This window comes from Vibrio gazogenes (genome assembly GCF_002196515.1).
Classification (GTDB): Bacteria; Pseudomonadota; Gammaproteobacteria; order Enterobacterales; family Vibrionaceae; genus Vibrio; species Vibrio gazogenes_A.
This window is the reverse complement of the sequence record NZ_CP018835.1, coordinates 3,113,189-3,170,859: the sequence shown is the minus strand read 5'-3', so window position 1 is coordinate 3,170,859 and position 57,671 is coordinate 3,113,189. Positions and strand designations below refer to the sequence as shown.

Genomic DNA, 57,671 nt, shown 5'->3' with positions numbered 1-57,671 from the left:
TTTTTATCTCTGCTATATTGTCAGGGCGCCAGTCAGAGCCCCTCATCTTCAATTCACACCATGCTCATGGAAACATTCAACGTATTGTTTATCTTCTTTCTGAATATGTAATGTTAACCAATCTTCAAGGAACGCCATCAGCTCCTTACCAATGTTTTCACCATTTTCGACACGCTTCTGGAAATCAAGTACCTGCTCGACTAAACGATGGTGAGCCCCGACGTGCTCATGCTCATGCACATAGCCGAATTGTTCAAACAGCGTTTCCTCATACTGAAAGTGGTTCGCTGTATAGTCAATCAAGCTTTGTACCACCCGTTTAATCGAAGACAGTCCATAACCGTTATTCAATAAATGATTTAACTCATTAATCAGATGGACTAAAGTCTGATGCTGACGATTAATTTCCTTAATATTTAAATCAAGCGATGGCCCCCACTCGATTAACTTATTCCTTTGCTTGTCTTCGGTTTCCAACTGGCGACTATCAATCGCAAAGCGATGTAAGAGCGAATTAATTTCACCGGATATATTTTGCACTGTGACACTCGCCATCAGTGTTTCTTGTGTCGCTCTGACATTCTCTTTTGCCACGACAGAGATTTCCGACAAACAATGTTCTAAATCGACCGTTGCATTGACCTGCGCATCCAAAGACGTCGTGATTTGACTACTTTGCCCTTTAATCTCTGCGATCTTCTCTAGTAACTGCGAGAAAGACTGGCTGGTCTGTTCGACAACTCCCATCGACTCATTCATGCATTCACTGTTTTTCTGCATCGCCTCAACCACGGTATTAATACTTGTACGCAATGCCTCAATCCGCACATGGATATCATTGGTTGCCGTTTGCGTTCGTGTTGCGAGGGTTCTGACTTCATCAGCAACAACAGCAAAGCCACGTCCCTGTTCCCCGGCCCGGGCGGCTTCTATCGCGGCATTCAATGCCAGCAAATTGGTCTGCTCCGCAATCTCACTAATGGTGCTGATCACCTGCCCAATACTGACACTTTCCGACTCCAGTGTATTAATATGCTGATGCGATGTCTCAATTTGCTCACTGGCTGTATGTAACGCATGTTCCAGTTGTGTCATCCCGCGACAGCCTTCATCAGCCTGTGTCTTCGCTTCATTGGCATAACCAGACGAAATCTCGGTAAAGTGAGCAACTTGCCGGGTCGTCTCAACCAAGTTCCCGACGATTTCTGCCGCCTGTTCAATATCATTCCTTTGCTGTAAAGCACCGGTTTTCGACAGTTGCGAATCTTTTTTTACTGATTCAGCAACGTTGAGCAATGCCGCAGAGGTCGCCCCCAGTGCCCCAACCGTTCTTGAAACATCTTCACCAATTCGATTGAAAGAACGATACAGCGGATGCGCACCTTCACGCTCAGTTTTAATTCTGACCCGCAAGTCACCTTCAGACAGCTCAATCGCAGCATTCTGGGTTATCATCAGTAAACGATGAAATGATTGCAACGTCAGATACACAACGGCACTAAACAGGATTTGTCCTCCGGTCCACCACCAAAGCTGCTGTGAAACAAAATAGGCGAAGAAAGGCAATTGCAGGATAAATAAGATTAAATTCCATTGTTGCGCGCTCAACTGACTCAATTTCTTTATGTTGTTATAATTCATAAAAAACTCTCAAGGGGTAATGCTCTGATTATTATATTGATTTTTTGATTTCCCCAAGTGACTGTACGATACGACTCAGAAGTGATTGGAAGACATTCTGAACCCAAAACCACTTGGGTGATTTTCATACAATGACTTAACAAAATCATAGAAAAAGTTTGATAATTTTCCAAAGAATGTAACAAAAATAAAGCAAAAGTATTCGAAAATTTGATCGCGTAACGATAAACATAAAAATACAGTGAGCCACTTCATTTATTCTTGAATTTAAATGATAAATAATTGAATTATCATTATTCCTAAAACATTACAGAAGGAACCTCACTGAATACCATTAGATTTGTTGCATTCACCACGTCATTTATCAATCCAACAAATTCAGTGGACGGGGACGAGACAGCAAAAACGCTTCACAACGATCAACCGGCTCAGGACGACAAAAGTAATACCCCTGAATTTCATCACATTGGTGCTGATGTAAGAACGCCAACTGCCGATCATCTTCAACCCCCTCAGCGATGACATTCAGTCCTAGGTTATGGCCTAACGCAATCACTGCTTGTGCAATGCTGCATCCTTCAGGGTTATCCGGCAGATCCATAACAAAAGCGCGATCAATTTTCAGGCGATGGACCGGAAAATTTTTCAACGCACTGAGGCTGGAGTAACCCGTCCCAAAATCGTCAATCGAAAGCTGAACCCCCATGCGGTTGATTTTTTGCATAATTTCAACGGCTTCTTGCGGATTTTGCATCACCACACTTTCCGTAATTTCCAGCTCCAGGTAACGGGCTTCTAGCCCACTCACTTCTAAAGCGGCAGCCACACGATCCGGTAGGTCTTGTTCATGGAATTGACGCGCCGAGACGTTCACGGCCACGCAGAGCCCCTCAATACCGGCATCTTGCCAAGCTTTATTCTGTTTACATGCGGTCTGCAACACCCAATCACCGATCGGAACAATCAGCCCTGTCGTTTCCGCTAACTCGATAAAACGCATCGGCGGTACCATACCGAATTCAGGGTGCTGCCAGCGCAATAGCGCTTCAACCCCAACAACCCGCTGCGTATGAAAACAATATTGGGGCTGATAGTGCAGAATGAACTCTTGATTATCTAATGCATGGCGAAGGTTTTCCTGAAGCACCATCCGTTCCTGAAGCTCATGCCCCATCTTAAGGCTATAATGCTGAAAACTATTCCGTCCCTGTTCTTTGACATGATACATGGCAACATCGGCATTTCTTAACAGGACTTCTGCAGTCTCACCATCATCAGGATAGTTAGCAAACCCGATACTACTGGTCATACGAATTTCGTGATCAGCAATGTCTATGGGTTGGGCAATCGTCTCTTTAATCCGATTGAGGACCAGCTCAATCGGGTCAGCGTTATACAAAATCAAGACAAATTCATCGCCCCCCAAACGAGCCAACGTATCTGTTTTCCTGATGCAGGCCGTCATGCGCTTGGCAATAATTTGTAATAATGCATCTCCGCAACTGTGACCTAAACTGTCATTAATCATTTTGAAATGGTCCAAATCAATCAGAACCACCGAAACTTTCCGGCCATAGCGCTGCGCCCATAACAGTCCTTGATTGAGACGATCATCGAATAATGTTCGATTCGGTAATTCCGTCAATGTATCGTGATGTGCCAGATATTGAATCCGCTCTTCATTATATTGACGTTCAATCGCAATACCCGCAATGCGGGTTACCATATCCACAAATGAAATATCCACTTGATTCATTTGATATTTTTCAAGGAAATAAAGTGTTAGCGTACCTAAAATATCGCCCTGAGAAGTGACCATCGGTACGGTATAACAAGCTTGAATCCCAAACAGATCCAGTAACGAGCCATAGGCTTCCCATCCGGGTGCCGGTGCCAGTGGGTCCTCACACCAGACGGCCTGTTCCCGTATCACAGACTCACTATTCGGACTGGATGATTCCGTCACAAGTTCGCCTTCGGGAAATAATGTCTCATACTGTGTGGCAAACATGTCCGGCAGTCCGGGCGCGGTGCGCAACGTTAACCGATCGTGGTTTTTCAAAAATATCGCGCCCAACGTCGTTATTTGATGTGCTTCAATCAATTGAATCAAACGGTTGAGAATGTCATCCAGTGCCGAGCCAGTGACCATCATTTCAAACAATTGCCCTTGGCCGATGTTCAGCACCTCTGTTCGTTTGCGCTGATCAATATCATGTATGACTAAAATTTCCCCTTTAGAGAGGTCGTCCCGATCAATCGCGGTCAGAATTGTCTCTCCCCAGAAACATCGCCCATTACGACACTGATAGCGAATATCTAAAACATACTCACCTTGCTGAACGAGCGACTGACGCGCAGCTTGATGAATGTAATCATCATGATATTCAGCCGAATAAAGCGATTCGAGTGGTAAATCACTCAAAGTGTCGATCGTCTGCTCAAACAGGGTCGCAAATTTTTGATTACACCTGACAATCCGTCGCTGCTGTAAAAATGCAATCCCGACCCCGGAATGTTCCAGTAAACGTTGCTGTTCTTGTAAAATTTGATTTAGTGCCCCTTGCGCTTGTTGACGAACTTGGCTTTCTTCCACCAATTGCTGGTTTTTTTCCGTTAACCGCTGCTGCATATGACACAGAGACAAGTGAAGCTTAATCCGAGATACAACTTCTTCGATCTGAAAAGGCTTGGTAATGTAATCCACACCACCGACCTCAAACCCCTTCACTTTGTCGGTTACATCACTCAACGCCGTCATAAAAATCACCGGGATATGGCACGTTTTATTATTTTTTTTCAACAGCGTACAGACTTCAAAGCCATTCATCCCCGGCATCATCACATCCAGTAAGATCAAATCCGGCACCACATAATCAGCCCGCTGTAATCCCTCTTCTCCGTCTTCCGCGATCAAAACCTGAAAATGCCGGCCATCAAGTTCATCCACTAATACGCCCAAGTTGGCAGGGGTATCATCGATGATCAAGATGACTTGGTCTTGCTGTTTCAATGTCGAATTCTCTACGATACTCATATAGCAGATTTCCTTTCCAACAACTCATTGACCAATAACAATATCGCCCGGGATTGGAACGACTTCGTCATATCAATCAAATGCATAGCAAAAGCATGATAACGAGCGTCTTCAGTTTGCAAACTCTCACTCCAATCACGGATATGGCGCATATTGCCGATCAGTGCCAAATGATGAAGTTCCTCTAATTGCGTTTTTGGTGGCACGACCCATTCTGAAGTATCGGACACCTTTGGTGATGCTTCCAATTCTGATGTCCGCTCATCAACACGCCATGTGAGATCCAACTGCTCACCGATCTGAATCAGTAACTGGTGCCGATCAATCGGTTTGCTCACAAAACCACTGGCCCCGGCCTCTTTTCCCTGAGTAAACTCGGTTTGCGATGCGCTGGCAGAAACAATCAAGATCGGTATCGCCGCCAACTCTGGAATAAGTCGAATACGCCGCGTCGCTTCCAGCCCGTCCATCACCGGCATCACAATATCCATCAAAATCAAATCCGGACGCTTCGCCGTCGCTTGCTCAACCCCCTCCTGCCCCTCGGTGGCTTCACAGGTTTCAAATCCAATGTCAGTCAATAAATCAACCAGTAACATGCGATTCTCCAGCACATCATCAACAATCAGAATTTGCTTCCGGCTGCCTTCATAGCCAATAATATGTTCTTGACCGGAACGAACTTCCTGCTCGCCCTTCTCCGTCACCACAGGCAAATCCAGCGTAAAGAAAAACAGACTCCCCACTCCGGCTTGGCTTTTGACCTGAATCTCTCCGCCCATCTGCTTGACCAGTTGCTGGCTAATCGCAAGGCCAAGCCCCGTCCCGATGATCCGGCGTTTTTTATCACCGACACGTTCAAAAGGACGAAAAATAATATCCTGCATCTCGGGATCAATCCCAATCCCACTATCTTCGACCGAGAAAGTCACCCGAACGGATGCTTCCCTATCAATGGGTTCAGCAATCACGTTGAGGTAGATATGTCCTGTGTCGGTATACTTCACGGCATTACCTAACAAATTCAGCAATACCTGCCGCAGCCGTTTTTCATCCAGAAAAACCCAAGGCAGCGTTTGAGGCATCACCTGAAGTTTGAGCGTTAAACCTTTCTCCGCAGCTTTAATCCGAATAATCTCAAGTACACTCTGAAAACACCGCGATAGATCAACAGCCTCCGGTGTCATGTCCATCCGCCCGGCTTCAATCTTCGACAAATCCAACAGGTCATTAATCAAGGTCAGTAAATGATGACCACTCTGGATAATGGTATTCAGTCCGTCTTTTTGCTGTTCGTTTAATTCAGGTGCCCGGTGAATCAATTGCGCATAACCGAGAATGGCATTTAATGGTGTTCTCAGTTCATGGCTCATATTCGCCAGAAAAACGGATTTAGAATGGGTGGCGGCTTCTGCCTGAATACGCGCACGATCCAGTTCACGCGCCTGGGCTTCCAACTGCTCGGTTTTATGCTGTAAGTCTTCCGTCCGTTCAACAACCCGCTGCTCCAGTTGTGCCATGATCTGTTGTCGTTCCGATTCCGCTTCTGCTTCCATTGCCCGGACTTTCACCGCATTTTCCTGAAAGACTTTCACGGCACGAGACATAGTGCCAACTTCATCCTGACGCCTCACGCCCGTAATATTGACATCAAGCTCACCCGCCGCCAACTGACGCATCACTGCGGCCAGAGAGACAATCGGGCGGGCAATCAAACGCGACGTTGACCAAGCAATAAACAGCGCTGTCAATGCCGTGATGCCACCAACAATCGTCCCCGACAGCTCACTCCATGCATTATGCTTATCCGCTGCAACTTGCTGCTCTTTGGCAAATTGAGAGACCAGTGATGATGCCCGGTCTGCTTCTTCACGAACTTTCATGTGAACCCGGGACAACGCATAATTAGCCTGTCGAAACCGAATAAACGCATCCCGGTAACCATCAATCAACGCATTGACGGTCACCGCTGCGTTCAGAGATGACTCCGAAATATTCACCGACGGCAAAATGCGCGAGTAATGACTCAATTGATCCAATGTTTCATGGACGAGAGCGGCCTCGTCATCTGTTGAATTCAGCAGAAAAGTCAATGTTTTGGCTTCTAAATAAGCGACCCGCTCCGTGAACCGTCTGGAAACATTGACCGAGTTTTGTAGTAATCCCAGCTCAGTCCTGAGGTGATCCATCATCTGATCCAGTTCCCCTTCTCGTGCAGACACTCGACTTTCAAGCTGATTGATCAGTTGTTCAATGGTTTGAAGATGGACCAACATTTGTGTATAAACACCCCGACGCTCTGATGGGGTATCCTTCAGTGCCTGAATATCTTGTTGGGTAAGAATAAATGTCTGTTCCAGTTGTTCAATCGCACTTAACCACCCCGCCTGAACATCATTTTCTTTGAGCATATTGACAACCGGAAACATCGCTTGCAAAGCACGTCTGATTTCGCTGAGCGACTGCTCAATATCCCCATTCGTATTCGGCAACAGCACCGATGAGATTTTATGCAGTCCCCCACGAAGGCTCTGGATAATCTGGTGGACTCGGAGCATCTTATCTGTCCCGTCATCCTGCAAACTCATCCGTTGCTCAAGCTGCTCCCGTCGTTGCATCAGATCGGTTTCAATCGCAGTTGCGACGCTTTGCAATTGCGTCTGCTGACGCGTCATATTGCTGGTTTCGGTATTCATCATGTCAGTCGCTAACCCTAAAATGTCGACCGTATTGGAGAAGTAGCGCATTCGTCTTTTCAGTGCAGAGACTTCTTCTGCATGAACACTATCCAATTCACTCAAATCCAGATGAGCGAGCGTTTTAACATTCTCTTCGATAATCGTTTTGACTTCGTTCAGACGGTCGGGCTCATGGGAAGAGATAAAAAGTTCAACCCGTTCTGCTGCATCATTGACGGAAACCATCACCGCCGAAGCGTAACTAATCATTTCCACTGACTTTTTCAACTGAGTCAAACTATAGAAGTGGACCGCTGAAACCCCGAGATTGAGAAAGACCAACAAAATCACCGATACGGTAATCTTGGTAGTAATTGACCAGTGCTCAAATGACCTGATTTTCAGCATAAAATCACATCCACATGGTTACTAATGCAATGAAGCATCGATCATTTTCGCGACATCTTGCTGAGAATATGACGGGTTTGCCGCACCACCGACTGGCATTTTCTCAAGCCATGCATCCAGCTCGTCACTATGAATCGTCACTAAAGGGACCTTGACGATCTTCGGCACTTCCTTTCCGGCTAAAATTTGCTGTGCCACCCAAAAACCGACCTGTGAAATACTGGGACTCGCTGAAATGGAGAATGTCTCATAACCATGTTTATCCCGCTCTTGCTGCCAGAATGCCAATTCATTCTGCCGATTACCCATCACAATAATCGGTAAAGGCCGACCAGCCTCTTTAAAAGCCATCGCTGCCCCATAACCATCTCCGCCCTGATCAATCACAGCGTCGATTTCCGGTAGTGTCGGCAGAGCTAATGCCACTTCTTTTTTCGCCACTGAATTGGTCCATTGACCATAAACGGTATGCACGATTTTCAGGCCCGGATACTGTTGCGCGGCTTTATGCAGCCCGGCACTGATATCATCATCGGTCGCATCTCCGGCAATGCCCCGAATTTCCAATAAATTACCTTTTCCTTGCAGCCGTTCGGCCACATACTCGATCTCTGCTCGTCCCATCTCATCCCAGTCGTAGTTGACCTCATAAACACAAGGGTCATTAACTTTACTGGCAAGAATCACGACCACAACACCGGCCTGACAGGCATCATGAACCAAGCCCCTTAATGCGGTATCTGAACCCGCCAGAATCACGATGGCATCATAACCTTCCATGATCATATTCTGGATTTGCTGCGCCTGTTCTGTAACTGAATTATTTGCACTGATCACCGGTGCATCTTTGATCAGCCGCTTTTGCTGCGCCGTAGATGCAACTTCTTTCCAGTTCTGCACCATGACTTTACGAAAATCACTGCCCGCATAAGAGTTACTCAAGATAATCCTTTTGCTACCGGTATCGCTGTGCACCACGCCATCGGCTTGTATCACCGGTACATAGCAAAGCAAGAACAGCGGACAAATCATTGCAAGCAAGCCTTGAGATCGTCTCAACCAACGTCGGCTCAGAGAGAAGGGATTCAAAAACATGGAATGTATCTCCTTGATCAAGGGACTCGAATTTCAGGGAGAAAAAAGCCATGCACTTCGCGGGTTGGTATTCAACGGCGCAACCATTGAATATACATCGGAGCAACCCCTCATCATCAGGCTGAAACGAAATGCTTGGCGAGAAATCCCCCCCGAAATATTTCCCCAAACATAGGAAAAATATGGTCAGAAGCTGTGTCAAACACAAAAATTAATCATAAATTACGTGAAATGATACTCATATTATTGATATAACTGGCAATCTGTTCCCCCACAACATTGACAAATCGTCTGATCACCGCTGAGTGCTGTCCAACATGGTTCTTTCCCCAAAGAGCAGCACAAATTAACCGTCATGACCAATATTCTCAACTTACCTTCATGGCCTGCATTCTGGTATCATCGCCAACCAAATTCAGAGACAGAAATTATTTTCAACTGAATGATTTCAATCCGAATAGTCTTTTAAGATGACAGGAACAGGGAGAATCATAGCCGATGAATCAACAGACCGAGTCTTATCGTCAGGCACATCGTGAAGCTTTATGGGCAATTGCACTGGCACTGGGATATTTTATCTGGTGGTATGCCACGGCTTACGGCTTCTCTCCAGCGCCTGAATCTCAGGCATTACCTGAACTTTATTGGGGAATGCCATTATGGTTTCTACTTTCTTGTGTTGTCGGCCCGGTGCTTTTTACATTCTTGTGTGCTCTGATGGTGAAATATGTCTACCGTAATTTCTCTCTATCCACAGCAGAAGACGTTTTGGAATCAGACCCAAACACACTGAAATCATCTCAGACCAACACTTCACAACAGAATCATCATCATGAATAGTCAACTGATTATCCCTTTACTCATCTACCTTGCCGCGGTCTTTGCGCTGGCCATGCTGACAAGACGACACCATCGGCCGGGGCAATTTCTCAGTGAATATTTTATCGGCAGTCGTAGTCTGGGCGGGTTTGTCCTCGCCATGACACTGGCAGCGACGTATGCCAGTGCCAGTAGCTTTATCGGCGGACCGGGTGCGGCCTATAAAATGGGGCTGGGCTGGGTGTTACTGGCAATGATTCAATTGCCCGCAACTTGGCTGACCTTAGGTGTACTGGGGAAAAAATTTGCGATGGAAGCCAGACGCCACAATGCGGTGACGCTCAATGACATTTTGTTTGCCCGTTTTCAGAGTCGCACCGTGGTCATCATTGCTTCACTCACGCTGCTACTCGCCTTTTTCGGCACCATGGTGGTTCAGTTCGTCGGTGGTGCGCGGCTACTCCAGACCGTCACCGGCTTGTCTTATCATCAAGGTCTGTTGCTGTTCGCCTGTACGGTCGGGTTATATACCACCATCGGTGGCTTCCGGGCGGTGGTCCTGACCGATACCGTTCAGGGCATTATGATGCTGATCGGGACATTCGTATTGCTTTGGGGCGTGCTCCATGCCGGCCACGGTATCGGTGAATTAATCACTCGGCTACATGACATTGACCCGGCGTTAGTCACTCCGTACGGGCCGGACCATTTTCTCAATCAGCCGTTTATTCTCAGTTTCTGGGTATTAGTCTGCTTCGGGGTGATCGGTTTGCCTCACGCAGCAGTGCGGTGTATGTCTTACAAAGATAGCGCTTCATTACATAAAGGGATTGTCATCAGTACCATTATGATGGCTTTACTGATGTTCGGCACGCATTTGGCCGGGGCGCTTGGCCGGGCAATTGTGCCGGAAGTTGCCAGCCCGGACCAAATCATGCCGACACTGATGATGACGGTACTGCCACCGATGGTTGCAGGGATTTTTCTCGCCGGCCCCATGGCTGCGATTATGTCCACGATTGACTCACAACTGATTCAGGCTTCTGCAACGCTGCTGAAAGACCTGTATCTCAACTATATCAATCCCAGAATGCTGGATGAAGATCAGGGAGAGCGCAAACTCAGCCGTCTTTCCGTCTGGGTGACCGCGATTTTTGCGTTGCTGGTCTTTTTAGCCGCCACCCACCCGCCGGATATGATCATCTGGCTGAATCTGATGGCTTTAGGTGGTTTGCAAGCCGTCTTTCTCTGGCCGTTAGTGCTGGGGTTATATTGGTCGAAAGCCTCGGCAACAGGCGCTCTGAGCAGCATGGTGGTCGGTTTGGCAAGTTATATTTCGCTGGTGGCATTCAAGCCCGATCTCGGTGGGATTCATCCAATTGTACCGACATTGATCCTCGGTTTGGTGGCCTTTATTGTCGGTAGCTATCTCAAGCCCTCAGCCGCTTCGACAGTTATGGCGGCTAAGTGATGTTGTTCACAGGTAGCTACGGCTACCTGTGGCCTGCGCTGTTGTATGATGTATCACTGAACATGATGAGACTTTGACCCCAAAAAATAGTGAATAGGCTTCATTAGATTTGCAACTTGTTTAATATAAAAATAATTCCAACTCCAATTGATAGGGCTATTTCATGTCTGTGTCTCATGTTAAGGGAGACTTTTGTAAAATCGAGGGCTTCAAACCCACACCTCGGACAATTGATGCAATCAGCAAAATGAATAAAATCATCGATATGTCAAATGTCCTTGAAAAACTACTTGTGGGTGTTCCTATCTATCAAATTTTTGCGGGTAGAGATACATATATGTCTATTACGATTGGCAGCCTCGGATACAACGTAACAACCTATGATTGGCAATTATTTGCGGATTCAGTAAAAAATGTCGGTAAAATAAGAAGAGCCCAACTGGAAAAAATAGCGGATGAAATGTCCTTATTTTCTATGGGTAAAGAATATAAATTTTGGAGATGTATTGCTAATGCGCTGTAAACTTTTATTACTCATCTTCTGCGGGGCGATCTCTTTTCACTCACTTGCACAAAGCTGGGATAACTATCTAAAAAACCAAATGATAGCGTCGTATTCGGTTTTGGAAAATAAAATGGAATACTGCGACAGCATCGAAGAAAAACTCCCTAAGATTGATGAGCAGTGGTTTATTCAATTATCTAAAAAAGAGAAGTACGCTGTCGCGAGTTATCTTGCTTACCTTGCAGATATGAATTGTTTTGGGGAAGAGCAAAAGCAATATGAGTCAGCGATGTTAGCTTACACCGCAGAATCAAAAGATGAAAACGCTCTCAAAGAATGGTTTTCTTCTGCTCGGGTTTACCGAGGGGCTGAATTCGAAAAAACCTTTGCAAATATCGATGTCACTAAACTATTAAATTGGCACCAACAAAACAGTGGGTTAAAGCCATTTGATATTGTTCAGTTTTTGCAACAGTATCCAGAGTTTCAACAGCATTAAACGGGTGATAGCGTGTAGCAGTCTGGTAATCACTGCCCCCGATTTCAATCGCATCTCAGACAGCGACCCAGATAGCTTTTTCGATGCCTCTGAAACCGAAAAACGAGATTGTGTGTCAAACTGCAACGCCGATGGCTGGAAAAGTAAAAGGATGATGCTGAGTTTGGGACGCAATCACTTTCCTCGATTTCGTTAGCATCTCCGACTGCGCCCCAGGTACTTTTTCACGGCAGAAAAAGTACCCCAAAATGCCTAGGGTTTGAGTTCAGCGCACGTAATCAGGGTCGGATTGATTCGCATCCTGCTCAAGCAATCCTGAAAAATCGTCCATGATTTTTCACCCTGAGTTCAGTGACCAAATTGACTTTTTAAGCATGTTTCACCGCACGCAAATCAACCACTCAACCAAGAAAATCATTCATGGAAGAATGATTAGGCTTTTCCGGGCAGGATGCCCGTAAAAGTCGGTTCTGGACAACGTGTAACTACACCAAACAAAAAAAGATTTTCTGGTTCGTCTTTCATCTCTGAAAGATGAACTGGCGCACAGAGCTCAGAAGCCTCTGAAACCAAAAAACGTCATTGTGCGTCAAATTTGGGAGCCGGAGGCTGGGATATAAAAATTGAGGAAAGTAATTTGGTGCGCAATGAGTTTATTGATTTCTGCGGCATCTGGTGCACGCGCCCCAGATACTTTTGGCGTTCCAAAAGTACCCAAAAGAACAGTTTAGTTCGTGGACGCTGCCCGGGTCGGATTGATTCGCATCCTGCTCAAGCAATCCTGAAAAATCTTCCATGATTTTTCACCCTGAGTTCAGTGACCAAATTAACTGTTTAAGCATGTTTCACCGCACGCAAATCAACCACTCAACCAAGAAAACCATTCATGGAAGAATGGTTAGGCTTTTCCGGGCAGGACGCCCGTAAAAGCTGGTTCTGGACAACGTGCGACTCCGTAACAAAAAAAGATTTTCTGGTTCGTCTTTCATCTCTGAAAGATGAACTGGCGCACAGAGTACCGATGCTTTTGAAATCGGAGAACGAAATTATGCGTCAAATTCCAGAGCCAAAGGCTGGGATAAAAGCAATGGCTGCCCTCAGGCAGAATAAATCAATCTATCCGCATCAAACAAACCCGTTCAACCAGCGCTTTTAACTGCAACACTCGCCCTTCGAGATAAGCCAGCTCTTCTGCGATGATTTCATAATGCTCCGAATAACGGGCTTCAATATAGGCGCGTTGCAGGCGGCGGAAGCTACGACGGTGGAATTTATTGTCGAGGGGAAAAATCGTCTTAAACTCTGGCTCGATTTGCGCACACAGTTTACTCAGCTTTTCGATATTGTGGGATTTGGGCAAGTAGTTGGTGCATACAAGTAGGGCACAGGAGAGTAAATGTTCCGTAGTTTGATGAAGTTCGAATGCTGCTTTTTTTAGTCGTGAGTCGTTTCGTGCATAGTTATACATTGCGAAGTCATCATTGGCACTTTCGAACCACTGTTTATAATGCTTACAGGCAATTTCCCGTTGCTCTGCTTCGGTTAAATCCCCCGGCTCAATCAGCGGTTTCGGTGTCGCGGCAAACAGTTCGATTCCCTCTTCGCGGATATCTTTAAAGAAATAATGACCCTGTTGCAGTCGATTATTCACTTCGTTCAAATCATGCACAATCAAACCCAACGGCGCGGATTTTACTTTGCGATCAATTTGCTCTTCCGCCCGCTGCCAGACCACATAATCTTCCACCAAAGCGGCTTTGTTGACGATCACCAGAATATCATAATCGCTGATGTAACCATTAACCGGATCGCTGACCCAATTGCCTTTGGCGTGGCTGCCGAACAGAATGATTTTCAAGATGCGAAACTCGCTTTTACTCCCCGTTTTGCCTTCAAGATAGTCGTCCAGCGTATCACGCAGAATGGTCGAAATCGTCGCAAGCTCTTGCTGTTTAAATTTAGGCAGGTGATCGAGGGAGGTTTTCATAATCGCGCTTCGCTTTGGTGGATAACATGGCTCTAGCATAAAAGAAGCGTTCAGAAAAAAATACTGTTTATCATAGTTTTAGCATCGTGGGAGGGTAAAATGCGACGCGGTTCTTTTTTATTTCTGTCCCTGATGATTGTCTCAGGTTCCGACTTCGAGGCATCACACACAATGATGCTTATATGCTAAAACGCATGGTGTATTCGGGATGTCCCGTATGTTCATCACGCTGTTCACTCACCACATGAAAGCCTTGCGACACATAGAACTGATAGCTGGCCTGATTTTCTTTGTACACTTCACTTTCTTTAATTAAAATCTATTACTAATTGGGGAGGCTAACCCCGTGCTCTGCGGCAAATTTGGAGCGCAGCGGAAAATTTGTCCGACAGCAGCACTTTGTTAGCTTTGGTGGTGCTGGACAATAAATTTTGCGCGCTCATAAAGTTCATCAAATGTAATAATTTCTGGGTTACTAGTATTTTTACGAAGCAGCTCGAATGACCTTAGTTTATCTCTGTTCACGCCTTGCTCCGATAAAAATTCACCCATGCTGCCTATAACCAAATAGGATTTAGGTTGGTAATTATAAATTTCTTCGCCAGTTGGATTACCTTCACTATCGCTGGGGTTGATTCTGCTAGATAGATTTTCCACTGCAGACGCAACGGTACCTTGGACTTGTGCGATAGCACCAGCTAATTCTTTTGAAGGTGCCCAGCAGCCAGACCGATAAGGCTTAGCCTCTAGTAAAGCTGTTGTGTGGGTTTTAATTTCAACAAAGCATAAGTTGGAAATAATGCCCTTTGTCTTCATAAGAGCATCAACACGCTTACCGTGCGAATCTACGCTATGCCCTTGTACTACTTGCTCTAGTTTTTTGTCATCGAGGCTAGACAAAAAAATGTAACCTAGTCCATAACCAAATACCCAAGGATTCTTTTCAAAGTACTTTTGCCATAAAGCTTCATTAGAGCAATTTTTTATATTTTTTAAATCGTCGAAGTAGCTTTGATCATGCAGAAGCTTGTTATAAACACTTAACTGTTTTTTTCGAAAACCCACCGCAACAAGATCTTCTGTAGTTACCTCAGATTTTAGTGCTTCAGCAAACAATTCCTGATTTTCCACAAGAAAGGTTTTAGCTTGATGAGTAGTCAAAGCTATTTTTCGAAGCTCTTCATCAGAAATATTTACTTTGGCTCTATTTTTGAAATCTACAGCTTGTATATTTGCTAAAAACTCACAGAACCGACCTATTTCTTCACCCACAAATGAAAACCCAGATCCATAAGGCTGCCCTGTTTCTGACACAAACTTTTGGACAGTTAACACAAAAGTTTGCCTAGTATCTTCTAAGAACTTCGCTGTTATATACGTTTTGGCATCCGGCTTCTTTCTTAATACAACCTCGGCGCGTTCCTTTGCATATTCATAGCCATCTTCTGAGGGTAGAATTTTAGACGCGATACGAACCCTACGCTCCTTATCACCAAAAGCTGGGAGTGACGGGCTTATATAGGTTTTTCCCGGTAGGGGATTCTGGTAATCGTCATCCATAGTTTCGATTTCTACTCCGAGAAGCTAACGCCTTGCTCACCAGCACATACTGCGGAGAGCGTTTTGTGTAAAAATGGGGTCCAGCGACAGACACAAAACGAGTGCAACAATTTGTTAGGCTTTGAATATTTTTGGGTAATTAAGAACTTCATAAGCCTCCTTGCATGCCTTAATAATTTCGGCTCTTCTTTGCGCTTTTGACCAGCCATTAATGCATTCACAGTACCATTCGTCTTCAAGAACTGTAAATTCGCCGAATGAGTCAGGGTAGCCAAGTTTAACGTTTGCGTTATATATCATTGAGGCACCAGCTTCTGGGGTTAAAGAACCGTCAATCACCTCTTTCATTAAAACTCTGGCGTATCCTTCTATTGCGCCTTCTTCACTGGGGCGATCGATATTTAGCTCTTTTAAAACCCTATTGAAGTAATCATCGGCCTCAAACTCGTTTATGGGCTTCAGGAGCGTAGCAAGGATAGCAAGATTAGGCGAATCCACACCTTGCTCAAGTAAACTCATAGCCCAAGCGCATTTATACTCACTTCCGCCAGAGCCCATCACTATTTGCCCTAAAGCTTTGTATGTTTCAATTTTCTGCGAATCGGAGAACATTTCTTCCTTAAAACCTAACAGGTTATTATACTGAACCACTCTATAGGAATACTTCTGTATGACTTACTGACACTCGATGAAATTTCTGTCCTAATCGCATGAAAATACAGACAAAATCCCAGAAAAAATATCACTACGTCAGAAACCACAGCACAACGCTGTCTAACTCACTCACAAATGATTGACTAACGTTCCCACCCTTAGATACATCTCGGATAAGCCCCATTTGTTCGCGAGTGAGCCTCAAAACACCCTACATAGCATTGAATAGGTTGCAGAAAATCACCAGAAAAAATTGACATAAACATGACATTTTTTGATATGGATAAGGTTTGTACAAAATTGCAGCATTTTAACAATCAGTGGAAATTGTTTTTTTAGCACCTCGTTCCCACGCTCCGCGTGGGAATGCATACCTGACTTAGAAGTAGCACGCAAAGTTCAGCGCTTGTACCACCCCCGGTTATCATCCTGTGCATCATCCGCAATAAGCGATCAGTTTTGGCAGGAAGGCGTACACCCGGAATGAATACAAAGTGATGAAATGATGCATCAGAAGGTTGAATCGATTCACCAACACCCGGTTAAAATAGGCTAGGTCGATAAAGTGACTCACTGGCGTTATTTCAGTGCTCGTCATTATGATATGAAGGCGAAACAGGATGAATTGATATCTGCCAATCATGGTAATTTTTGGCTCGGTATGTATTCCCACGAAGGACCGTGGGAACAAGGGTAAAGAAATTGTGCGTCAAATCTGGGAGCCCAAGGCTAGAAATTAAAAAGACCGAATCAGCCCTTAAAGCATGGTAAGCCTTGTTCGGCATACCATCGTTTTAACTCCTGAATCACGGCTTCAGGGCTGTCATTTATCCCACACGTTGACGGATGGAAGATTAAAGCATTTCCCTTTGGATGATTTACAACTTCAGTAAAATGTTTTGCGAGCGTAGAAATATAATCATCAAACTCATCATCTGGCAGAGCATTGGTATCAGTATCCTCATAAAATTCCTGAAGAAAACGGAAAAATTCACCTTCCGTGTAATCAGTAAGTTTACTTTTCAAATTCAACATCTTTGTTATTCCTTATGAATACGGATATGGTTTTTAGGTGTATTAACTCTCATATTATCAACATCATATACAGCTCCGCCATGCTGTATTTCTTCAACATGGTGAATTTCAAACCGATCTCGCCCTCCGACAGTTTCTTCCGGTATTACAAACGGTGAACCCCCTCGTTTGATAATTCTCTGATTCGCTCTGCTGAATTGAGAAATCAACTTTGTATCTTCACTTACAGCTTTCCAGAACGCTTTCCGGAACCCATCAAAACTACTGAACTCACGGCCTCTGAGCTGATCCGCAATTTGTGACGGCACCGGTACACCTAACTCTTTTCCGGCGGCTTCCAACCACAGGCCGGTGATATCTTCACCGTTGCCGGTCACGACGCCCGACTCGTTGCGAGCGCTTTCTTTGTAAACCACATACAACGGTGGTAACCCGGTTTCTGCCGGAAAGGTCAGAATATAGTCTTGCAGATCCGCATCAGCAATTGGCGTGATGTAGGTGTTATCAAACTCTTGACCTTGCTCCGCTTGCGGATGGATCCAGATATCGAACTTTTCCATCTCCGGGATGGGATTAACCAGAATCGGTTTGCCGCCGAAATCGCCGCTAATCGGCACCCATTCAATGGTGATATCCGGCTCTAACGCAACGACAAATTGCTCACCGACCCGTTTGACTTCACGCTTGGGAATCATCGCGCCATTGACGTGATAGCCGTAAATCCGCCCTGCCGTATTGAAACCCAAGCGGATATTGGTTTCAACCCTGTCTTTACCGCGAATATCGGCTGCACTGTAGAGCGTGCTGTCTGCTAATTTGTTGGGCACAAATGCGGCCAGCATTCCGGCTCGCCCGACAATTTTCATCGCCAGTTCCGGCAGTTCTGCCAATGCCGCACCGCCAACACGCGTTAAAAAAGCGTTTTCAGAAGCGGCACTGATCCCCTGCCCGACGGCAATTGTATAAGCCGCATAATCCCCCAGCGCAGAAAGTGACTCTCGTTGTGTACCGATGTCACATGAGCCTCTCGGCACCAAAGCGGATTTAGCGAAACGGGTGGGTTTGGCTGGCGGCTGGTTAAATGCGTTTTGCCATGCGGATGAAGACAATGGGATTGTATCCAACGCCCGTAACCGCTCCTGGCGTTGCCTGACCAGCCGCTCTTCTAAAGTGAGTTTCACTGGTTCGCGTTCGACATAAGGCTCGGTATAAACAGAAGCGTTGACGCTGCCAGAGTAAGATGAACCAATACCATGATTGACCAGCGCCACTCTGGTGGTATAAGCCTTGTAGGCCAGCCCGTCGAGCTGAGGCTCAGCATCGGGATTGACCCGCCAGTATGAATTGCCCCATTCATCTTTATCCCGAATGAGTAACGGAATTGACGGTACATCCGTCAGTAATACCTGATGGCCGCTGCGAAGCTGTTCGAGAAAATCAGCAAAGCGCATTCCGGCAGGCATCACGGATTTGATAGCCGATTCGCGCAAGGATGAAAAATCCCCTTCAACTTGAGCAAATTCGTAACTCATCAGGTGATAGATTTGAGTGATTTGATCGTTCATTAACGTTGTTGGTTAAGCCGTGATTGTTTTATCGATGGATGCTTATTGATAATTTTATGTTCATATGAATCAATAATTATACTCAATAGAGTTTATGAGTCATATTTGAATTTGGTTTTCTGATAGGGAAAATGTGGTGTTTGGAATGGGGGTAACAGGGAGGCCCGCCTGAAATGATTAAATTGTGGTTTGGTATATGGAATGGTAATGCTGCGGTTTGGGACGCAATTACTTTTCTCGATCTCATTAGCATCTCCGACTGCGCCCCAGTTCCTTTTGATAGATGTCAAAAGGAACCAAAAACATCTTTTTTGGTTCAGTGCGTGTAATCAGGGTCGGATTGATTCGCATCCTGCTCAAGCAATCCTGAAAAATCGTCCATGATTTTTCACCCTGAGTTCAGTGACTAAATTGACTGTTTAAAAATGTTTCACCGCACGCAAATCAACCACTCAACCAAGAAAATCATTCATGGAAGAATGGTTAGGCTTTTCCGGGCAGGACGCCCGTAAAAGCTGGTTCTGGAAAGCGTGTGACAAAGCCAAACAAAAAGATTTTCTGGTTACTCTTGCATCTCGGCAAGAGTAACTGGCGCACAGAACACCGATGTCTCTGAAACCGAAAAAAGAGATTGTGCGTCAAACTGCAACGCCGATGGCTGGAAAAGTAAAAGGATGATGCTGAGTTTGGGACACAATTACTTTCCTCGATCTCATTAGCATCTCCGACTGCGCCCCAGATACTTTTGGCGTTCCAAAAGTACCCAAAAGAACGGTTTAGTTCGTGGACACTGGCCGGGTCGCTTTTATTCGCTCCTGCTCAGTCTTTTGTTAAGGGATAGCTTAAAATTCATCCATGAATTTTACCCTGAGAACATCGATCAATTTGGCTTCGCCTTAAAGAGATTTCACCCAATTCAAATCAACCACCCAACAAAGAAAACCATTCACGGAAGAATGGTTAGGCTTTTCCGGGCAGGGCGCCCGTAAAAGCTGGTTCTGGACAACGTGCGACTCAGCCAAACAAAAAAAGATTTTCTGGTTCGTCTTTCATCTCTGAAAGATGAACTGGCGCACAGAACACTGACGCTTCTGAAATCGAGAAACTAAATTGTGCGTCAAATTTACGAGCCAAATACTATTCACATGATTTCAATTCATCGATCGACAAACTCAGAAGAAATATTCAACAACTGAACTCACGACCGGCCTACAACCAAAATTCGTCATGCATCCAGTCACCCTCATTCATGAGCACTGATGAAAATCGCTGAACAACCGCACAAACCATGCGATTTTCGGGTCATTATGGCGCGTTTTATGCCAGTAAAGCGTCAGTTGATAATCCGGTACATCTAGCGGTATTGGTGATAAACGCAGCGACAAACTTTCAGCAATGGTGTGAGCATACCGGGACGGTGCTGCCAGCAAATAGGATGTCTGCTGCACAAAATAAGGCGCAGCCAGAACACTGGCAGTCCGAATCGCAATCTGACGCTTTTTTCTTTGCCGTGACAATGTCATATCCACAATGCCTCTGGGTTCGTTCCACGGCGTTACCAAAACATGTGGATACTGAAGAAACTGAGCCAGTGAAAGATGCTCAGCCACCGGATGACTCTGACACCGCACACTGACATAGTGATCGCTCAACCAGACCAGACGATTCAGACTTTCTGATTCTTCCTGCTGATGTGCAAACCCGCACACCAAATCGATGGCTGCGGATTTCAGTGCCGACTCCGGTAATCGTTCGGCCAACTGCATAAATTCAATCTGGATGTGAGGAAACGACTCGCTCAGGTAGGTGATGAATTCTCGCAGACACCATGATGTATAATCCGTCACAGCGATCCGGAATACATGCGCATCCTCCGGTGTGAAAGGATGAGATGAGGCCAGCCCTTGCCCGAGTAATGCCAATCCTGGCAAAACCTGTTCAGCCAGCCGCTCGGAATAAGCGGTCGGCAACATGCGATTTTCAATCCGAATGAAAAGGTCATCGCCAAGCCGCTCTCGCAGACGCTGCAACGCATGACTACACGCCGACTGACTGATATTCAGTTCTTCGGCACTCAGTGTCACCGATCCCGTATGATATAAACTGGCAAACAACTTGAGTAAGTTCAAATCGATATTAGGAAATTTACGCATGATGCCCATTCATATGAAGACTGAATAAAGTGCATTTTATTCATAGTTCATTTGAGCATACACTGTCACTAATCTGAGTCAACGAAAGAAAGGAAATCATGACCATTCATATCAGACCTGCCACTATTTCAGATGCAGCAACCATTTTGGATTTTATCAATCAACTGGCGATTTACGAGAAAGAACCCAATGCGGTCGCCAATACGGTCGAAGCGATTGAACGCAAATTATTCGGGGATGACGTTCATGCTCATGCCGTGATTTGTGAAGCCGATAATCAGCCCGTTGGGTTTGCCGTTTACTTCTTCAATTATTCGACTTGGTTGGGCCAATATGGTCTGTATCTGGAGGACTTATATGTGAGTGAAGCCCACCGCGGCCTCGGGGCAGGCAAAGCGCTGATGAAATATCTTGCGCAATTAGCCGTCAGTAAAGATTGTGGCCGCTTTGAATGGACAGTGCTCGACTGGAATCAACCATCGATCGACTTTTATCAAAGTATCGGCGCCGAGCCTCAGGATGAATGGATTATCTATCGCATGACGGGGCAGGCTCTGCTCGATTTTGCCGAACAGGCATAAAAGCCCCGACCTTGCTCTGGTGTTTGTCCTGTGTAAACGGCTGGCTAACACAGGTGCCGTTTCAAGCCCGCTTTTTCGAGAATCCGGGCTGAAATCTCCTCGACTGACAATGAGCTGGTATTGATATAAGGAATCGCTTCACGGCGAAATAAAGCCTCCACATTTGCCAGCTCATGCTCACACTGATGGACGCTGGCATATTCGCTTCCTGCCAGACGGTTCTGACGAATTGCCGTCAAGCGTTCTGCATTGATGGTCAGGCCGAACAATTTATCCCGATGAATTTCAAACACCGGAAGTAACTTGAGCGCGCGCATATCATCATGAATAAACGGGTAATTGACCACCCGAAGTCCGAATTGCATCGCCATATACAAGCTCGTTGGTGTTTTACCACTCCGAGAAACGCCGAGCAGCACAATATCTGCCTGTTCAATATCTTTCAGCGACATCCCGTCATCATGCGCCAGCGTATATTCTATTGCGGCAATCCGATCAAAGTACGTATCCGTATTTCTGCTGATACTCCGTGAACGCTGTAACTTAGGCTGAGGTTCCGTTGCTGTATCTGCTTGCACCCGATGAACTATACTTTCCAGCACATCATAGCAATGAGCTGACACTTGCAGCAGTCTGGCACGAACTTCCGGGACAACAATCGAGAAAAAAACTAAGGGAGGGACACCATGTTCTTGATGAGAAGATTCAATCTGTTTGATCACATCTGTCAATTTTTCATCACTCTCAACAAATGGAAACGTTTTCTCATTGGCCGCGAAGGGAAACTGACCTAACACGGCATGTCCCAAGGTCTCACATGTAATCGCTGTACCATCAGAAACGTAGAATACGTCACGACTTTGACTATCAATTTGCATATTTTATTTAAACTTTCAAATTATTTTGAGTAGCATCATTATCACACTATAAATAGAACGACCCTCGGTATTCAACGACATGAGCCACAGCTTTGAAAATATCCTTGGCTATTTTTTTAGCAGGCAAATGTAAACGATTACCACATCCAATAACACAGTCATCCTTCTGGAGAAAGAAATGCCTAACAATACCCTCTGGTTCAACAGTTTATCGATGAATGATGTCGATAAAGTTGGTGGTAAAAATGCTTCACTCGGTGAAATGGTTTCGAATCTGGCCAACGCTGGGGTCTCAGTGCCGAACGGCTTTGCGACCACCTCATACGCATTTAATCAATTTCTAGATTATGAGGGATTAGATCATCGCATTCATCAATTGCTTGATGCGCTCAACGTTGACGATGTCGATGCATTACGTCAGACCGGTGCCACCATTCGTCAATGGATTTTACAGGCGCCCTTTCCTGCCGATTTAGAACAGGAAATTCGGGATAACTATGCTGAACTGACCGGAAACAACGCTGAAATTTCCGTGGCCGTCCGTTCATCAGCCACCGCGGAAGATTTACCGGATGCCTCTTTTGCCGGGCAACAGGAAACCTTCCTCAATGTCAAAGGCATCGATGCGGTCCTTGAAGCGACCAAGCATGTCTACGCATCTTTATTTAATGATCGTGCTATCTCATACCGAGTCCATCAGGGCTTTGACCATCGCGGTATTGCGTTATCAGCCGGGATTCAGCGCATGGTACGCTCAGATAAAGCCGCTTCCGGTGTCATGTTCACATTGGATACCGAATCAGGCTTTGACCAAGTGGTATTTATTACGTCCGCTTGGGGGCTGGGTGAAATGGTTGTTCAGGGGGCGGTCAATCCTGATGAATTCTATGTGCATAAACCGTTGCTGGAAGCCGGTCAAAGCGCGATTGTGAAGAAAACCTTCGGCTCTAAAATGGTCAAGATGATCTATTCTGAGCGACAAGAAATCGGCAAGCAGGTTGAGATTATTGACACCAACGAGCAAGAGCGTCAGCAGTTCTCTTTAAATGATGACGAAATCAGAGCACTGGCCCAACAGGCGATGATTATCGAACAACATTATCAGCGTCCGATGGACATCGAATGGGCCAAAGATGGCATTGACGGCAAGCTTTATATTGTTCAGGCCCGTCCAGAAACGGTTTGCTCTCAGAGTGAAACCAGTGTGATTGAGCGTTTCCAACTCAATGCCAAGGCAGATGTTCTGCTTGAAGGCCGGGCTATCGGTCAGCGTATCGGGTCAGGCACGGTACGCTTGGTTGATTCTCTCGATCAAATGTCGCTGGTACAGCAAGGCGATATTCTGGTTACGGATATGACCGATCCCGATTGGGAACCCGTGATGAAAAAAGCGGCTGCGATTGTCACCAACCGTGGCGGTCGAACCTGCCATGCTGCAATTATCGCCCGTGAACTGGGTATTCCGGCGATTGTCGGCTGTGGCACTGCCACCAGCGATTTACAAAACGGAGCACAGGTTACCGTGTCGTGTGCTGAAGGCGAAACGGGGTATGTTTACCGGGGTCAGCTCGATTTTGAAGTGCGTCGTTCTTCGGTCAATGAGCTACCCAACTTACCGACCAAGGTGATGATGAATGTCGGTAACCCTGACCGTGCTTTCGATTTTGCTCAGATTCCCAATGAAGGGGTTGGCTTGGCACGCCTTGAATTTATCATCAATAAGATGATCGGGATTCACCCGAAAGCGCTGTTGGCGTTTGATGCGCAAGATGATGCCCTCCAAGCCGACATTCGTCAGCGAATCAAAGGCTATCAGGATCCGATCGATTTCTACGTCAGTAAACTGACAGAAGGCATTGCCACGATTGCTGCGGCTTTCTGGCCAAAACGTGTGATTGTCCGGATGTCCGACTTTAAATCAAACGAGTACAGCAATTTAGTCGGTGGTCACAATTATGAACCACATGAAGAGAATCCGATGCTTGGTTTCCGCGGCGCCTCTCGCTACATTTCATCGGCCTTTGAAGACTGTTTTGAACTCGAAACCCGAGCGATTAAACGCGTCCGTCAGGAGATGGGGCTGAAAAACGTCGAGATTATGATCCCATTTGTTCGCACGCCGGATGAGGCATCATCGGTCATTGACTTACTGGCTAAATTTGGGCTGAAACGTGGTGAACAAGGGCTCAAAGTTATCATGATGTGTGAGTTACCCTCCAATGCGGTACTGGCAGATGAGTTCTTGAAGTACTTTGACGGCTTCTCAATTGGCTCAAATGATATGACTCAGCTAACTCTGGGGCTGGATCGAGATTCCGGTGATGTGGCTCACTTGTTTGACGAACGTAACCCTGCCGTGAAAGCGATGCTGAAAATGGCCATTGAAGCGGCAACCAAGGCCGGCAAATATGTCGGCATCTGTGGTCAAGGTCCGTCTGATCATGACGATCTGGCGGCATGGCTCATGGAACAAGGAATCAGTTCTGTTTCACTCAACCCGGATACGGTGATTGATACTTGGCTGAAATTAGGTCAAGTCGCTCAATCCAACTAATTCGACAGCATTGAGTCATTTGATTCGCTTCATCAACCACATCGGGCACCCATCTGGGTGCCCGATGTACATCCGCACGATCATTATTATTTCAAACGTCTGTATGATTCCAAACGCCAGTTAAATGCTGTCGCTAACATCACTCGCTTGCAGGATCGCTTCGATCAAACGATTTAACTCATCCTCCACATCCTGAGTCAGTTCAAAGCCGATATTAATCCGGAAACAATCATGATAGAGCGACAGCGTACTGAAGAGCTCCCCCAACCGAATGTCAATCTGATAGGCTTCAATAAGCGCAGCAAACCGAGTGTGATTGAGATAAGGTACTTGTAGCCAGAGTACCATTCCCCCTAGAGGGTTGCTGATCTTCACTTCGTCAGGCAAGCGCGCCGATAAAAAACTGAAATACGCTTGTTTTAGATTGAGTAACCGGTTGCGCCGGCGTTTCAGTTGTTTGGCATAGTGACCGGATTCAATAAAATCAGCTACAGCAAGCTGAATTGGCAGAGAAACACCAAAGAAAGCAGCCGTATACTGCTGCACATAGGCTGCGGTAAACCGTCCGGGCAAGCACCATCCCAAACGATAGCTGGGCGATAAGCTTTTCGATATCGACCCGCACCACAGGATGTAACCATCTTGATCATAAGACTTGGCGGGCAAAGGTGTATGTTCAGAATAAGAGAGCTCAAGGTAAACATCATCTTCGATGATTGGTACTTGGTAATGATTTGCCAGCGCTGCCAACCGCCGCTTTTGCTGAGCAGACATCGTGATCCCTTGCGGATTCATATGCGATGTGCAGAAAATACCGGCTTTCACACTACCTTGCCGTAAGTGCTGTTCCAGTTGGTCAAGATCGATCCCTTCGTCCAGCGATGGGATTTCAACAATCTGACGCGCCATCTGTCCGAGTAAATCTAAAATACCGCTAAAACAGGGGGAACTAATTGCAATCGCATCCCCAACTTGCGTACAAGCTTCAACGGCCATTTTGATTGCCGGCATACATCCGGATGTAATCACCAGCTCATCCGGGTTGATATGGAACCCGAGCTTAGCAAAATGAGCACTGAGCGCATAACGGAGTGACGGTTCGCCTTGCGGATGAGGATATTGATTGAGTCGCTTCCCGAGAAGTCGCTTGTTGACACGACGAAAACTCTGCTCAAGCGCATTCTGCCCAATGTCATCAAGAAAAGTGGCTGAAACCCCGAGTGGTCCGTTATGTTTGGCAGGAAAAGTGAACCTTGGTCTGACCTGAGAAACCCGACTCACAAACTGCGCCCACGCCGGTGTGTGATGTTGATTACGCTGGGACGACACATAATACCCTGCCTGAGGACGCGCATGGATCCAGCCTTGGGACTCCAGTTCCTGATAACAACTAACCGCTGTAGACATACTGACGGCTTGTTGTTTTGCGAGCTGTCGTAGTGAAGGCAGGCGGCTTCCCTCAGCCAACTGTCCCGCTTCAATCTCGCGTATAAACTGACTCGCCATCGTCTTATACAAACTCATAGACCACCACTGTACCGTTTTAAATCTAAAAAATTGTATCTGTCCGCATAACTGTACCCGAGTAATACTAATTTTTAAACATAAAGGAGTACAGTGATGGTAAGAAACGATTTATTGTTGGCGATTGTTGTCATGGCAATTTGGGGATTCAACTTTTCAATGATTAAGTTGGGCATTACGGATGTGCATCCATTATTGGCGACAGCCGCCCGGTTTACTTTAGCGGTGATCCCCGCCATATTCTTTATCCGCAGGCCGAATGTTGCCTGGCGTTATTTATGTGCTTACGGTGTCGTGTTTGGGGTCGGTATCTGGGGAATGGCGTCTTGGTCAATCACCGCCGGACTTTCTTCAGGAATGTCTTCTGTACTGCTTTCATCGAACGCGTTAATCAGTATGGCGGCCGGTGTATGGATCCAAAAAGAACGGATTTCAAAGCGCAAAATCATTGGCGCGGTGACTGCACTCGTTGCACTTTTAGTCTTGGTTGCTGCGACGAACGGTAACATCACACCACAAGGGTTGATGTTGATTATGATTGCTGCGACTTGCTGGACCGTTATGGGTATGATTGTCAAAGCATCGAAAACGACCCAAGCCTTTGCATTTAACGTTTGGGGCATGCTCTTTGCACCGCTTCCGTTAGTGCTGTTTGCGATGGGTATTTACGGCTCGGATATCATTTTCCATGCAATTGCGACTTGGGATATGAAAACAACCATCGCAGTGGGCTTTCAGGCCTATCCGACCACATTATTTGGTTATTGGGTCTGGAACCGGCTACTGATCCGTTATCCACTCAGTACGACCGCTCCGCTGACTTTATTCGTCCCGATCTTTGCCTTAATTTCCGGCTATCTTATGTTTGGTGAGGTATTAAGTCTTGCGCAGGCTGTCGCGTGTATTCTGTTTTTAGTCGGCATTGGGTTAATCGTAAAACCGGCGCCCCACAAAGATCACAACCAATACAGCTATCTCTCAACTAACGCTTGAAAAAGAAACCGCTTTATACTATTTGTTTGATATGTTTTTTATTAATAACAAATAAGTGATCATGTCTGCGCATCTACAATCAGTCAGAAATGGATGTCGTTGCATATTTTCGGGTACACGTTTGGCTAAGGAGAAGCGGGATGAACCTATTTTTTATGAGAACAATCAGGGCCAGATATACATTTAATTTTTCATTACTCAGCGTTGTATTTCTCATCGTGGTTGTCGCTGCTTATCAATTAGTTAATTATATTCAGCACAGTACCGGACGCTATTCACAGGGTGCCAACTTAATTCAGAATGCAGACCGGGATCTCTATCAATCCCGGCTCGCACTCTCCACATTAATCTTTTCACCGGATAATCACGCACAGACAAATCAATCGACACTCAAAGAAGAAGTCACATCCAATGCAAAACAGGCGCTAGAACGTATGCAAGCGTTTATGCAGATGACCAAAGATGAGCCGGAGATTGTTCAGTACCTCACCCCTTTTCAACGTTATTACCAACAATGGCAAACTGAGCATGCCGCTGTATTAAAAGCATTTGAAAATCAACAGCATGATTTAGCGATGGAACTATTTTTGACTCGTAATGCTGATTCATTTCAGGAATTAAGAAACCTATATGACGGGTCGGAAGAATTGATCACCAAATATGCCACCCAAGAAAGACAACAAATCAACCGCCATGCCGAACAATTCAAATTATTTGTTTCGATTCTCTCGGTTGTTGTTTTATTTGCCAGTCTGATGCTCGCTTGGTTCGCCCCGAAAAAGATTTCCAATGCGATAAAAAAAGTCACATCGGATATTCATCAAATCAGTCAGGGTGATGGTGATTTGACGCGACGTATTAATAGCCAGAAATCAGATGAAACCGGTGATCTGAGTCGCGAACTTGACGGTTTTGTTGACAAACTCGGTGATATTATCCGCCAAATCAGAAATGGGTGTAGCAATATTCAGGACGAAATGAAAAAAATCAGTCACGCTGCTGCGGAATCATCATCTCTCAGTGACAAAGAAGATCAATCACTGGATATGGTCGTGACAGCAATCGAGGAAATGAGCTCAGCGACAAAAGAAGTTGCCCAAAATGCCGCAGAAACAGCCACTCAGGTTGAATTGCTTTCTCGACTGGTTGATGAAGGGGAAGTGTCCATTGTCAATTCAACCGAGCGTTTACATGATTTAACCCAACAAATTGAACATGCCTCAATGGTCATTGAACGCTTGTCCCACAGCTCCGAAAAAATTTCATCCGTTTTAGATGTGATTCTCAATATTTCCGAACAGACTAACCTATTGGCACTGAATGCTGCGATTGAAGCCGCCCGAGCCGGTGAGCAAGGACGGGGATTTGCAGTGGTCGCGGATGAAGTCAGAAATTTAGCGAGTAAGACCCAACTATCGACTGAAGATATTCGCCATATGATCAACAGCCTGCAAAACGAAGTATCAGAAGCCGTTCAATCGATCAAAACGAGTGTCGATATTGCAAACAGTACCGAAACCATGAATGCCCATACAAAAGAGTTACTCGATACAGTGAAGTCCTCTTCGAATCAGATTCAAGGGCTAACATTGCAAACAGCCAGTGCAACGGATGAGCAGAGTCTGGTTGCCAATGAAATTAATACCAACTTAGCGAACCTCTCAGAGATGTCGAAACAAATCAGAAATATGTCAAATACAGTAAATCAGTCGGTGCAAGATGCGGTGATGGATCTGGATACACTGGCAACACAAATTCAGCGTTTTTCGGTGTAAGCCTGTGACCAGAAATTGATCCATACTTGCATGGATCAATTTCACAGATAGATAAAGGTCACCGTAAAAATGTGACTCGCTCCCCTGCTCTGCGAGAGAGTATGATCTTGACCTCTCGCAGCTCCCCGTCAGATAAGTCGATAATTTCATCATCATGCTTCATTTTTGGTCACTTCCCCTGACTCATCCAGCGTTGCTACCCGTGAACAAAAGTTACAAAAGCACAAGATAGTTACATTAACCACAAAATCAATCTTTCTCCGTCTCAGTGTTGATAGACTCGCCCCACAAAATCAAGAACCCACCCCTACAGAAACAGAAAAGGTGCAGGTAAGCTATGTTAACCAATAACTCTATCAACCCTACAGATAAGCGCACGATTCACATTATCTTTGCGCTTTCTGCGGCAGTCATTTTACTCGCCACGATCCAGAATAAAATGCCAACGGGAATCATTGGCGCAATCGGTGTCATGGCGGTCGTCGGATATATTTTGAATGTCATCGGCGACAAAACCCCCATTTTGAACCAATTCTTCGGTGGCGGTGCCATTGCCATTATCTTTGGCTCTTCTTATCTGTTCCACAGTGATTTTATGCCGCAACAAATTGCCGGCTCAATTACCACATTTATGAAAAGCGGTGGCTTCCTCTCTTTCTTTATTGCCAGTCTGGTCACCGGTTCAATCTTAGGTATGGAGAGAGAAATCCTCAAAAAAGCCGCGCTCAAATATATCCCGGTAATTTTCGGAGGCGTTATTTTTGCGTTTCTGTTTGCCGGACTCGTCGGTTTCATGGTCGGAGATGGCTTCTTCGATTCAATCATGTTGATTGCACTGCCAATTATGGGTGGTGGTATGGGTGCCGGAGCAGTTCCTCTGGTTGAAATCATGTCCGGTAACACCTCGATGACAGCCGCCGAGCTGATGTCAAAAATGGTTCCGGCACTGGCTATCGGTAATGCGATGGCGATTGTGATTGCAGGCTTACTTAACAAACTCGGAACCATCTATCCGTCTTTAACGGGTAACGGTCAACTGATCCGTGGCTCACACCAGCCATCGGTAGAAGAAACAAACGAGAAACCATCAGTAGATACATTAGGTATTGGTGCATTACTGGCAATCACGATGTTCTTTGTCGGTACGATGCTCACCGAAGTGATTAGTATGCATACATATGCATTGATGATTTTGTTCGTTGCATTTGTCAAATTCACAGGAGTGATTCCTCGTGAACTCGAAAAATCAGCTCACGCTTGGTACAAGTTTGTGGTCGATAATCTCACACCGGCATTGTTAGTCGGGATTGGTGTCGCCTATACCGACCTCAATCAGATTGTTGCCTCATTGAGTGTTGAATACTTCCTGATGGTGTTTGCAACCGTTGCGGGTGCGGTAGTCGGTGCTGCATTGGTTGGTCGACTGATGGGATTCTATGCCATTGAAGCCGCGCTGACTGCCGGTCTGTGTATGGCCAATATGGGCGGAACCGGAGATGTTGCCGTTCTGGCTGCGTCGCGTCGTATGGAACTGATGCCGTTTGCACAGATTTCATCCCGAATCGGTGGGGCCTTTATGCTGATTTTAGCCACCGTGATCCTTGAACTATTGAAATAAGGAACGACAACCGTCGCTTCAAGAAAACAACGACGATGCGTCACTGGCGCATCCTGTGAAATAAGAAACTGAGATTAAACATAATAATTGATAAGTGTCCGGAACCTGCTCAGCGCCGAGTCACGTTTAATCATCAGAAAATACCAAAAAAGCAATACTGTCAGCCCAAGGAAAATAAGCATTCATTTCAGAATAACAAGAATGCATCGGTATCCGACCCTCGCGGGTCGGTATACCCACTTGTTTGATATGGAAAGTACCTCGGTGCTTTTGAATTGACTATTTTACACTTGGAGGATAGCTGTGAAAACTTTAACCACAGATATCGCAATTATTGGTGCAGGCGGTGCGGGACTACGTTCTGCCATCGCGGCCACCGAAGCAAATCCAGAATTGGAAATCGCTCTGATTTCTAAAGTCTACCCCATGCGTTCTCACTCCGTTGCTGCCGAAGGTGGTTCCGCTGCTGTCATCAAAGAAGAAGATAGTTTGGACAACCACTTCAACGATACCGTTGGCGGTGGCGACTGGTTGTGTGAACAAGATGTCGTTGAATACTTTGTTGCCAATGCAACCCGGGAAATGATCCAGATGGAGCAGTGGGGCTGCCCCTGGAGCCGGAAAGAAAATGGTGAAGTCAACGTCCGCCGTTTCGGTGGTATGAAAGTTGAGAGAACTTGGTTTGCCGCAGATAAAACCGGTTTTCATATGCTGCATACCCTGTTCCAAACGTCGATTAAATATCCGCAAATCAAACGCTTTGACGAATACTTCGTGGTTGACCTGTTGGTGGACGACGGTCAGGTACAAGGTTTGATTGCCATTCATATGGCAGAAGGTGAGTTAGTCGCCATTAAAGCGAAATCTGTCATTTTAGCCACGGGTGGTGCAGGCCGTGTTTATCACTGTAATACCAATGGTGGCATTGTAACCGGTGATGGTATGGCAATGGCCTATCGTCACGGTGTCCCCCTTCGCGACATGGAATTTGTTCAATACCATCCGACCGGTCTGCCCGGTACTGGGATCCTGATGACTGAAGGGTGTCGGGGTGAAGGCGGCATTATCGTCAATAAAAATGGCTATCGTTATCTGCAAGATTACGGTATGGGACCAGAAACCCCTGTCGGCGAACCGAAAAACAAATATATGGAACTCGGTCCGCGTGACAAAGTTTCTCAGGCTTTCTGGCACGAGCAGCAAAAAGGCAACACAATTGAGCACCCACTCGGCGATGTCGTCCATTTGGATCTGCGTCATCTGGGAGCGGAATATCTGCATGAGCGTCTGCCATTTATTTGTGAGCTGGCAAAAGCTTATGTGAACGTCGATCCGGTCAAAGAGCCCATCCCAATCCGTCCGACGGTGCACTACACCATGGGTGGGATTGAAACCAATGGTCAATGTGAAACGCGGATCCAAGGCTTATTTGCTGTCGGTGAATGTTCTTCTGTTGGTCTGCACGGCGCAAACCGTCTCGGCTCGAACTCACTGGCTGAATTCGTTGTATTTGGTCGCGTTGCCGGTGAACACGCCGCAGAACGTGCAACAACCTTTAACGGCTGGAATGATGCTGCAATTGCTGCACAAATCAAATCCACCGAAGATCGGATTGCTGCGTTGACACAACAAGAAGGCGATGAAAACTGGGCCGATATCCGCACTGAAATGGGTCATGCCATGGAAGCCGGATGTGGGATCTACCGTCAGGAAGATCTGATGCAACAAGCGATTGATAAGCTGACCGAGCTGAAAGAACGCTATAAAAAAATCAGCATCAAAGACAAAGGTAAAGTCTTTAACACTGACCTCTTGTATGCCTTGGAAATCGGCTATGGTCTGGAAGTTGCCGAAGCAATGGTTCACTCCGCGATTCTCCGTAAAGAGTCCCGTGGTGCGCACCAACGTCTCGATGAAGGTTGTACCGAGCGTGACGATGTGAACTACCTCAAACACTCTCTGGCATTCTATCAAAAAGATGCAGCGCCGCGGATTGACTACAGTGATGTCACCATCACCAAGTCACAACCGAAAGCCCGTCTTTACGGTGCTGCCGCGGATCAAGCCGCAGCCGAAGAAGCCAAACAGCGCGCAGAGGAGAAATAATCATGGTCACCCAACGTATTCAAAAAGTGGACATTCTGCGTTATGACCCGGAAAAAGATGCTGAGCCTTACTTACAGTCTTTTGAAGTCCCTTTCAATGAAACCATGTCGATCCTCGACGCCATTTCATATGTGAAAGATCATCTGGACAAGAACCTCTCCTATCGTTGGTCTTGTCGGATGGCGATTTGTGGCTCTTGTGGCGTGATGGTCAACGGCGTACCAAAACTCGCCTGTAAGAGTTTTCTGCGCGACTACCCGAACGGCGTGAAGATCGAACCATTGGCAAACTTCCCGATCGAAAAAGATCTGATTGTCGATATGACACCGTTCATCGAGCGTCTGGAAGCCATTAAACCTTATATCATCGGTAATGATCGTAAACCGGAAGACGGCACCAACCTGCAAACCCCTGAGCAAATGGCAAAATATAAACAGTTTGCCGGCTGTATCAACTGTGGTTTGTGTTATGCCGCCTGTCCGCAGTTCGGCCTCAATCCGGAATTTATCGGTCCGGCTGCACTGACACTAGCGCATCGTTATAACCTCGACAGCCGTGACCATGGTCAGGCCGAGCGGATGAAACTGATCAATGGTGAAAACGGGGCCTGGGGTTGTACCTTTGTCGGTTATTGCTCTGAAGTCTGTCCGAAGAGTGTCGATCCGGCAGCGGCGGTCAACCAAGGTAAAGTGACGTCGTCCATGGACTTTGTCATTGCGATGTTGAAACCTCAGGAGGCATAAAAGAGATGAGTAATCGTAAGCCCTATGTAAGAGAAGTGAAACGGACATGGTGGAAAAGCAATCCGTTCTATCGCTTTTATATGGTCCGTGAGGCAACGGTTCTGCCGTTAATCGTGTTTACCCTCTTCCTCACTGTCGGTCTGGGATGTCTGGTGAAGGGGCCGGAAGCATGGCAATCATGGCTGAACTTTATGGCGAACCCAGTGGTTATCATCATCAATATCATTGCGCTGATCGCCAGTTTGTTTCATGCCTATACGTTCTTTGGCATGATGCCGCAAGTGGTACCGATGCGACTGAAAGGCAAGTTAATCGATAAGAAAATTATCGTACTGAGCCAATGGGTTGCTGTTGCCGTGATTTCTGCACTTGTGCTCATCATCGTTTAAGGAGACACACATGATTAACCAAAATCCAAAACGTTCAGACGAACCCGTCTGGTGGAGCCTGTTTGGTGCCGGTGGCACTTGGTTTGCCATGATTACCCCCATCACAATTTTTATACTGGGAGTCATGGGACCAATGGGCATGCTTGATGCAGATGCCCTGAGCTATGATCGTGTGCTTGGTTTTGCGACCAATATCATTGGTGCACTGTTTGTGATTGCAACCATTGCACTCCCGATGTGGCACGCAATGCACCGTGTCCATCACGGTATGCATGACCTGAAAATCCATACCGGCGTGATGGGCAAGGTACTGTGCTACGTCATCGCATTTACACTGTCAGCCATCGCGACTATTTTTATATTTATGTTGGGGTAACCCCCTTTCGTGACCTTGTCAACGCAGGCTGCGAGTACAAGGTCACGTTCGACACATGCTAAAGAGATCATCACATGTTCTATATTCATATGCTGCTGCTGCTTGCCATCATCTTTGTCGGTATCCGACATGGTGGTATTGCATTTGGCCTGTTAGGTGGACTCGGTGTCACCATTTTGGCCTTCGTCTTCAAGGTCACACCAGGGCATCCCCCTGTCAGTGTAATGCTGATTATTCTTTCCGTGGTTGCCGCATCGGCGACACTGGAAGCCACCGGTGGTTTAAAACTTCTGGTCAAATACGCTGAAAAATTGATGCGTAAACATCCCGGTCAGATTGTCTTTCTGGGCCCCCTATGTACTTATACCCTGACGGTTCTGGTCGGGACCGGCCACTCTGTTTATCCACTTTTACCGGTCATTTACGATGTCGCCTATAAAAAAGGAATTCGTCCGGAACGGCCAATGGCCATTGCTTCTGTCGCATCACAAGTTGGTATTACTGCCAGCCCGATCGCTGCGGCAGCCGCTGTTGTTATGGCAACCGCTGTTGATAATCATCTCGATATCGGCCTGATAGATGTTCTGATCGTGACCATTCCGGCAACACTGACCGGTTTGTTAGTTGCCTGTACCTGGAGTCTGAAGCGCGGTAAAGATTTGGACAAAGATCCAGAGTTTAAAGCACGTTGCCAAGATCCTGAATTTGTTCAGGAACTTGAAGATAATAGTGCACTCGAGCAAGGCAATAACATTGATAAAAATGCGAAAAAAGGCTTGCTCATTTTCATGCTGGGGATTGCAACTGTCGTTTTTGTCGCCATGTTCGGCAAAAATCTCAATCTGCTTCCTCCGGGTGTGAAAATGTCCGTCGGGATTCAATTCTTGATGCTGGCTGTCGGGGCGATCATTTTGGTCAGCACCAAAGTGTCACCAAAGAAAATCGTTCACAGTAATGTATTTATCGCGGGGATGACGGCTGTCATTATCATCTTCGGGATTGCGTGGATGAGTGACACCATCATCAGTTTCCATAAAACCTATCTGATTGATATGGTTCGCGATATTGTACACGCACATCCGTGGGCTTTCGCCATCGCGATGTTCTCGGTGTCTATCTTCCTGAAAAGTCAGGCAGCCGTGTTGACCATCATGCTCCCTCTCGGGTTTTCTTTAGGCATTCCACCGAAAGTGCTGATTGGTGTGTTACCTGCGTGCTACGCTTATTTCTTCTTCCCATTCTATCCAAGTGATCTGGCTGCGATTACCTTTGACCGTACCGGCACCACTCGGATTGGGAAGTATGTTCTCAACCATAGCTTTATCCTGCCGGGATTCATCTGTGTTCTGACATCAACCGTGGTTGGTTATTTCCTCTCAACCACCATTCACTGATTCGATTTTTCGAATCCCCCCTCTGCTCCCGTACACCTTGTGCTGTACGGGAGCAGGCTCTCACTTCCCACCGACATCTCTTCGCGCTGGTCTCACTGCCTCCCGACCCATGATACAATGTCACCGACTTGCGGCGTGAGCCGATTGGCGAGTCATTTCTGACGTTAAATCTATGAATCTAAGCTTATGAAACTAAAGAGTTACCTGACTTTAACGACGATTGCGACCACCTCTTCTGTCGTGATCGTCATGACGATCGCGATATTGTACCTGTTACAGAATTCTTATCAGTCAGGTCTCGAAGCCCGGGGGCTGGAACTCGCCCGTGTGATTGCACATGACCCTAAAGTCATTCAGGCCTTGCGCACGAAGGCTACACATCCGGCAACGGATACGATCCGTGATTATATTGAGTCGATTCGCTCTCGAACCGACGCCTCTTACATCGTGGTGGTCGATCAGCAAGCCATTCGTCTCAGTCATCCGGATCACAATCGGGTCGGCAAACATTTCATTGGTAAAGATATCAACCGAGTCTTACAAACCGGTCAATCCTACAGTACCGAAGCGAAGGGCTCTCTCGGGAAAGCGATTCGCAATTTCGTGCCGATTTATGATCACGGTAAACAAGTTGGTGCAGTGTGTATTGGTTATTTATCAGAAAGAATTTCCGATATCATTTTTCGCCAACATGTTCATATCGGCTTGTTGATCGCACTCATCTATCTGTTTGGTATCGGTACAACCGTTGCCTTTTTACTCAAGATGAAAAAGACATTTCTCGATTACGAGCCAGAATTTATCGTCAATAAGTTTCGTGAGCACGGGATGGTCTTTGACAGTATTCGGGATGCCATTATTGCGGTTGATCATGATATGAACATCACCATGATCAATAACAGCGCGATGAAACTCCTCTCAATGGGAGTATTAAATCGCTATGACTATCAGCATCATCCTCTTTCCCACTATTCTATTCCACTCAGCCATTTGGTACTGGAGAATCAAGGACGCTTCCATCAGGAAGAATTCAGTATTGGTAAGATCAAATACCGAGCGAACCTTTATCCGATCAAAACCACCAAAGGCTTAATTGGGCATGTCATTGTATTCTTCACCAACCTGAGCCCCAATGAGCTGGAAAAAGAAATTATCTATTTAAAAAACTATGCTGAATTGCTCCGTAGCAAAACCCACGAGTATTCGAACAAACTCAATGTGCTGTCGGGAATGCTACAAATTGGTAAATATGAAGAATCGATTGACTTTATTCAGCAAGAAACCGACCGCTATCAGGCGGTTATCAATCATATTGTATTAAGTGTGTCAGACAGTGCGGTGGCCGGTCTGTTACTGGCTAAATTTAACAAAGCCTCCGAGATGGGGGTAAAATTTACTATCGACATTGATACGACTCTGGCAAGTTACACCAAACAAACGTCTGAAAAACTAGTGACGATTATTGGTAATTTGGTAGATAATGCGCTGCTGGCTGCCTGGCAACACCGGGGGGAGGTACAGCCTGAAGTCACCGTTTATCTCAGTGACCGTGGTAGATACATCATGCTGGAAATTCAGGATAACGGGACAGGTATCCCCGATGAAATCGCAGAGCATATCCTAGAGTTTGGTGTCAGCTCAAAGCAGGAAGATGAACAAAATGGCGTTGGCCTGTACCTTGTCAAACAGTTGGTCGATTACTTTCACGGCAGCATTGACTGGGAACGCACTGAACAACATACCACTTTGTTCAGTATCTATTTAGAAAAGAAAGAAGAGGCGCATGACGATGAAGACCCGAGTAATGTTGCTTGAAGACGATATTCGAGCCAGCTATACCTTGGAATCAACAATCAACCAACACCCTCATTTTCAGGTCGTTGCTGTCAGTGAAAGTTGTGCCGATGCACAAATCCAGTTCAATGCATTTCAACCACAACTCGTGTTTGTTGATATTACGCTTCCCGATGGGAACGGTCTGACATTGATTCAACAACTTCGTCAACAAGCCGCTGACTGCCACTTCATCATGACAACGGCCGAGCGTGAAACGACGACCGTTGAAAAAGCCGTCCAACTCGGGGTGATTGACTATCTGGTGAAACCAATTCGTATGTCGCGCATCAATCAGGCCCTTGATGATTATATTCAATATAAACAAAAACTTATCAGCAATTCGACCGTCGATCAGGACGATATTGATCAGTTACTCCGTAAATCCCCGATTCAGCCGATTCGTCAAACCCCAAAGGGGATCGACGCCACGACACTCGAATCATTGAAAGCGTTACTTTATCAAGAACAGCTACACGATTTTTCCGCAGATGATATCAGCGAGCGCATGAGTTTCAGTCGTATCACTGCCAGACGTTATCTGGAATATCTTGAATCTGAAGGTGTGTTACGTCTGGTGCTCAACTACAATACCGGCGGACGGCCAAGGCGTCTGTACCAGATGATAAAGTAGTCCCTCTCCTCTCGAACATATGGTATTGATATACCGACAACGTGATAATCTCTGACATTCATGTCAAAAGTGCTCTATGCTTAATAAATAGACGATTTTCACGTGTACTCAAGTAACATCTTAAGCGAAAAAACATACTCACACGATTGAATGTGCAACATGAAATATTTGCTTAAATACCCCAAGAAGTACTGCTAAGAGATTGTCATAAAAAGAAAAACTGTGTAACATTTCACCAAATTACGTGGTATGCCCATCGGGGCTGTTGGACGCTGCATCGCTGGGGTCTATATATGGTCATGAAATATATCGCCTTCGCGAATGTTGCTGTCGGCATTCTTCTACTGATTTACAGTATGAAACCTACCTACCAGATCGGTCGCACAGAACAAGCGTCCCGATGGAAAGTACTGATCACGTTGCTCTCTGTCTTTGTTCTTGGCTATCTTTCCATGCTTATCGCGCTGGTTGACAGACCGATGAACCCCTATCTGTTGATGATTTCTCTGATTATCCTCGGGACTAGTTTTCTGATTACATTACTCGTTTCACAGTCCCGAAATATACTCCATCAGCTCAATCGTTCTGCTCAGGATGAACAGTATCATTCTCTACACGACAGTCTGACATCACTGGCAAACCGTAAATATTTATTCAGTTCGCTCCAAACCCTCGTTCAATCAAAACAGTTGTTTAGCTTATTGCTGATTGACCTGAATAATTTCAAACAGATCAACGATGGTTTGGGCCACTATTTTGGCGATAAGTTTCTGATTTCAGTCGCCAATCTGTTACAGGAAAACACCAAACAATATGGTCGGTTATACCGTATGGGTGGCGATGAGTTTGCGCTAATCTTATCCGGCAGTAATGACGATGACACAATTCTCAGTGCGGTGGATGCCATTCATGATGCCCTTCATGCACCCGTGAAAGTGATGACTTACTCAATGAAGACATCAGCAAGTGTTGGGATCACCAAATATCCACACAACGGGCATGAAGTTTCCAATCTGCTGAAACAGGCAGATTTAGCCATGTATGACTCGAAGAAAAAACATAAACCTTATACGTTTTATCATGACCAACTGGGTTCCGATTCTTATAAAAAGCTTAAACTTTCGATCAAATTAGCTGAAGCACTCAAAAATGACGTTTTTGAACTGCATTACCAACCGATTATTCGCAGTCAGACGCAAGGTATTGCCAGTCTCGAAGCCCTGCTGCGCTGGCCTCAGGAGGATGGTAGTTTTATTGAGCCGGGGGACTTCATCCCCATTGCTGAAAAAAGTGCGCTGATTTCCGTACTCACACAGTGGGTCATCCATCGGGCCACTCAGGATTTAAATGTCTTAAGGGCACACGGTTTCCATGGCAGTCTGCATATCAACCTTTCAGCCAAAGACTTTCAGGATGATGAGGTCGTCAATCAACTGCGTGCTCTGCGTCAGGCAGGACAAATACAATCGGATGATTTAGTGTTTGAGATTACCGAAACGGCTGTGTTTGAAGATCTTGAAAAAGCGAAGTGTGTCATTCATAAAATACACGCACTGGGTTTTCAATTCAGTATGGATGATTTCGGCATCGGTTATTCCTCTCTGGTGATTTTACGTGAATTACCAATCTCTCAGATTAAGATTGATCGCTCGTTCGTGTCCGAATACCATCAGAAAGAGTCTAACCGGACCATTATCTATGCATTGATCCGGTTAGCACAAGATTTGAATTTAAGTGTTGTTGCCGAAGGTGTGGAAGTTTGCAGTGTCGAACAAGCATTAGGGGAAATCGGATGCCACTATACGCAAGGGTTTCTTCGTTTCCCACCGGAGCCTTTACATCACTTATTATACAACGAACAGTTCCGGGACCACCTTGAACCCATGCTTCCGGAACCATCTCAACCATGACATTCTCAGGCGCCACCTTACCCGACTTTAAACTGATCAGAGACTGATGTGTCAGTACATCGGGTTGTAATGTATTGTGCTATGGCCTGCTGCTCTTCCTGATTAAGATATAACCCCAGTTTCGTTCTGCGCCATAAAAAGTCATCACTGGTTCTCACAAATTCACAGGCAATCATGTAGTCAATTTCCCGTTGATAGACACCTTCGGCAAAACAACGCCCCATGTCTTCTAAGCAACTGACCCCAGATAACATTTTTCGAGTATAGGTGCCAAACTGAACCGCATAGCGAAATGCCTGTTTCTGACTCAGCCATGGATAACTGGCACGCAGCGATTCACCTAGTTGTTCCCGGGTACAACTAAAGTAACCGCCCGGAAGAGGCACATTGGCAGTCCACGGTTTCCCCATCTGTTCAAAGTATGGTTCGAGCTTGTTCATCGCCGCTTCGCCCAGTTTACGATAAGTCGTCAGCTTACCGCCAAACACTGACAATAATGGTGCCTGATCGCCAGCCTGTTCCAACTCAATCGTATAATCTCTGGTCACGGCCTGAGGTGAACTTGACTCGTCATCGCACAACGGGCGGACCCCACTGTATGACCAAATTACATCTTCACGAGACAGTTGCCGCACAAAATGCTGATTGACAATATCAATTAAGTAGTTCTGCTCTTCATCATCAATTTCAACCTGACGGGGATCACCATGATATTCAACATCCGTCGTACCGATGATAGAGAAGTCATCCATGTACGGAATGACAAACACAATTCGATTATCTTTGTTCTGTAAGATATACGCCTGTTCTTCATGATGAATCCGGGGAACGACAATATGCGATCCTTTCACCAGACGAATATTACGTGGTGATGCCGTCGATAAACCATCATCAAAGAACTGCTTCACCCAAGGTCCGGCGGCATTGACGAGTGCTTTCGCATAACGTTCGAAGCGTGTATCTGATTGCTGATCATAAATCGTAACACGCCAGATATCATTCTCACGCACAGCGCGTTCAACCCGACAGTAATTACTGACTTCTGCACCATTTTCTTGCGCAGCTAAAATATTCAGAACGACTAAACGAGCATCATCGACCCAGCAATCTGAATACTCAAATCCGGTTTTCATTTCGGGTTTTAATAATCCGCTTTCAGCCAGATTCACCTTATGACTGGCTGGCAGTGTGGTTCGTTTCCCGAGATGATCATATAAAAATAGTCCGCAGCGAATCATCCATGCTGGCCGCAAATAAGGCCGGTGCGGCAATCGAAAACGCATCGGGCGAGCCACATGAGGCGCTTTTCTGAGCAAAACTTCCCGTTCAGCAAGGGCTTCTGCGACTAAACGAAATTCATAATGTTCCAAATAACGCAGCCCTCCATGAATCAGCTTAGAACTGGATGAGGAGGTTGCAGAGGCAAAGTCTTGCGCTTCATAAAGTCCGACGGACAGACCACGTCCGGCAGCATCAGCAGCGATTCCGGCACCATTAATGCCGCCACCGACAATAATTAAGTCCAGCAGACGATTTTCTTGATTGGGTGTTATTACATCCATAAAGTAACCTCAAAATGAGCAAACGAACATTTACAAACATTATTGAGCGTAACTTAACTGCCGTTTAAATGCATCATTTATTTTCGAATATGTTCGTTTTGTCGATAGATCTAAAAAAACCTTCTCAAAAGAAGGTTTTTCATGAGGTCATCTGTATTGGTATTGATCCGGTTTAAGTCAACGGTGATGTGTCGGTAACCGCTTGCTCGGTTTGTTGAGATGACGTCCCCGCGACCTCTAAAGACACTTGGCTAGATTCCAGAATAGAAAGGATTTCCTGTGGCGGCTGTTTATCAGTAAACAAGGTATTAATTTGGGAGATATTACCGAGCTTGACCATCGCATTGCGACCAAATTTAGAATGATCAACCGCGAGAAATACACTCCGGCTGTTTTCAATAATCGCCTGTTTGACACGGACTTCATGGTAATCAAAGTCCAGCAACGACCCATCAAAATCGATCCCACTAATCCCGAGAATACCGAAATCTAGCCGAAACTGCTGAATGAAGTCTAACGTTGCTTCCCCGATAATCCCACCATCGCGGTTACGCACTTCACCACCAGCCAAAATGACATTAAAGTCCGGCTTTGAGAGCAGAATGCTTGCCACATTCAGGTTATTCGTCACGATACGCAACTGTTGGTGACTTCGACTCAATGCGCGCGCAACCGCTTCAGGGGTTGTCCCGATATCAATAAACAGTGTGGCATGATTCGGTATGTGCTTCACCAAGGCTTCAGCAATATGATCTTTTTCAGAATAGTTATGTGACTTACGAGTCGTATAAGAATCATTCTCTGAGCTGATTGGTACCGTCGCACCACCATGATAACGACGGATTTTATTTTCGTCAGCCAACTCATTCAAATCACGACGAATCGTTTGTGGGCTAACGTGAAAGCGTGCCACCAGTTCATCGGTACTGATGTAACCATGTTTTTTGACCAGTTCTATTATTTTCTGATGTCTCGGAATTTGCTTCACATCCGGCTCCATGTCTCATTCACTCATCACTCACTGATACAACAACGCATCGCGACACACGACCACTGCTTTTGAGGATGGCTTCATTGATTCAAAAAAATTCACTTAAACTATTTGATGCAAACTATTGTGCGGTAAATCCGGGAGAGAAAGAAGCGTCTTCTATACAAAAAGTACCATTCCATCACCGAAAAGCATCATCTGATTCGTTTTCTTGTCATCTATCAAGTTTAGACTTTGTTGGTTCAAGTAAAAACGGCTTGACGACAATAAGCACCTAATTGAATATTTGTTATCCCCCCCTATCAATGAAAGGAAGCACAATATGCCAAAATACAGACATCACTATGGTTTGATATTTTCCCTATCACTGTTAGTTTGCAACACGGCTGATGCCGATGATTTTTCTAAACTGGATCAAGCGCTGCCGGCATCTGTTGATGCCTACTCTATCGCCCCTGTGTTTGATTTCGATACCGATGGCTGCCTGCCAAGTGCCGGCATCAGCCGTACTGGTCAGCAAAATGGCGGGTTGAAACCCTCTGGCGGCTTAACCTCTGGTTGTCGGAGCAGCAGCTTTCTCAATTTATCCAATACTTATCATCGTTATGCCTGCAAGATCAATGGCTCAGATCAGTATTGTGCTCACTTCTACGCCCTATATTTTCTCAAGGACCAAATTCTCAATGGTATCCAAAGTGGTCACCGTCATGATTGGGAAAATGTGGTGATCTGGACTAAAAATGGCACCGTGACACACGGAAGTTACAGCGCCCACGGTAACCTGACCACACGGGCGGTTTCAGAGTTAGATACCAATGGCAAACATATCAAATTCGTTTATCACAAGGATGGTCTCCTGACGCATGCATTCCGATTCAGTAAGATCGGTGAGGTCGCTGAAAACCCATATGGCTATTTTGTCACACCTGATATTGTCAGTTGGTATACCATGTATGGTGATCACGTCAGTAACGACACGTTGAGAAACCAACTCAATCGTTATGACTACGGCTCAGCCAATGTACCTGTCAAAGATGGGAGCTTCCTGAGTAAATTGAATCGCGGCAAACCCGATAGTTATCCGCAATTTTCTGCTGCAGATGTTGTCCGTTCCCGTTAATCAATTTATGTTAAATCAATTTGCATAAAATTAATTCTCGCTCAATAAATGGGAGTTGAAAGAACAGATGCAACCCGGTAAACAAGCACACCGGGTTGCATTCCGATAGTTCAACTCAACCTTGTCGGCAGACTAAACCAATACCTGTTCCTGCTTGTCCCGGTGCACTTTTCTTTCACCAATAAAAGCGTAAATCAGGCAGATAATCGCAGCGATACATGCACCAACCAGAATGATAAATCCACCATTCCAGCCAAAGTGGTCAACGGTATAACCTAACACGGCATTTGCAGCGACAGCCCCCCCCAGATAACCGAACAGTCCGGTCAGTCCGGCAGCGGTTCCGGCGGCTTTCTTGGGAGCCAGTTCCAAGGCATAAAGCCCAATCAACATCACGGGGCCATAAATAAGAAAGCCAATGGCAATCAACGCCAGCATATCGATACTCGGATAACCCGCAGGATTCAACCAATACACCAGTACCGCGAGCAACACCAATACCATAAACAAAATACCGGCAGGAGCGCGACGCCCGTGAAAAACTTTATCGGAAATCCAGCCGCACAATAAGGTACCCGGTATCCCGGCCCACTCATACAAAAAATAGGCCCACGATGATTTATCAACCGTAAAATCTTTTGCTTCTTTCAGATAGACCGGGGCCCAGTCGAGTACACCGTAACGGATCAGATAGACAAAAGCATTTGCCACCGCGATTGACCATAATAGCTTGTTGTTAAAGACATATTTGAAGAAAATATCTTTCGCACTCATTTCTTTCTCATACGATTGATCATAATCCTCGGGATAATCATCTTTATACGCTTCAATAGGAGGTAAACCACATGACTGAGGCGTGTCTCTGAGCGTCACCCAGATCAAAATTGCCACCAATATTGCGAAAAATGCCGGGACATAAAATGCCGTATGCCAATCGTCATTAAATAGCCATAATCCCAGCAGAAAGATCGGGCCAATCAGTCCGCCACCAACATTATGCGCCACATTCCATACCGAAACGAGTTCACCACGCTCTTTGCGTGACCACCAGTGCACCATGGTTCTGCCACAGGCTGGCCACCCCATTCCCTGAAACCAGCCATTCAAAAACAACAGAATGAACATGGCGGTAATACTACTGGTCGCCCACGGCATGAAACCGAAACACAACATGACACAAGCAGAAAGCACTAAGCCGGCACTGAGGAAATAACGCGGGTTTGAGCGATCAGAAACACTCCCCATCAGAAACTTAGACAAGCCATAAGCAATGGAAACCGCAGCAAGTGCAACCCCCAAATCACCGCGACTGAATCCTTGCTCAATCAGAAATGGCATGGCCAGACTAAAATTTTTCCGCACCAGATAATAACCAGCGTAACCCACAAAAATGCCGATAAAAAGTTGCCAGCGTAATCGCGTGTAAACCCCGTCAATCTGCTCACGGGGAAGTGGCTCAATATGAGCCTTTGGTTTGAAAATTCCAAACATGATGACCTCAGCGATGGTGATGATATCAATGTCCTGATGAATCGTTCATCACAACAGGACAATAAAGCACGAACAAAATGTTCGTTCGAGCTCGTTGTATTTTCATATGCTCAATATTACATTTTTGTGACAGTTACAACACTGTCATTAATTTGCATATGAAAACAAGTCATTGATGTCGATGCACGCACACTCTGCAATACCGAAAGTGCGACATCACGCCTTGAGGGAGTGGTTCAGAGAAATCGGATTGATAAAATGCGTTGGTAACACCAGCTTGATAACACCAGTTCAATCACACAAAAGGGGAAGCCGTGAGCGGCTTCCCCTTTGACAGAACAGTTCTGCCGGGTCAATTAATTTTTATACACTTCAAACTCAGCAATCGCAGGCGTGCCGCTGGCTGAGTGAATCACAAAACTGATTTTATCCAGATTCGTATTCGGGAATGAGATAACACTGGGAATAGAATTTCCCGATGCCAGAGTGGCACCATCATCATGATTCACTAAAGACCAAGACGTGACTGTGCCCTGAGTACCAGACAGTTCAATGATTCGAACTGCATTAATGGTTTGGTTGAGACGTTTAACGCTAATTGTGCCGGTTGTGCCTCTTGGTGACCAGTAGGTACTGCTATCTCCGTCTGTCACGTTACCATAGCTGGTTCCGTTACCTTTAGAACTACCGTCAGCACCTGCATTTAAGGCGAGGTTTGAACCTGAAGTTGAACCACCGCCGTTATCCTGACCGCCACCATTATCGTTTCCATTTCCAGAATGATCATCTCCCGGAGCCACATGACAATGACCATCAGAAACAGCCAGGCCTTTATTTGCACCCGCGGTTGCCATCACAATCGCTGGAACACAGCTTGCCTGATCTGGCTGATATTGATAAGGAATACGAATCGAAGTGGTCGAAACCGGATTTGGCCCAGCCGGATGAACTTTGTTGCCATCATTAGACCAACGCACATTATTCCAAATATTGCCACTCACATCCCAGAATCCCATGTCATTGGTATAGAAAGTACCGAGCGGGTCTTTAGAATCTTTCACATAGTTATTTTCTGCTTTGATCTTCCCGCCAATTCTTGGGTTCATCCCTGAAGAAATTAAGCCATCATAATAATTGTTATAAGAATGTGCTGTCGCATGGCGTAACAGGGGTGTCCGTGAATTAATGTTCTCATAGTAGTTATGGTGGAAAGTGACTGGCCCGTTATTATCATCACTGTCACTTGAACCAACCAGACCGCCCCGGCCAGAATTTCTCAGAATACTGTAAGAGACGGTGACGTACTTGGTATCATTCTTCATATCAACCAACGCGTCATAGCCATCACTTTCACCACCACTCGCTTCTAGTGTGACATGATCAACCCAGACGTTTGAGACATCTTTCTCCATCCCGATAGCATCACCGCCATTCGACGTCGGAAAACCAGATTTCTTCACATTTCTGACATGCACATTGCGAATGATGATGTTGGATGAAGAACGAATATGAATCCCAAGTTCATCAAATAGCGCTCCCTGACCGACCCCGATCAAGGTGACATTGCTGATATTTTTCAGCTCAATTTTATCCGCAGCGGTGTTACAACTCGGGCCGGAAACCTTTGAAGTATTACCATGGTTAATCGTGCCTTCGACCTGAATAATGATCGGTGTATCGCTAGAAGCTCGGTTACATAACGCAGCATGAATTTGCGTACCGGTTGTAGCATGAACGACTTGTCCTCCCTCTCCGCCTGTTGTTCCGCCATTTTCAGTGTGGAAGCCATTCGCAAGTGAAGGTAACGCGACCCATGCCAGCGATGATATTACCGAAGCGACTATCGTATGCTTGAATTGTTTGTCGATCATCATGCTCTTCCTTATCTATATCTATGCCATTAAAAGTAGTGGTTATTTCCTGCCGAATATTCATGGCAGTAGCAGACCTTATCGCAAATAAATTGATTATTTTTCAATTACTTTTATTTCTGAAACTTGTTTTTTGGGTTAATATCATGCTTTATCAATCAGGCCTCTATCAATATCTTATTTTTTGATAAGCTTCAGCCAATCTAAAGCAACTAATGTATATCAAAACAATATTCCTTTTAAAATGAAACATTGTTTCTTTTTTGATCTAGGTTAAAAAATAAACATAATTTAGTAGAAATTGCTTTTGTTGAAGGAGTTCACACCACCCTATTTTTTCTCTGTTAAACTTAGGATTATCTCTATTGCTAACTACATCTTTTTTAATGACTGGCAATAAAGAATTGTATCAACTTATTTATTTGATATATCGGTAATTTATATGACTTTCAGAAAATGACTGTCTATATATTTACTCTAAAATAAAACCAGAATAATAATACCAAGAATCGGTTTAACCTATTTATTGATCACCCAACAACGTCACTAAGGAATAATATGAAAAAAATCAAATATCTATATATTATAATGTGGGTATTGTCTTCCTGTATTGCAAGCTTCAGTGCACAGGCAGCCTTCCGACTAATCACGTCTCAGGATTTTTATACCGTTGATACCAATGCTGGTGTGGTATTCAGCATACGCCGAGTCGATCGCGGTGTTAGCACGCAGTCACCCGGTGATCTTGCTTCATTAAAAATTAACGGTGTGGAATATCAGAATCAGCGAAGAGGCTCCCAAATTAATTCGGGTTTTGACTGGCTATATAACAATACATCGAATGTACAGGTTTATGCTCAAAATTATCAGAACCAGTATATAAAAATTACGGTTCAGGCTGGTAATCTTACCCATTATTATATGGCGAGAAATGGTTATCCATATATCTACATGGCAACCTATTTCTCATCCGAACCTAATATTCATGGTCATGTCCGATATATTTTAAGGCTCCACCGCAATCGCCTCCCTTACGGCCCAGAACCCTCAGATATTTCTCAAACCGTATCCACGGTTGAATCCGGTGATATTTTCGCACTCTCCAACGGAGAAACTCGCTCTAAACATTACTCGAATATGCGTCTGAAAGACTGGAGTGCCATTGGCGCAAGAGGGCCTAATGTTGGTGTCTGGATAGTGAGAGACAATCATGAAGGCGGTTCTGGCGGCCCGTTCTATCGTAGCCTTCTGAATCAGGCCACAGCCACAGATCAAGAGATTACTTATATTGTTAACTATGCTGAAGCTCAAACAGAACCATTTCGTACCGGTGTGCTAAACCACTACACGTTGGTTGTGAATAATGGTCAACAGCCACCAGCGGATAATGATATTAACCTCTCTTGGTTCTCACAAATGGGATTAAGAGGCTATGTCGCTGACTCAAACCGGGGTCGGGTTGCCGGCGTTGGCATTTCCGGACGAGACACCAACTACGAATACACCGTTGGTTTTGCTAACAACCGGGCACAATATTGGGCAACGGCAAATCCGGCCAGTGGTTACTTCAGCCGAGACAACATGTTACCGGGCACCTATACAATGACCACCTACAAAAATGAGTTGGCCGTCAATACACAAACTGTGACCGTTCGCCCCGGTCAGACGACAGTGCTCAATTCCTATCAAATCACCAATGACCCCAGCCATGACAGAGCCATCTGGCGCATTGGCGACTGGGATGGCAGCCCTCGGGAATTTCTCAATGGCGATAAATTAACCATTATGCATCCTTCGGATGTGAGAATGGCAAATTGGAATCCATCAAACTTCATCGTCGGTAACACCCCAGCCAATGCCTTTCCTGCTTACATGTGGAAGGATATCAACAATGACCACATCATTTACTTCCGCCTGAACGATGCACAACGTGCGAAAGCACACCGAGTCCGGATTGGAATTACTGTCGCCTACGCTGGTGGACGCCCTAAAATTTCGGTGAATAATTGGACATCTGCCAACCCACCACCACCCTCTCAACCCAAGACCCGAACGCTAACGGTTGGAACATATCGGGGGAACAATCTTACCTATACATTTGATGTTCCCGCTAGTGCCTGGGCCAGCGGGAGTAACTGGAATCGGTTAACTGTCACAGCAATCAGCGGCTCAGGTCTGAGTGGCTATCTGTCTGCCGGTTATAGTATCGATAGTATTGACTTACTTGATTAAGATAAAGGATTGATTTGGTAAATGCTAAACCAATAAAACATTAGCTATAAATATCGGTCTCTTTACCACAAGGGGCCGATATTGAGCGCTAGTCTGCATCCCCCACATCACGCTATGATTTACATTTTTTCCTAGCTTAGTCGCTGATTTATTTTATATTGATCGTATTTCAGAGAGATTTTTTTACATTTTGTTTAGATTTTAAACACCACTTAATTTGAACTAAATCACAAAAATAAAAATTCAACATACATTTTCAATAAAACAAAATCACATAAGTTTATAAAACCAATTTTAAACCACAAAAATAGCATCAAAAACTACATATACATTAAATTAACAAATTTATATCAATGTATGATTCGAAAATACAACATAAATAATTTTGTCATCACAACATCATTACTCTGTAAAAATACCAACCCACCCTACCTTATTTAATAATAAACTATTGTTTTTTAATAAATAAATACAAATAAGAAATCAAGAGCTATCCCACTTGACACATATATTTACCTCTTGCAATCTGATTCTCGCAATTATTGACTGATATCACTAATCGTAGATACACATAATAAGCAGAAATACAGGGAGCCAGGAAAGGGCTTCTAGTTTTTAAATAAAAAAGGTAATGGACTATTATGAAAAAAACGCTCATAGCGCTCGCAGTGCTTTCAGCTGCAAATGTGGTTAATGCTGCTGAAATTCTCAAAACAGACTCCGCATCGGTAGACTTTTACGGCCAACTCCGCGAAGAATTGAAACAAGTGGATTGGGGTGGGAAAAGTGATGATACACACACCACTCTCTCTTCAGGCTCATCTCGGGCCGGTGTCAATTCTATCTACACCATCAATGATGATCTTGACGTGCTGGCAACCGTTGAATTTGGCATCGGTCAAAGCAACAGTGGTGACAGCCGTAAACATTACCTCGGTTTTGCTTCCAAGGAATGGGGCACCGTCACCGTTGGTAAACAGAGTATTCTGACTGATGATGTCTGGGGGGTTGAAAACGACTGGATTGGTTTAGGTTATAGCGTGCTTCCTGAAATGGACGACTATGATATGAACTGGCTTCAGGATGCGATGATCAAGTATACGCTCGAAGGTTCAGCTGGCTGGTTTAAAGCGGCTTATTCATACAAAAACGGTAATGATGACCCAACCACAGCGGAAATTTTTGCCGGAACCACATTCGGTAATATCGAGCTATACGGTGGTGTCGGTTATCAGGAAGATAAAACCACATCCACAAAAAACAAAGATATTACTATCACCTCTGGTGGCGTAAGCCACACGGTTGAAGAAAAAATCACCACCGTCAAAAGTAAAGAGCTGAAACATGGCATGCTGACCGTCAATTATGTCGGTGATGGCTGGAATTTGGGAACCACTTACTGGCATGCAGAAGTGGACGACAATGTGAAAAACACCAAACTCACTTCAGATTCTGTTGCAGTGGCCGGGTCTTATAGCTTCACAGAAAAGCTATCACTATACGGTGGTTATGAATTCATTAAAGACCTTCAGGAAGAAGGGAATGACTTTAATGGCGTGTATTCTGGTTTACTGTATAAATACGCGAGTTGGACCAAAGTCTATGCTGAAACCGGATTTAATGATTCTGATAAAATCGGCAATGACAGCTATTGGGGCGTCGGTGTCCGTATCTACTGGTAATTCATAATACGCATGGTCACAGTCGTCTGCCTTCGGCTGTGACCTGATTGATTAACATCTTCTTTTTGTATAAACCTGCCTTTATCCCTACAATCGATATCGTCCGTTCATGACCTGTTTGACTCAAGGAATAAAAATGAAAATCGCATTGCCATTACTCTTCACGCTGTCACTGGGTATCGTTCCATGTACAGTCACAGCCAAAACCATTTTACAGATTCCAGATAACGTTGATGTATTTGCTATCAATGCGCAACCGCCAGAGAAAGCAAGTGGCTTGTTCCCTTCAAATAAAGAAGAGTTAGACAACGGGATCAACCAAATCGTATTCAAATACTCCCCTGCGTTTGAAATTGGTAAAGATATTCAACATGCTTATAGTCAGGTGATTATTGCCAAATTTAAAGCATCAGATACTCAGCTACATTTCAAACTGCCGTCTTATCGCAGCCTGACCCAAGCCCGGCAAAAAATCGACCATATGCAATGGGCACTCGTTGATGAACAGGGCAATAATGTGGTTATTGCAGAAGATACTTTACAGAAAAATGGTATTCAGGTCGGTCGTGATTATGTGCAAGAAGCCCAGAATTACAATGCGGGCTCAGGAATCGCAGCCATTCATGTCAGCGCAGTCTCTGATATGCAGGATACGGTCGCCACATCGTCACAATCTGCGAAGCCCGCCAAAAAAAATGTACCAGCGACTCAAGTCATGACTACCTCACAACCGCTGACATCAGCAACCTCCCCCAACCTCTCTCAGCTGAAACACTGGTATCAAAAATCAACCGCCCAAGAACGAAAAGCGTTCCGTAAATGGATTATCGATCAGGAATGATACACGCCATTTCTTGTCATAACATCGCACGTCAGAGCGCATCATCACAACCAAACAGATAAAATTTTAAAAAATACTTGACCCTGTACTCAGCTACAGGGTTTAAACTCGTTCTATGTTATCCGAATGAAGAGAGCATGGATATGAGAACACTCAAACGGGGTGAGCTGGCAAAAAAGGTCGGTGTCTCTCCTGAAACCATTCGCTATTACGAACAGCAAGGTCTGTTGCAGGCTAACAGAGATGACAACGGATACCGACGTTTTGATCCTATCTGTATTGATCGACTTAAATTCATTCAACGGGCCCAGCGTGTTGGGTTAAGTTTGAAAGAAATCGGTGAATTGTTGGCACTGGAGATTGCCCGAGGCGAACATACCTGTGAGGAAGTTAAAGCGATTACGCAGGCAAAACAGCAAGAAATCCAACAGAAAATCGATGAACTACAGCATATGTATAATGCTCTAACAGTGCTCAACAATCGCTGCTGTGGCGGCTCTCATTCTGCGGAGCATTGCACCATTCTGACCGCACTAGCAGATACCGAATCATCACTAGAGGAGCGCTCTCATGAACACCATAGCACACATTAGTCAGGCTTTTGTCGATCTATGGCTGGATGCAGCATTCTGGCTCCTGCTCGGGCTGATGATCGCCGGGCTCCTGCATACATTTATCAAAAGTGACAAGTTGGGTCATCACTTAAAAGGGCACGGATTCTGGCCTGTCATTAAAGCTGCTATTCTAGGCATTCCCCTCCCCTTATGTTCATGTGGGGTGATTCCCGCAGCCGTCGGGCTCCGTCGTGCCGGGGCGTCGAAAGGGGCGACCACTGCTTTTCTGATCTCAACACCGGAGACTGGCGTTGACTCAATCGCAATCTCTTATGCATTACTTGGCCCATTTATGACCATTATCCGCCCCATTGCGGCGGTCTGTTCATCGATTGCTGCCGCAATGTTAGTTTTGTCAGGCGAAAAATCCACGTCCCAGCCAGAAACGCCTCCCGAACAACAATCAACCGCCTGCGGTTCTCAAGGCGCTGGTCATTGTTGCTGTCATAGCCAGCAAGCGCGCGCTCCCGATTCTCAAGCACACCCAGACTCACTTTGGCGCAGAATCTGGCAAGGTCAGGTTTATGCGTTTACTGAATTGTTAGGCGATCTCTCCCTCTGGCTGTTAGCCGGACTCATGATTTCTGCCTGTGTCGTTGCTCTGGTCCCTTACGATGCATTGGCCGAAGTCAGCCGAGGAGGCTGGGCGATGGTCATCATGGCTTTGATTGGTGTCCCCATGTACATCTGTGCTTCCGCCTCTACTCCCTTAGCCGCAGGTCTGTTAATGGCTGGTGTTTCCCCCGGAGCGGTGCTGGTCTTTTTACTGGCAGGCCCTGCAACAAACGTGGCGACATTAGGCATTGTACGTCGTGAAATGGGCTGGCACGCCCTCGGCAGTTACTTGCTTGGTGTGATTGGGGTTGCCATCGGATTTGGCTATCTAACGAATGCGTTAGTCGATCTCTGGCATATCGATATCCAAAGTGAATTAGGGAGTAGTAACAGTCTCATGCCGTTTTGGTTAGCCGGACTATCAGCACTGTTCCTGATGCTGTTGGTTGGCAATGACCTCCTGACGCGAGTCTACCACCGTCTGTTCAGAAAAACGCCGATCCACAGCCACAGCCACCACTAAAGGTATGCATGATTTATTGCACCGCTGGGTCTGAATCACCCAGCGGTTTTCGTTCTAAGTACGCAAATGTGATCATGATATGGCGTATTTTCAACGGTTTTCTCCTGACAGATATTCAATAATGATGATATGACCATCGTATTGGACGATTTGGCAAAGGAGTTTGCATCTTGACTTTCACCCGCTCTCAACTTCAGCTCATGATTGTGGCTGGCCTTTGTATTACCTTTCTGGCATCAGCGATCAAAAGTAGCTATCAGATCTATTTTCTGCCGTTAACAGAATACCTCTCGATAAGTCGAGGGGAACTCTCTGTCGTGGGGGCGCTGTTTGGACTGTCTGTTGGTGGAATGTCACCCCTTGTCGGATGGATCTGTGACCGATATGGCGCACTGCTGACCATCTTAAGTGGTGCACTCATGACATCGGTGGTCTTCTTATTACTGACGGCGACCCAAAATTACGCTGTTTTTTTAGTGCTTTACGGCATCATGTCAGCCTACGCTTTAACTGCAATGACCTATATTCCGCTAGGGATATTCATTGATCAAATGTTCAGTCAACAGCACAAAGGGATGGCCTTTGCTGCGATTTCAAACGGTACCGCAATCGGGTTTATTTTACTTTCTCCGGTGCTCGTCTGGTTAAGCGGCTTTCTGTCATGGCCAATGCTCTGCACCGGTATTGGATTGGTTTTTCTTGGTTGCGTAGTCCCCGTCATTATCCTGCTCCGCCGCCAACTCCCCCAAACATCCTCATCTCAACAACAGCGCTTCGGTCAGGTAAAACCACGGCAAGTGCTCCAAAATATATACACACCGACTTTCATCTGTCTGGCGGTCTCTTTTGCCGGGTGCGGTGCATCGATGGGCTTTATCGATGTCCATCTTGTCCCCTTGATTCAACAACAGTTCGCCACATTCTCGACTTATCAGGAAGTCACGGCCTCAACCCTGAGCGTACTCGGAATCGCAGAGTTATGTGGCGCATTCATTGTGGGTTGGCGGCTCAGACGTTCATCACCCATAACCTTGTTAATCCAGCTCTATCTGCTGCGTGGCGGTTCACTGTTACTCATCTATGATACGCAATCAAAATTCGCCTATCTGCTCTTCGCCATTGTATTTGGGTTAACCTATATGGGAACCGTGATCATTACTTCATTAATGTGTTTGAACTACTTCGGAGCACAATTGAAGGGACGCTTGTTTGGCTTATTGTTCACCGCCCACCAGATCAGTGTATTTGTGACGGTTTCAGCCGGGGGATTGCTCTATGATACCTTCCATCACTACCGTTATCTTATCTTACTGCTCGTCTTGTTATGTGGCATCTCTGCTTTTGCCGCGAGTCTTTTGTCCCGCGATGATTCTGAACATGGCGTTGACGACAAGTGTGAAGAAGCATGACTGGGTAATGAAGCGAATCGTTTTTTCCATAAAGTACGAAACGAAGCCGGACTTGGAAAACCAGATAGGTAAGCCGCCTGTTCAACGCCCATGCCATTGTCGATTAAGACCTTGGCTTCTTGCAGACGAGTTTCGGCAATGTAATCACGCAATGTGGCTTCAGTATGCGTTTTAAATGTCCGTTGCAGATGGCGTTGTGATACTCGGAAATGCTGACATAAATCGCTAACCGTTAAAGGTTGCCGATAATTGTCCAGAATGTAATCCTGAACGGCATGAATCAATGGACTGATATGGTTACGGTGCTTAAAATGCACCGAAATTTGTGGATCATGCGCCATTCTGCGCCGATGAACAACCAGTTCTCTCGCAACATCTACCGCAGTTTTGACGGAAGTCAGTCGCTCAATCAGATATAGCGTCGTATCAATTCCCGCGGTCACACCCGCACTGGTGATCAAGTTGTCGTCGTGAACAAAAATGCGATCAACCAATACTTGTGTTCCGGGAAACTGGTTTGCCAGCACTTGAACGAGATCATGATGAGTCGTGACTTCTTTTCCTTGGGTAAGCCCTGCTTTCGCAAGTAGGAAAGTGCCCGAACAGACCCCAACGACATAAGTATCAGGTTGAATCGCTTGTTTCAGCCAGTCGATACTTTGCTGCGCGATAGCATCGGTATAGATATCTTGCGTATATTTGGAACCACACACAAAAATAACAGCACGTTCGGGAAGCTGCTCCGGTGGGGAAGCGATATGAGCCAATGCAAGCCCCTGATGACTGACCATCTGCTCGGAAAAACCAATGAAGTGCGTCTCAAACTGCTCGGTCAACTGGTTGGCCTTATTGATCGCCTGAACCGGGCCGGCAAGATCCAGTAAATGGATTTGCGAGTTGATCAAGAAATAAATCTGATACGGACTTGCCATATTTACCTCAACTTCGCTGACCCTATCCACATGGTGATGTTATCGGAATAAATGTGCCCCATACAGACGATGGGACACAATAGGGTTAAACGATCGGACGTTGTCCCCGACTCATCAATTTGAGTAAAACACGGTCTGCGGCTTCGCCAGCCATTCCCGGTATTTTTTCGGTCAATTTTTTCTTTTGCACATAATGGACAGATAACACCTTTTTCTGCTGACAGGCTTCAGTCACCAGATCATCCGATGTACGAATATCATCGATCAACCCTAAATCTTTCGCTTGTGTACCAAACCAGTGCTCACCTGTTGATACTTTATCGACATCAAGTGATGCACGGTGCTCGCGGATAAAGTGCTTAAACAGCACATGCGTTTCTTCCAGTTCCTGTTTGAATTTATCGCGCGCTTTGTCGGTATTCTCACCAAACATCGTTAAGGTGCGTTTAAATTCACCGGCGGTCAGTTGCTCAAATTCAATATTATTCTTTTTCAATAGCTTATTGAAATTCGGTAACTGGGCGATAACACCAATTGATCCCACAATCGCGAAAGGTGCGGCAACCAGTTTGTCCGCAATACATGCCATCATGTATCCACCACTCGCTGCCACTTTATCGACAGCAATGGTGAGGGGTAATCCCGCCGATTTCAGACGATCAAGCTGTGAAGCGGCCAGACCGTACCCATGAACCATGCCACCACCGGATTCAAGCCGTAGCAAAACTTCATCACCGGATTGCGCCACCGCCAGAATGGCTGAGACTTCTTCACGAAGCGAGGTCACCTCTTTTGCATCAATACTCCCGTGGAAATCAAGCACAAATAGGTGTGGTTCTCGATGAGCTTCAAGCCCCCCTTCTTTCGCTGCTTTTTTGATCTCTTTCTCAGCAGATTTATGCTCGGCTTTCTCTTTTTTCTTCTCCGCTTTATCACGCGCTTTCAGATAGGCGTCATCATGCAGGTAAGATTCTAAATGATGTGTTGTCTGTTTATATTTTTCTGTCAGATCGATAACTTCCAACTCACCTTTAGCTCCGTGGCTCTTCGCACTGACTGATTTGACAATCACAAGTATGACGACAAGCGCGACAACTAACGTCGCAATCTTGGCCAGAAACAGGCCGTAATCCAATAAAAAATCCAATGTTCTCATCCTCTCCTTTACGAATTAGTGTATTGTAACCATCTTAAACAACAAAGCATAACAAAAGGAGGCTAGATGAATTATTCTGTTGCACCAAACACACTAAAAAACCGTGTGATTTTGGTTACTGGTGCCGGAGACGGTATTGGCAAACAGGCTGCAATTAGTTTTGCTCAACATGGCGCAACGGTTATTTTACTGGGCCGTACGGTAAAAAAACTGGAACAGACCTATGATGAGATTGTTGCGCTCGAACTACCGGAGCCAACGATCGTATCTATAGATT

43 protein-coding genes and 2 pseudogenes (1 of these 45 cut by a window edge) are annotated in these 57,671 nt (G+C 45.6%); 26 read left to right on the top strand and 19 right to left on the bottom strand.

Annotated features, from left to right (window positions below; translation table 11 throughout):
• Positions 1-48 precede the first annotated feature (48 nt).
• The 4 genes from BSQ33_RS14455 to BSQ33_RS14440 all read right to left on the bottom strand — a co-directional run bounded on the left by BSQ33_RS14455 (position 49) and on the right by BSQ33_RS14440 (position 8,859).
• A complete protein-coding gene (locus tag BSQ33_RS14455; protein WP_088134388.1) occupies positions 49-1,641 on the bottom strand; it encodes a bacteriohemerythrin in 1,593 nt (530 codons plus the stop codon).
• 364 nt (positions 1,642-2,005) lie between these two features.
• A complete protein-coding gene (locus BSQ33_RS14450) occupies positions 2,006-4,678 on the bottom strand; it encodes an EAL domain-containing protein (RefSeq protein WP_088134387.1) in 2,673 nt (890 codons plus the stop codon).
• Positions 4,675-7,764, bottom strand: a complete 3,090-nt coding sequence (locus tag BSQ33_RS14445) for an ATP-binding protein (protein WP_088134386.1) — start codon at positions 7,762-7,764, stop codon at positions 4,675-4,677. Before BSQ33_RS14445 ends, BSQ33_RS14450 begins: the two co-directional genes overlap by 4 nt.
• A 21-nt stretch (positions 7,765-7,785) precedes the next feature.
• The gene (locus tag BSQ33_RS14440) at positions 7,786-8,859 is read right to left on the bottom strand and encodes an ABC transporter substrate-binding protein (protein WP_088134385.1); all 1,074 of its coding nucleotides are present in this window, start codon (positions 8,857-8,859) and stop codon (positions 7,786-7,788) included.
• Between the two features lie 498 nt (positions 8,860-9,357).
• On the opposite strand from BSQ33_RS14440, the pseudogene BSQ33_RS14435 reads away from it, so the two are divergent.
• The 5 genes and pseudogenes from BSQ33_RS14435 to BSQ33_RS21605 form a co-directional block, all read left to right on the top strand.
• Positions 9,358-9,624, top strand: a pseudogene (locus tag BSQ33_RS14435) (YhdT family protein); the annotation flags it as partial.
• Positions 9,625-9,691: 67 nt separating this feature from the next.
• Positions 9,692-11,149 (top strand): sodium/pantothenate symporter, encoded by a 1,458-nt coding sequence (gene panF / locus BSQ33_RS14430; RefSeq protein ID WP_088134383.1) that lies wholly within the window; start codon positions 9,692-9,694, stop codon positions 11,147-11,149.
• A 163-nt stretch (positions 11,150-11,312) separates the two neighbouring features.
• Positions 11,313-11,672 (top strand): hypothetical protein, encoded by a 360-nt coding sequence (locus BSQ33_RS14425; RefSeq protein WP_088134382.1) that lies wholly within the window; start codon positions 11,313-11,315, stop codon positions 11,670-11,672.
• On the top strand, positions 11,605-12,153 hold the full coding sequence (locus tag BSQ33_RS14420; protein ID WP_198298111.1) for a hypothetical protein: 549 nt from the start codon (positions 11,605-11,607) through the stop codon (positions 12,151-12,153). The genes BSQ33_RS14425 and BSQ33_RS14420 overlap by 68 nt, the downstream gene beginning before the upstream one ends.
• Before the next feature lie 886 nt (positions 12,154-13,039).
• Positions 13,040-13,309 (top strand): hypothetical protein, encoded by a 270-nt coding sequence (locus BSQ33_RS21605; protein WP_157721403.1) that lies wholly within the window; start codon positions 13,040-13,042, stop codon positions 13,307-13,309.
• Here BSQ33_RS21605 and BSQ33_RS14415 read toward each other — a convergent pair.
• The 7 genes and pseudogenes from BSQ33_RS14415 to BSQ33_RS14390 form a co-directional block, all read right to left on the bottom strand.
• Complete coding sequence (locus BSQ33_RS14415; RefSeq protein ID WP_157721402.1) at positions 13,265-14,140, bottom strand: HEPN domain-containing protein; 876 nt, start codon at positions 14,138-14,140, stop codon at positions 13,265-13,267. The two genes, BSQ33_RS21605 and BSQ33_RS14415, sit on opposite strands and share 45 nt — an antisense overlap.
• Positions 14,141-14,318: 178 nt before the next feature.
• Positions 14,319-14,438: pseudogene (locus tag BSQ33_RS22240) on the bottom strand (GNAT family N-acetyltransferase); the annotation flags it as partial.
• A 104-nt stretch (positions 14,439-14,542) separates the two neighbouring features.
• Positions 14,543-15,700, bottom strand: coding sequence for a Shedu immune nuclease family protein (locus tag BSQ33_RS14410; protein ID WP_088134379.1), 1,158 nt, complete (start codon positions 15,698-15,700; stop codon positions 14,543-14,545).
• Between the two features lie 114 nt (positions 15,701-15,814).
• Positions 15,815-16,351, bottom strand: a complete 537-nt coding sequence (locus BSQ33_RS14405) for a hypothetical protein (RefSeq protein ID WP_157721401.1) — start codon at positions 16,349-16,351, stop codon at positions 15,815-15,817.
• 753 nt (positions 16,352-17,104) lie between these two features.
• On the bottom strand, positions 17,105-17,389 hold the full coding sequence (locus BSQ33_RS14400; protein WP_232471931.1) for a bacteriocin immunity protein: 285 nt from the start codon (positions 17,387-17,389) through the stop codon (positions 17,105-17,107).
• 5 nt (positions 17,390-17,394) lie between these two features.
• Entirely contained in the window at positions 17,395-18,954 is a 1,560-nt protein-coding gene (locus tag BSQ33_RS14395) for an S-type pyocin domain-containing protein (RefSeq protein ID WP_088134377.1), read from the bottom strand.
• 1,247 nt (positions 18,955-20,201) lie between these two features.
• Complete coding sequence (locus BSQ33_RS14390) at positions 20,202-21,107, bottom strand: LysR family transcriptional regulator (protein ID WP_021020005.1); 906 nt, start codon at positions 21,105-21,107, stop codon at positions 20,202-20,204.
• Positions 21,108-21,205: 98 nt separating this feature from the next.
• Between BSQ33_RS14390 and BSQ33_RS14385 the strand changes: the two genes are divergently transcribed.
• Positions 21,206-21,688, top strand: coding sequence for a GNAT family N-acetyltransferase (locus BSQ33_RS14385; RefSeq protein WP_088134376.1), 483 nt, complete (start codon positions 21,206-21,208; stop codon positions 21,686-21,688).
• A gap of 44 nt (positions 21,689-21,732) precedes the next feature.
• Here BSQ33_RS14385 and ppsR read toward each other — a convergent pair whose 3' ends face one another.
• Entirely contained in the window at positions 21,733-22,566 is an 834-nt protein-coding gene (gene ppsR, locus BSQ33_RS14380; RefSeq protein ID WP_021020003.1) for a pyruvate, water dikinase regulatory protein, read from the bottom strand.
• Between the two features lie 178 nt (positions 22,567-22,744).
• Here ppsR and ppsA point away from each other — a divergent pair, with 178 nt between their 5' ends.
• Positions 22,745-25,120, top strand: coding sequence for a phosphoenolpyruvate synthase (gene ppsA, locus BSQ33_RS14375; protein WP_198298110.1), 2,376 nt, complete (start codon positions 22,745-22,747; stop codon positions 25,118-25,120).
• Between the two features lie 120 nt (positions 25,121-25,240).
• On the opposite strand, the gene BSQ33_RS14370 is transcribed toward ppsA, so the two are convergent.
• Positions 25,241-26,644 (bottom strand): PLP-dependent aminotransferase family protein, encoded by a 1,404-nt coding sequence (locus tag BSQ33_RS14370; protein WP_198298109.1) that lies wholly within the window; start codon positions 26,642-26,644, stop codon positions 25,241-25,243.
• 96 nt (positions 26,645-26,740) lie between these two features.
• Between BSQ33_RS14370 and BSQ33_RS14365 the strand changes: the two genes are divergently transcribed.
• The 11 genes from BSQ33_RS14365 (at position 26,741) to BSQ33_RS14315 (ending at position 40,415) form a co-directional block, all read left to right on the top strand.
• Positions 26,741-27,637, top strand: a complete 897-nt coding sequence (locus BSQ33_RS14365; RefSeq protein WP_088134373.1) for an EamA family transporter — start codon at positions 26,741-26,743, stop codon at positions 27,635-27,637.
• A 140-nt stretch (positions 27,638-27,777) separates the two neighbouring features.
• A complete protein-coding gene (locus BSQ33_RS14360) occupies positions 27,778-29,412 on the top strand; it encodes a methyl-accepting chemotaxis protein (RefSeq protein WP_088134372.1) in 1,635 nt (544 codons plus the stop codon).
• 337 nt (positions 29,413-29,749) lie between these two features.
• Entirely contained in the window at positions 29,750-31,030 is a 1,281-nt protein-coding gene (locus BSQ33_RS14355) for a 2-hydroxycarboxylate transporter family protein (RefSeq protein WP_021019998.1), read from the top strand.
• A 303-nt stretch (positions 31,031-31,333) separates the two neighbouring features.
• The gene (gene frdA, locus BSQ33_RS14350; protein ID WP_088134371.1) at positions 31,334-33,136 is read left to right on the top strand and encodes a fumarate reductase (quinol) flavoprotein subunit; all 1,803 of its coding nucleotides are present in this window, start codon (positions 31,334-31,336) and stop codon (positions 33,134-33,136) included.
• A 2-nt stretch (positions 33,137-33,138) separates the two neighbouring features.
• A complete protein-coding gene (locus BSQ33_RS14345; RefSeq protein ID WP_088134062.1) occupies positions 33,139-33,879 on the top strand; it encodes a succinate dehydrogenase/fumarate reductase iron-sulfur subunit in 741 nt (246 codons plus the stop codon).
• Between the two features lie 5 nt (positions 33,880-33,884).
• The gene (frdC, locus tag BSQ33_RS14340) at positions 33,885-34,268 is read left to right on the top strand and encodes a fumarate reductase subunit FrdC (RefSeq protein WP_021019573.1); all 384 of its coding nucleotides are present in this window, start codon (positions 33,885-33,887) and stop codon (positions 34,266-34,268) included.
• Between the two features lie 10 nt (positions 34,269-34,278).
• Entirely contained in the window at positions 34,279-34,644 is a 366-nt protein-coding gene (gene frdD / locus BSQ33_RS14335) for a fumarate reductase subunit FrdD (RefSeq protein WP_088134370.1), read from the top strand.
• A 74-nt stretch (positions 34,645-34,718) separates the two neighbouring features.
• Positions 34,719-36,038: an anaerobic C4-dicarboxylate transporter gene (locus BSQ33_RS14330; RefSeq protein ID WP_088134369.1), complete on the top strand. Its 1,320-nt coding sequence runs from the start codon at positions 34,719-34,721 to the stop codon at positions 36,036-36,038.
• 186 nt (positions 36,039-36,224) lie between these two features.
• Positions 36,225-37,853, top strand: a complete 1,629-nt coding sequence (locus tag BSQ33_RS14325) for an ATP-binding protein (protein ID WP_088134368.1) — start codon at positions 36,225-36,227, stop codon at positions 37,851-37,853.
• Positions 37,828-38,505, top strand: coding sequence for a response regulator (locus BSQ33_RS14320; RefSeq protein ID WP_232471930.1), 678 nt, complete (start codon positions 37,828-37,830; stop codon positions 38,503-38,505). Before BSQ33_RS14325 ends, BSQ33_RS14320 begins: the two co-directional genes overlap by 26 nt.
• Positions 38,506-38,798: 293 nt before the next feature.
• Complete coding sequence (locus BSQ33_RS14315) at positions 38,799-40,415, top strand: putative bifunctional diguanylate cyclase/phosphodiesterase (RefSeq protein ID WP_021019568.1); 1,617 nt, start codon at positions 38,799-38,801, stop codon at positions 40,413-40,415.
• A 17-nt stretch (positions 40,416-40,432) separates the two neighbouring features.
• Here the strand turns inward: BSQ33_RS14315 and glpD are convergent, their stop codons facing one another.
• Together glpD and BSQ33_RS14305 are read right to left on the bottom strand one after the other, a co-directional pair.
• Positions 40,433-41,977 carry a glycerol-3-phosphate dehydrogenase gene (gene glpD / locus BSQ33_RS14310; RefSeq protein ID WP_021019567.1) on the bottom strand — a complete coding sequence of 515 codons (1,545 nt, stop codon included), beginning with the start codon at positions 41,975-41,977 and terminating at the stop codon, positions 40,433-40,435.
• Positions 41,978-42,149: 172 nt separating this feature from the next.
• Complete coding sequence (locus BSQ33_RS14305; RefSeq protein WP_027694075.1) at positions 42,150-42,965, bottom strand: DeoR/GlpR family transcriptional regulator; 816 nt, start codon at positions 42,963-42,965, stop codon at positions 42,150-42,152.
• Positions 42,966-43,290: 325 nt separating this feature from the next.
• Between BSQ33_RS14305 and BSQ33_RS14300 the strand changes: the two genes are divergently transcribed.
• Positions 43,291-44,088 carry an NPP1 family protein gene (locus BSQ33_RS14300; RefSeq protein ID WP_088134367.1) on the top strand — a complete coding sequence of 266 codons (798 nt, stop codon included), beginning with the start codon at positions 43,291-43,293 and terminating at the stop codon, positions 44,086-44,088.
• A gap of 132 nt (positions 44,089-44,220) precedes the next feature.
• Here the strand turns inward: BSQ33_RS14300 and glpT are convergent, their stop codons facing one another.
• Together glpT and BSQ33_RS14285 are read right to left on the bottom strand one after the other, a co-directional pair.
• A complete protein-coding gene (gene glpT / locus BSQ33_RS14295) occupies positions 44,221-45,579 on the bottom strand; it encodes a glycerol-3-phosphate transporter (RefSeq protein WP_088134366.1) in 1,359 nt (452 codons plus the stop codon).
• 356 nt (positions 45,580-45,935) lie between these two features.
• Positions 45,936-47,453: a pectate lyase family protein gene (locus BSQ33_RS14285; RefSeq protein WP_088134364.1), complete on the bottom strand. Its 1,518-nt coding sequence runs from the start codon at positions 47,451-47,453 to the stop codon at positions 45,936-45,938.
• A 555-nt stretch (positions 47,454-48,008) separates the two neighbouring features.
• Here BSQ33_RS14285 and BSQ33_RS14280 point away from each other — a divergent pair.
• The 6 genes from BSQ33_RS14280 to BSQ33_RS14255 all read left to right on the top strand — a co-directional run bounded on the left by BSQ33_RS14280 (position 48,009) and on the right by BSQ33_RS14255 (position 55,306).
• Entirely contained in the window at positions 48,009-49,682 is a 1,674-nt protein-coding gene (locus BSQ33_RS14280) for a rhamnogalacturonan lyase B N-terminal domain-containing protein (protein ID WP_021019561.1), read from the top strand.
• Positions 49,683-50,323: 641 nt separating this feature from the next.
• On the top strand, positions 50,324-51,364 hold the full coding sequence (locus BSQ33_RS14275; RefSeq protein ID WP_088134363.1) for a porin: 1,041 nt from the start codon (positions 50,324-50,326) through the stop codon (positions 51,362-51,364).
• A 136-nt stretch (positions 51,365-51,500) separates the two neighbouring features.
• The gene (locus BSQ33_RS14270) at positions 51,501-52,205 is read left to right on the top strand and encodes a DUF2057 family protein (RefSeq protein ID WP_157721400.1); all 705 of its coding nucleotides are present in this window, start codon (positions 51,501-51,503) and stop codon (positions 52,203-52,205) included.
• Positions 52,206-52,342: 137 nt separating this feature from the next.
• Complete coding sequence (gene zntR, locus BSQ33_RS14265) at positions 52,343-52,798, top strand: Zn(2+)-responsive transcriptional regulator (protein ID WP_021019558.1); 456 nt, start codon at positions 52,343-52,345, stop codon at positions 52,796-52,798.
• Positions 52,776-53,897 (top strand): SO_0444 family Cu/Zn efflux transporter, encoded by a 1,122-nt coding sequence (locus BSQ33_RS14260; protein ID WP_088134361.1) that lies wholly within the window; start codon positions 52,776-52,778, stop codon positions 53,895-53,897. The genes zntR and BSQ33_RS14260 overlap by 23 nt, the downstream gene beginning before the upstream one ends.
• 170 nt (positions 53,898-54,067) lie before the next feature.
• Entirely contained in the window at positions 54,068-55,306 is a 1,239-nt protein-coding gene (locus BSQ33_RS14255) for an MFS transporter (protein WP_088134360.1), read from the top strand.
• Here BSQ33_RS14255 and BSQ33_RS14250 read toward each other — a convergent pair.
• Entirely contained in the window at positions 55,195-56,238 is a 1,044-nt protein-coding gene (locus BSQ33_RS14250) for a GlxA family transcriptional regulator (RefSeq protein WP_021019556.1), read from the bottom strand. The two genes, BSQ33_RS14255 and BSQ33_RS14250, sit on opposite strands and share 112 nt — an antisense overlap.
• Positions 56,239-56,323: 85 nt before the next feature.
• Positions 56,324-57,385 carry a protease SohB gene (gene sohB, locus BSQ33_RS14245; protein WP_027694069.1) on the bottom strand — a complete coding sequence of 354 codons (1,062 nt, stop codon included), beginning with the start codon at positions 57,383-57,385 and terminating at the stop codon, positions 56,324-56,326.
• A 75-nt stretch (positions 57,386-57,460) separates the two neighbouring features.
• Between sohB and BSQ33_RS14240 the strand changes: the two genes are divergently transcribed.
• Positions 57,461-57,671, top strand: partial view of a YciK family oxidoreductase gene (locus BSQ33_RS14240; protein ID WP_021019554.1) — the 5' end (the start) only. It continues 533 nt past the right edge of the window; 211 of the gene's 744 nt are visible here — the first part of the coding sequence; it begins with the start codon at positions 57,461-57,463; its stop codon lies beyond the right edge, outside the window.

Excerpts from the sequence above, each read along its gene's own strand:
- BSQ33_RS14455 (WP_088134388.1), bottom strand. The coding sequence starts at position 1,641 with ATGAATTATAACAACATAAAGAAATTGAGTCAGTTGAGCGCGCAACAA.
- BSQ33_RS14450 (WP_088134387.1), bottom strand. The coding sequence starts at position 4,678 with ATGAGTATCGTAGAGAATTCGACATTGAAACAGCAAGACCAAGTCATC.
- BSQ33_RS14445 (WP_088134386.1), bottom strand. The coding sequence starts at position 7,764 with ATGCTGAAAATCAGGTCATTTGAGCACTGGTCAATTACTACCAAGATT.
- BSQ33_RS14440 (WP_088134385.1), bottom strand. The coding sequence starts at position 8,859 with ATGTTTTTGAATCCCTTCTCTCTGAGCCGACGTTGGTTGAGACGATCT.
- panF (WP_088134383.1), top strand. The coding sequence starts at position 9,692 with ATGAATAGTCAACTGATTATCCCTTTACTCATCTACCTTGCCGCGGTC.
- BSQ33_RS14425 (WP_088134382.1), top strand. The coding sequence starts at position 11,313 with ATGTCTGTGTCTCATGTTAAGGGAGACTTTTGTAAAATCGAGGGCTTC.
- BSQ33_RS14420 (WP_198298111.1), top strand. The coding sequence starts at position 11,605 with ATGAAATGTCCTTATTTTCTATGGGTAAAGAATATAAATTTTGGAGAT.
- BSQ33_RS21605 (WP_157721403.1), top strand. The coding sequence starts at position 13,040 with ATGGAAGAATGGTTAGGCTTTTCCGGGCAGGACGCCCGTAAAAGCTGG.
- BSQ33_RS14415 (WP_157721402.1), bottom strand. The coding sequence starts at position 14,140 with ATGAAAACCTCCCTCGATCACCTGCCTAAATTTAAACAGCAAGAGCTT.
- BSQ33_RS14410 (WP_088134379.1), bottom strand. The coding sequence starts at position 15,700 with ATGGATGACGATTACCAGAATCCCCTACCGGGAAAAACCTATATAAGC.
- BSQ33_RS14400 (WP_232471931.1), bottom strand. The coding sequence starts at position 17,389 with ATGTTGAATTTGAAAAGTAAACTTACTGATTACACGGAAGGTGAATTT.
- BSQ33_RS14395 (WP_088134377.1), bottom strand. The coding sequence starts at position 18,954 with ATGAACGATCAAATCACTCAAATCTATCACCTGATGAGTTACGAATTT.
- BSQ33_RS14390 (WP_021020005.1), bottom strand. The coding sequence starts at position 21,107 with ATGCGTAAATTTCCTAATATCGATTTGAACTTACTCAAGTTGTTTGCC.
- BSQ33_RS14385 (WP_088134376.1), top strand. The coding sequence starts at position 21,206 with ATGACCATTCATATCAGACCTGCCACTATTTCAGATGCAGCAACCATT.
- ppsR (WP_021020003.1), bottom strand. The coding sequence starts at position 22,566 with ATGCAAATTGATAGTCAAAGTCGTGACGTATTCTACGTTTCTGATGGT.
- ppsA (WP_198298110.1), top strand. The coding sequence starts at position 22,745 with ATGCCTAACAATACCCTCTGGTTCAACAGTTTATCGATGAATGATGTC.
- BSQ33_RS14370 (WP_198298109.1), bottom strand. The coding sequence starts at position 26,644 with ATGAGTTTGTATAAGACGATGGCGAGTCAGTTTATACGCGAGATTGAA.
- BSQ33_RS14365 (WP_088134373.1), top strand. The coding sequence starts at position 26,741 with ATGGTAAGAAACGATTTATTGTTGGCGATTGTTGTCATGGCAATTTGG.
- BSQ33_RS14360 (WP_088134372.1), top strand. The coding sequence starts at position 27,778 with ATGAACCTATTTTTTATGAGAACAATCAGGGCCAGATATACATTTAAT.
- BSQ33_RS14355 (WP_021019998.1), top strand. The coding sequence starts at position 29,750 with ATGTTAACCAATAACTCTATCAACCCTACAGATAAGCGCACGATTCAC.
- BSQ33_RS14345 (WP_088134062.1), top strand. The coding sequence starts at position 33,139 with ATGGTCACCCAACGTATTCAAAAAGTGGACATTCTGCGTTATGACCCG.
- frdC (WP_021019573.1), top strand. The coding sequence starts at position 33,885 with ATGAGTAATCGTAAGCCCTATGTAAGAGAAGTGAAACGGACATGGTGG.
- frdD (WP_088134370.1), top strand. The coding sequence starts at position 34,279 with ATGATTAACCAAAATCCAAAACGTTCAGACGAACCCGTCTGGTGGAGC.
- BSQ33_RS14330 (WP_088134369.1), top strand. The coding sequence starts at position 34,719 with ATGTTCTATATTCATATGCTGCTGCTGCTTGCCATCATCTTTGTCGGT.
- BSQ33_RS14325 (WP_088134368.1), top strand. The coding sequence starts at position 36,225 with ATGAAACTAAAGAGTTACCTGACTTTAACGACGATTGCGACCACCTCT.
- BSQ33_RS14320 (WP_232471930.1), top strand. The coding sequence starts at position 37,828 with ATGAAGACCCGAGTAATGTTGCTTGAAGACGATATTCGAGCCAGCTAT.
- BSQ33_RS14315 (WP_021019568.1), top strand. The coding sequence starts at position 38,799 with ATGGTCATGAAATATATCGCCTTCGCGAATGTTGCTGTCGGCATTCTT.
- glpD (WP_021019567.1), bottom strand. The coding sequence starts at position 41,977 with ATGGATGTAATAACACCCAATCAAGAAAATCGTCTGCTGGACTTAATT.
- BSQ33_RS14300 (WP_088134367.1), top strand. The coding sequence starts at position 43,291 with ATGCCAAAATACAGACATCACTATGGTTTGATATTTTCCCTATCACTG.
- glpT (WP_088134366.1), bottom strand. The coding sequence starts at position 45,579 with ATGTTTGGAATTTTCAAACCAAAGGCTCATATTGAGCCACTTCCCCGT.
- BSQ33_RS14285 (WP_088134364.1), bottom strand. The coding sequence starts at position 47,453 with ATGATGATCGACAAACAATTCAAGCATACGATAGTCGCTTCGGTAATA.
- BSQ33_RS14280 (WP_021019561.1), top strand. The coding sequence starts at position 48,009 with ATGAAAAAAATCAAATATCTATATATTATAATGTGGGTATTGTCTTCC.
- BSQ33_RS14275 (WP_088134363.1), top strand. The coding sequence starts at position 50,324 with ATGAAAAAAACGCTCATAGCGCTCGCAGTGCTTTCAGCTGCAAATGTG.
- BSQ33_RS14270 (WP_157721400.1), top strand. The coding sequence starts at position 51,501 with ATGAAAATCGCATTGCCATTACTCTTCACGCTGTCACTGGGTATCGTT.
- zntR (WP_021019558.1), top strand. The coding sequence starts at position 52,343 with ATGGATATGAGAACACTCAAACGGGGTGAGCTGGCAAAAAAGGTCGGT.
- BSQ33_RS14260 (WP_088134361.1), top strand. The coding sequence starts at position 52,776 with ATGAACACCATAGCACACATTAGTCAGGCTTTTGTCGATCTATGGCTG.
- BSQ33_RS14250 (WP_021019556.1), bottom strand. The coding sequence starts at position 56,238 with ATGGCAAGTCCGTATCAGATTTATTTCTTGATCAACTCGCAAATCCAT.